Genomic DNA, 44914 nt, shown 5'->3' with positions numbered 1-44914 from the left:
TAGAATTGCCGTTAAAATAAGTAAAAAGGAGAACGAAAACTTCTGTTTTCATTCTCCTTTTTTTTAGATTAATTCTTCTAACATATCAAGTAATTCATTGAAGCGTTCAATCGTTGCCTCTAATGGCATTGAGGTCGTCATGTCAACCCCTGCATTTTTTAGAGTATCGATTGGATATAAAGAACCACCTGCTTTTAAGAATCCTTTATATTTCTCAACAGCAACTTCACCATTTTCTAAAATCGATTTAGCGAAAGCCGATGCCGCTGCGTACCCTGTAGCATATTGGTAAACATAGAAATCACTATAGAAGTGTGGAATTCGTGCCCACTCAATTTTAATTTCATCATCCACGACCATCTCAGGTCCGAAATATTTTTTATTTAAATCATACCAAATATTATCTAAATCATCTGACGTTAATGAACCACCGTTTTCTAACGTTTCATGCGTGATTAACTCAAACTCTGCAAACATTAATTGACGGTACACGGTCGCTCTAATTTGCTCTAACTCCTGATTAATGAGATATAATTTTTTATTTTTGTCCTGCTCTTTATGAATTAAGTCATTAATTAAAAGAATTTCATTCGTTGTAGACGCCACTTCCGCACAGAATAACGTGTAATTTCCGTAAACGTATGGTTGTTCTTTTCTTGTATAGTAAGAATGGATGGAATGTCCCATTTCATGAGCCAGTGTTGAAACATCGTTTAACTCATAGTTATAATTTAATAACACATAAGGCATCGTATCATAGCTTCCCCATGAGTAAGCCCCACTTTTTTTACCTTTATTTTCGTAAACGTCAACCCATCCGTCTTTGATTCCTTCATCAAAGATGTCTAAATATTCTTGACCCAGTGGTTTTAATCCTTCTTTCACCATTTCAATGGCATCGCTATACTCGATATGTTGTTTTGGGATATCGATGACAGACACATATAAATCGTACATATGAATTTCATCTAATCCTAATAACTTTTTCTTTAAACCAACATAGCGGTGAAGAGATTTTAAGTTGTTATTGATGGTTTGAATCGCATTTTTATAAACTTCAACTGGAATATCATTTGGTTTTAATGAAGCTTCTAATGAAGACGCATATTTTCTTGTTTTCGCATAGAAAATAAATGTTTTTAATGAGCTTGTTAAGCTTGTTGCAATTGTATTTTCATATTTTTTATACGTGCTAAATAATAATTTAAACGCCTCTTCTCTGACACGACGATCTTTACTTTTGATTAATGAACTATAGTTTCCTTCTGTTAATTCAATGTCCTGACCATTTTCACCTTTAATCGTTCCAAACGTCATATCCGCATTCGTTAGCATCGTATAAATACTTTCAGAAGCCCCTAAGCAATCTGATGCTGATGCTAATAATTCTTCCATTTCCTTCGATAAGATATGTGGTTTTTCTTTTAATAACACTTTGAAGAACGTGTCATACACTTTTAATTCGTCATCGCTTTCTAACATCTTTTCAATGGTTCCATCTTCAAGTGATAAAATCTCCGGCGTAAAGAACGCATTGTAACTTGAAAACTGTGCCATAAACGGATCGATTTTATTCACTAATGTTTGAAACTCTGAGTTTGAGGTATCTTCATGACTCTTCATATGCGCGAACACATATAATTTTTCTAATACACGTGATAACTCTTCTTCTACCTTTAAGTATTCCTTTAAATCAGTGATATTTCCAAGACGTCCTTGGAATTCTTTTAATTTCGGCGCTTTTTCTTTTACTGCTTGAAAGTCTTTTTCCCAAGCCTCTGTACTTGCATAAACTTTGTCAATTTTCCACTTCGATTCTTCTTCAATTTCATTTCGTGATTTTAAACCCATTGTCTGACTCATAAATGTCTCCTTTTTATCAATATCAATTCATCATACTTTCATTTTACTACATTTAACCACTGATAATTCATCATCCGGTTATTTTTTTTATGCGGTGACTGTCTCAGGGAATCGAAGCAAGTATCCATTTTACTAAGAGGGGATAACCCTCTAAATTCTTAAATATCATGCTTCTCTAAACGTGAAATTAATTCCTCGTCCGTAACCTAATTTAAATCATTACACATCCAAAGAAAAAGGTTTAGATTGTTGAATATTTGAGATAGATTGTTCAGAGACTAAAAACTTCATTCTATAACCTACCTAAACAATCATAGGTTAACTTTTTTAATAATCCCTCCTTTGATAATCCCGCTTCTGTCATCGCATGGATATCATAGATTTTTAAAATTTGATAGCATTAATGACCAATGCTTTACCTCGTATGAGCTCCTTTTTTATCTCTCATAAAAAATAGTAAGTCAATTAACGATGGCTGATACGGAATAAAAATTTCTTCCTGAATCATCTTTAAGATTTCATCCCTTGACGCCCATTTAACGCTCTGAACTTCCTCGTATTGCAGTTTTAGTGCATCAATTTCTAAATCTTGTTGAATCAAATAAAAATCATCAAATCCATCATCAAAATTAATCGTTAGAGCAGGTCTAATCCCATCAAGTGATAACCGATATCCAATCTCTTCATAAACTTCACGTTCTGCTGCTGATTGACTCGTATCACCAGAAATAGCACTGCCCCCAACTGTCACATCCCACCTATTTGACCAACCACTTTTAAAAGGCTGTCTTTGTTGAATCAACATTTCACCTTGAGAATTAAAAATACAGACATGGACGACTAATCGATAAAGTCCTGGAATGATTTTTTGACCTCTGATCATCGTTTTATCCGTTTTAATTCTATCTTGCGTATATAAATCCCAAATCTCTATAATCACCATCTCCTTTTAAGAACCAATGTCTCTTGACCCTCTACTGTATAATAAATCTTCGATAGATATGCTCATCATAATATAGATTGGGATTTTATTCCATTAAAAAATAACCTTCGCTGCTCACAATCTTATCTCATCTCTCTCAATACAACGATATCGTTTTAGATAAAATATAACCCCTATCCTTTATTCCTTAGATATTAATTTACTATGAACGATTGTACGAGCATTTTCAAACTCATAACTACAAGTATACAGCGTCATAATCTGATCATTCGCGTTTAATTCAATCTGTTTTTGATATAACGATCGATCTTTTATATAGTTTAGATACGCTTGTTTATCTTTTTCATCTTCAAAATGAATTTTCAGATAATCCCCATGATAAAAATCTGCTACATAGGCCGAAAAAACTTCATAAATATAGGTCATCCCTTTATATTCAACTCTAATCAGGTTATTTTCATTAAAAAAATCTTCCTTTTTAAAATTAGCGACTTCTCCAAACATTGATTTATTTTTCATATCATGACCATACAGAATAACACTGTGATCTTCTTCAAATTTATTTCGATAATCCATAAATATACTACCGGAAGCTAGATAATTTTTATTAAAATCATGTTTTAGATAATATTGATTATCTTGACTCTGAACCACCGGGTAATCAATATTAGTGTTGTCGACGTGTAACCAAAATCTATAGTCCGAATTGATAGAAGAAAGTTTATCATATTTATCATCTACAATCGACTGATCTACTTCTTTATTCTCTTCATTAGCTTCAGTCTCTTCAATAGGGGGCGTATCTGTCGTCGCTTTAGTCATTTCTCTAATATTTTCATATACATTATCTGCTTTTTTGTACGCCGTTAATTTAATTAAAATAGCAGAAGAAGAGAAGCATAACATCCAAATCAGAATTAACTTAACAACTACCCTTATATTTTTTTTCAAAACAATCCCCCCCCTCCTTTTACATTTACTATAAATAATAGACATTTTATGAATTCTATATATTAAATTATCAATGAATGATGACTACATTATGCATTTTATAACAGGATTGTTAAGGAAGTTATTTATGAACAATGTTAAAAATTATCGAAAAAAAGTAATAACTTTTAGTATGTAGGTAAATATAGTTGAGTAAATAAGATTTATTTAAAACACAATAAAATCACAACTATTAGAGAAGGAGAAACGTAAAAAAATGAAAAAACACTTATTAACAAATTTTCTAACTATCTTGACAGTGTTCATGATGTCGACCATGATAGTATTTGCAAATGGATCGGTAGAGGGAAATATGACAAGCTCAGAATTTTTAGCTAAAAGTAATTCCCAAGGGGACATTACTTTAAGTGATAATGTGGCACTTTCTGATGCATTAAAAATAAATGGAACTAATTATACGATTGATTTAAATGGCCATACTTTAACTCTCACAAAAGATTCAAATTATTTGACTAATGGCGCAAATGTAACCTTTAAAAATGGAACAATGATTCTAGATAAAATCAAAGGTCATGCAGATTGTATCTTAGGAGTAGGTGATTATGGAAGCAGTGCTAACTTAACACTCAATCAAGTAACGCTACAGGCAAGTAACTATACTTCACCCTATGCTTTAATTTATGTCTACAATGACAGTACCTTAAATATCGAAAACAATTCTGTTTTAAATGCCAAAAATGAAAAAAGTTTATCAGGAGGAGTGATAAAAACGAATGCCGGAAAAAATGGAAAAATTAACATCACTGACTCTACTTTAAACTTTCAAAATACTGCACGTGGATTTTTAGATGGAACAATCAATATAAAAGATTCTACTGTCAACATGAAGGGGTTAAGCAATGGGATCAATACAACCGCTGAAGGGCTAGATTTAACCATCGACCATTCCAAACTTACAATTACCGAAAGCCTAGGACGTGCTTTAACAGTTGATGGAACAAACATAAATATTAAGAATAATTCTGTCGTTGATTTGAGCCATTCCGTTGAAGGCGACATCAGATTTAAAAATTCAGGAAAAATTCAAGTCGATCAGTCTTCTGAATTAAACTTTAAAACCGTTAAACTTGATGATCGAGGGATGGATTTAGGAAACTTAATCGCATCAGAAAAATATGACTATCAATTAGATGATCAAGGAAATGTGATCAAAATAGAAAAACCAATCACTCCAGAAACAGATATGCCTGATACAGGAGATGAGACTAATCTATCTCTTATGATTGGAATGGCCCTCATCTCTACTATCGGTCTATTATATTTCAAAAAAACGACACCTAAAAAAACAGTAGCTAAATAATAATATTCATCAAAAAAGGCGAGAAAAGATTTCATCTTCTCGCCTTTTTATTGATCCTACTTTATATTACTTTTATCTTCAATAGATGATTTCCTTTCACATCTATAAAAAACCTCTCTAAATAATTGAACCTCATGCTTCATTATATATTCCAGATTCCCATTATAGATCCCCCCTAGAAATACGTATTAATCTTGATATATAAACACCTAACCCTTCTTTAAATAAGAGTATTATCCTAACATTTATTGAAATATTTTCACATCATTAATTTCCGTTGAATCTAATCCTGAAAATTTCTCTAACGTCAGCATCACTTATAAATATCCTTTTTCTTTTAATAACATAAAAGTGTTGCGGTAAATATAGTCACTATATATATCTTCTTCGCAGCTTCCTTCCTAATTTTCTAATATTTTATTCTGTTCTTAAAGCAGTTACTGGATCTTTCCTTGCTGCTTTTTTGGCAGGGATGAACCCCCCCATTAAAGTTAGTATGATACTTAAAGCAATAAGAAGAAGTGCACTACTAAAAGGTAATGAGGCATTAACAGTATCTGTACCCGTTAAAGTGTGAATGATAGAATTTGCTGGTATTAGAAGTAACAGCGTAATTCCAATTCCAATTGTTCCTGAACATATACCGATTATAAATGTTTCTGCATTAAACACTTGAGAAATATTATGTTTTGAGGCCCCAATTGCACGAAGTATTCCGATTTCTTTAGTACGTTCCATAACTGAAATATAAGTGATAATTCCAATCATTATTGAAGATACTATTAAGGAAACTGCAACGAAAGCAATTAATACATATGAAATTACATTTATAATTGTTGTTACAGAAGACATTAAAAGTCCTACATAATCTGTATAAGTAATTTGACTTTCCTCATCAACCAATTCGTTGTATTTCCCAATATAATCAGCTATAACATCTTTGTCCTCAAAACTATCACAATATATGTTGATACTAGATGGTGCATCTAAACTTACAACACCAAAAGTTTTCATATTATCATCATAAGTTCCAGTAGATATATAATGATCATAAATCGAAAGAAGTGCCTCATCATCTAAATTTTCATCTAGTGCCGCTGCAAGTTGTGTTTCATTCATTGACATCATTTGAGATGTTGCAGTTGGATTATCTGAATAAGTGTATTGTAAAATCTGTTTAGCAAGATTAGCTTTTTCACTAACTCCTAAATGATCGATATAAGTTTTTGCATCTTTGACTTTATCTACATCATCACTAGGCGAAAATTCCATACCATTTAATACATTTAGATTCTTACTAGCTTCCTGTCCTTTTACAACCTCACTGTTATTTGTATAATCAATGATATAATCTGTTAATGCTTTTGTATAACCTACAGTATTGCTAATTAAAACAGTTTCTGTATCTTCTTTAGGACGAATAATACCTACCACTTTTAACTCAACTGCATCTTCAAGTAGATTTTTTATCTCTGAGTTATCGTCTCCAATATAATCGAAAGTACCATTATCATTTTCTACATATAAATCACAACTAGGGATCATATAAAATGTTTGAGCTATAATATCTTCATAACTTAGTTTTTGTGTATCTAAAGTAACTGTTTCTCCGTCTTCTATCTTCGATATTAATTCATTATATTCAGAAGAAGGAAGAAGTCCAAGTTTATAAAGAGTTGTGGCAGAAATCTCATTATTATGGTTAAGCACTATAACAAGCTCATTGTATTTGCTCGGCCATGAACCATATAAAACATCATAGCTATCTGTAATAGTTGAACTGATTAACTCATCTTCAGTACCTGGTAATAACTCTTCAAAATGATTAGAACTACTTGAACTCATAGCTGCCATCATTGGAGAGCTGACTGAAGCAGAAGATTGACTCCCCTCTAATGTACTACCATCTGTATTTACAAGAGTATCCTCTGAGTCATAAGTATATACATCGAATTTTGTATCGTAAGAATACACAATTCCGTTTTCACCAATATACTGGTGAATTTCATTTTCTGTATCATCTAAGTACTTTTTAAATTCTGTTAGATTATTTTCGGTAATACTTGTCGTCATCTTAGATGCCATTTCAAGTTCTGTACCATTTGAATAAACTGCATCTAAATCATGGTCAACCTCACCGCTTTTCAGTTTCTTCATATTCTCTTGTCCTGATGACATAATGCTACTTAAATCTATAGACTGAGATTGAATGGATATAGGATAAGAAGACATTGTACTTTTTTGAATATCAGAAATATAAGTATTAACTCCATTAGAAATCGATAGAATTAATGCAATCCCTATAATTCCAATAGAGCCCGCAAAAGCTGTTAATAATGTTCTTCCTTTTTTACTTTTTAAATTATTGAAAGACAATGAAAGCGATGTCGAAAATGACATTGAAGATTTACCCATATTTTCATGTCTTGCTTGCCCAAGTTGTGAAGCATCTACCTGATATGGATTAGAGTCATCTATAATTTTTCCATCACGCACTTTTACGATACGAGTAGCATACTCTTCTGCAAGCTCAGGATTATGTGTAACCATAACAACCAGTCTATCTTTTGCTACTTCTTTTAGAAGTTCCATCACTTGAACACTAGTTTCAGAATCAAGTGCACCCGTAGGTTCATCAGCAAGTAAAATATCTGGGTCATTAATTAATGCACGAGCTATAGCCACACGCTGCATTTGTCCACCAGACATTTGATTAGGTTTTTTATGAAGTTGATTACCTAATCCAACTTTTTCTAAAGCTTCTATTGCACGTTTTTTACGTTCTGACTTTGAAACCCCAGAAATAGTAAGTGCAAGTTCAACATTTGAAAGTACCGTCTGATGAGGTATTAAGTTATAGCTTTGAAACACAAAGCCGATTGTATGGTTTCTATAAGAATCCCAATCTCTATCTGTATATCTTTTAGTCGAAATTCCATTAATAATTAGGTCACCGCTATCATAATGATCTAGACCACCAATGATATTAAGTAAGGTAGTTTTCCCCGAACCACTAGGTCCAAGAATAGCAACAAGCTCATTGTCACGAAGATTTAAACTTACGTCATTAAGAGCTGTTTGCACTAAATCTCCAGTTATGTACTTTTTATGGATTTTTTCAATTTGAAGCATCTTTATTCTCCCCCTTTGTTTCCTTGTCATCATATTTTACAATGCTTTTATAAACTGAATGTTAATTTTAGGAATTTATTTATGCTTTTTTTCTAATACATTTAAATTTTCACTTAATCTTTTGAAATATAATAATTTGGATATAGATAAACAACACATTGCTTTAATTATATTAGATGTGATGATGCCTAAAATGGATGGCTATGAATTTACTATGAATTTACAGAGTATCTACGTAACTGTCAGAATAATATAGTGATTCTAATATTTACAGCTAAACAATTACTCGAAGAAACATGTAAAGGATTCCTAGTAGATACCTATGATTATATGGTGAAATCTGTTAACAAAGAGGAGATACTTCTTCGTATGAGAGCACTTTTGTGTCATTCTCAGATTATCAATAAACACAAGTTACATATTGGAAAATCACTTTAGATTAGAATGCGTTAACTATTTCACGATAAGGAATTAGTTATAAAGTAGTATTAAAATATGAATAAAGTAAAAAAAGTATTAAAAGATATGCGACTTTCTTTGATGTTTTCAGTTATTTAGAGATAATAGGTATTTCGAATTTCTTTCGGACGTGGATACTAACCGCTCCCTCCATCTCCACCCTAACTTATAAAAAAACTTCTCTACACCAGAAATCAATTCTGAAATTAAAGAAGTTTTTTTATTTTATATCATAAACCAATGTCTAACACTTAGTAACACAGATTTAACTATTATTCATCTTTTTATAGGAAACGAATTACAAATCTTATAAATGATTCATAACTAAAAGTCTAAGTCATAGTACTTTGTGATTTAAACACGTGAACCTCACACCCCACAGACTCAGTAACTGGACCTCAGTTGAGTTTCGAAGACCAAATGCTCGCCCTACTAGCGATAGAAAACCACGAGTTACGCTACGTGGTGTAGGGAAACCATAAAGTTTCGTCTACACTACTCCTAAAAAGCAGAGGAGTGAGGTAGACGTCAACTCACTATACTTCATACCCTACAGTCACAGTAACTGGAATACAATCTATCTTCGATAACCTGACTCTTGAGAGCAAATACATAAGATTCTCTAGATTTCTTTTAGAAATCAGTTCATCTAAAAAATCGGGAGCATCCCATGTTTCAAAAAAAGAAACACAGGCTACTCCCTTGCATTTTAGAATATCTAGTTGAACTTCTAGTGAAACTTTAGATATTCTTATCCCTTTAGGGGTTTTCAAGAGTCAAAGCGGTTATCTCAGCCTTTTAGATATTCTCGCTGAAGTATGAAGCGTTAGACTATCTTATCCTGGGTATTTAATCTTTCTAATCTCGAAAATTCGAGATTTAGAAAGATTTTACTCAGGGTTACTTCGCGTCGTACCATGTTGGTCCGTATGAGTAGTCTGCTTTTAATGGCACCTGAAGCTTTACAACGTCTTCCATTGTTTTGGTTACAAGTTCGATCATTAAATCTAACTCTTCTTGTGGAACTTCGAAGATTAATTCATCGTGCACTTGAAGTAATAAACGAGATTTAACTTGTTTTTCTTTCATGGCATTTGCGACGTCAATCATGGCTTTTTTGATAATATCGGCTGCTGTTCCCTGGATTGGTGCATTCATTGCAGTACGTTCTCCAAACTGACGAAGTGCATAATTTTTCTGACTTAATTCAGGGATATAACGACGACGATTAAATAAAGTCGTTGCATAACCATGGAATTTTGCATCTTTCACGGTATCTTCCATATACTGATTGATTCCTGAATAAGTCTTTAAGTAATGATCAATATATTTTTTCGCTTCTTTTTGCGTAATATTTAAATTTTCAGATAATCCGAAGGCACTCATTCCATAAATAATTCCGAAATTAATTGCCTTAGCTGAACGTCGTAAGTCTGATGTCATTTCTTCCTCAGATACTTTGAACACATCCATTGCTGTTTTTTTATGAATATCTTCACCTTCTTTAAAGGCTTCGATTAATGACTCCGTATTTGAAATATGAGCTAAAATACGAAGTTCGATTTGTGAGTAGTCCGCTCCTAAAATAACCCAACCTTCTTCACTTGGGACAAAGGCCTTACGAATTAAACGCCCTTCTTCTAAGCGAATCGGAATATTTTGTAGGTTGGGTTCAATCGATGATAAACGTCCTGTTTGAGTTAAAGCTTGATTAAAAATCGTATGAACTTTTCCATCACTGTAGCATGCTTTCTTTAAACCCTCGATGTAAGTTGAATAAAGTTTGGTTAACGTACGGTACTCCATAATCGATTTAATGATTGGATGGGCATCACTTAATTTCTCTAATACATCGGCATTTGTTGAATATCCTGTTTTCGTTTTCTTAATAACTGGTAAGGATAATTTATCAAATAAAACCTCTCCTAATTGCTTAGGTGAGTTAATGTTAAATGACATTCCAGCATGTTCATAAATCTCATTTTCAAGCGCCGTGATGCGTCCTTTTAAATCTTGCCCCATCTCATCAAGTGTCTTTAAATCCAGAGCCATTCCGTTAAATTCCATCTCAGCCAACACATCTGCCAGTGGCATTTCCATCTCTTCAAATAACGTTAACTGATCTTGTTCTTTCAACTGTTCAAGCGCCGTCTCCTTTAACTTCAAAACGGCAGTCGCAATATCAATCGAGTGACGGGCAATTTGACTCTCTTCTGCAATAGCACGCTTAGCCCCTTTACCATAAACCTCTTCATCGTACAACACATCATCGTAGTCATAACTCATCGCCACTTTTTTAAACTCATTGCTGACATTCGTCGGATTAATAATATACGTTGCGAGTAATAAATCAAATGCCACCCCACGTAAATCAAATCCTTGCCACATCAGGGCAACTCGTGAACGTTTTAAATCAAAGATATCTTTTGCAATCTTTTCATCTGCTAAGAATGTCATAAAGGCCTCAGACTGCTTCGCTAATTCAAATGGGACATAATAAGACTCTTCATCATTTACAACCGCAATCCCTAAAATATTAGCATGATGATAGTTCTCTTCAAAAATCTCAACATGAATCGCACTATGCTTAAAGATTTTAGTGTTTAATTCTTCTAAACTTCCGATGATTGCAACAGGAGCTTTAGGTGTTTCATCCTTCACCTCTTGCAGTTTCATTTTTTTTAGGAAAGCATTAAACTCCATTTCTTTAAACAATTCAATTAAACCCGCTACGTCAGGTCCTTGATATAATAAATCATCAAAAGTCACAGAAAGCGGCACATCCGTATGAATGGTCGCCATTCGTTTGCAAAGCAAAGCTTGCTCAACATTCGCCTCTACTTTCTCTTTCATCTTCCCTTTTAAAGAAGCCGTATTAGCAACTAAATTTTCAACTGTTTGATACTCTTTTAATAATTTAATTGCTGTCTTTTCCCCAACACCTGGGATTCCTGGTAAATTATCTGATGGATCGCCCATTAAACCTTTTAAGTCAACAATTTGGCTTGGTGATAATTCATATTTTTCAAACACCGCTTCTGGTGTAAACGACTCAATATCGGTTACCCCTTTTCTTGTAATATGAACCGTCGTTTTCTCATCCGCCATTTGAAGTAAATCTTTATCTCCTGTGATAATATGAATTTTTTCAAAATCGGCTTTCTCTCCAAGACGAGCCAATGTTCCAATAATATCATCTGCTTCATAAGTTGGTAGCTCTAATCGCTTGACACCTAGTAAATCAAGATACTTCTTAATTAAATTAATTTGAGAACGCATCTCATCTGGCATCGGCTTACGACCATCTTTATACGTTTCTAAAAATTCATGACGAAATGTCGTTTTACCTGCATCAAACGCCACTAGCATATGCGTATGATGATAATCATCCATCACTTTATTCATCATATTAACGAATCCATAAAGAGCATTCGTAAAAATCCCCTGACTCGTCTTCATTAAATTCCCGCTATATGCCGTTGCATAATATGCGCGATACATTAAACTATTTCCATCAATTAAAACTAATGTGTTCATGCTAATCAACCCTTATCTTTGGCATATTTGAACGCCTAATTAACTATACTTTAATATTATTTTAACACAATTTATAAACTGATACATATTTAAAACATACTTTTAAAAGGATGGTGCTAAAAATGGTCGAAAAAACAACAAAAAACTCACAAAGTCTGTTCCTCTTATTCAATATCACCTTATTATTGACCTTCCCCTTCAAACCTAATCAACCCCTCATCTCGCAACTTATCCAGACGTCTAAATTTATGCTCGATTGGATTCCAATTTTAGGATACCTTAGCTTAATTACCTTCACCTTTATCAAAAAGGACAGTGAATTTTCTGCTACTATTCGAATCCTTTCCTTACTGTTTGCTTTTTACCACCTTATCCACTTACTCTTTTACGTTTAATGCATTTTCCCAAACCGAATTAATCTGTGATATAATAAAATATATTTAGATTTTTTGGTAAAGGATGAGTAAAACGTGAAAAAATTTCCTATCTATGTTTTAACGGTCGCAGGTCTTATCATACTCTTTTTCTTCTACTCGCTTTGTATCTTAAAATTTTCGATCAAAGTGGATGAAACGATTATAAAAAACCCGAATATTCCAACTACCTTTGATGGAATCCGCCTCATTCAATTTGGAGATACACTACTTGAGAATGAAGAAGATTTATCCGTATTTGAAAAAGCAGTGAATGAAATCAACCGTTTAAATCCAGATATCGTGATTTTCACAGGAGGACTGTTTCAAAAGGGAACTATCTCATCAGCTCTAAGTAATGAAGCTTCAAAGTTACTTTCAAACATCCAGAGCCCTTTAGCAAAAGTAGCAGTTCTTGGAGACGATGATTTAGAAAATGAACAGGCCATAACCGACCTTCTAACGAATGCCGGCTTTAGAGTTCTAAAAAACGAATCCTTACCTTTATACAATGGTTCAAGCGAATCTATCACGTTAATCGGTGTTAATTCATTAACCACAACGCCTCCACTTCAAACCCTTCTAGCACAGAACAGCGATGCTAATACCTTTAACATTTTATTACTTCATGAACCGACTCTTGCATCAGTTGTTACCGATTATCCGGTTGAATTACAACTATCTGGCCACTGCCGAGGCATTACGTCAAATGATAAGACTCAACCCAACTATTGTAGTCAATTCTATAACGGCACTTACCGTTTTGCCGATCGTCTAACTTTACATGTTAACCAAGGACTTAACCGCTCTAATGAGGTGGCAGCCCTTTTAAGAAGACCCACCCTTCAATCATTTTTACTCATAAAAGAGCAATAAAAAAATCGACTTTTAAACGAGTCGATTTTTTTATTAGCGAGAACCTAAACTCAACAGTCTGCATACACTAAAATGAGAACTGCATACTGAAGGAGGAGTTAAAGTTGAATCAAAATATGAGATCGTCTTATCATGGCCAAGTTCCATTGACAAATCAAGTCCCCTATCTAGCGACTATGCCAGGTATTGAAAATGATGAACGATGGGGATTTTGGCCATTCATTGGGGGACTTGCTCTCGGGGGATTAGGTGGATTAGTCCTTGGTGGTGGACGTCCATGTTGTGGAGGATACAATTATCCAGTGTACCAACAACCCATGTATTACCCTCAACCTGTTTACTATCCTCAACCTGTTTATTACCAACAACCAAGCTATCCAATGGGATATCAACAACAAATGGTTCAAAACAGCTATTATGGACCTTATTCGGTGACCACAACCCCTAGCCAAGAACCGATGATTGAATCAAATAAATACTATATTTTATAAAAGAAAGACCTTAAACACTTTAATTAATGTTTAAGGTCTTTCTTTTATTTTTCATACAATTTATAGAGTGCCTGCGTTCCTAAATTTTCAAACTCACGATTCGCACATTCTTCATATAAACTTAAGACAAGATTAAGTCCTGGTAAATCAACTGACATTTCAGATGCTTCTGACGTTGCAATTTTCATATCTTTAATAAAATGTTTAATAAAGAATCCAGGATTAAAATCGTCACGAATAATACGAGGGGCCATATTGCTTAATTGCCAACTTGCAGCTGACCCACTTGTAATGGCACTTAAAACTGTCTCTAAATCTAAATTAGCCCCTTTAGAATAAGCTAAAGCTTCAACCATTCCAATCGCAGCTCCAGCAATCGCAATTTGATTGGCCATTTTTGTATGCTGTCCACTGCCTGCTTCTCCCATATAAACAATTACTTTTCCCATCAAATCTAAGATTGGACGAATACTTTGATAAACAGACTCTTCTCCTCCAACCATAATTGTTAACGTTCCATTTTTAGCTCCAACATCTCCACCGGTAACGGGAGCATCTAAACATTGAATCCCTTTTTGCATTCCCGCTTCATAAATTCGCTTTGCAAGTTCTGGTGTTGAGGTTGTCATATCAACTAAGATTGTTCCTTCTTTTGCCGTATCAATTAACCCACCTTCACCTAAATAAACAGCCTCAACATCTGCAGGAACACCAATAATCGTAAAAATTAAATCAGCATGATGCGCAACCATTTGAACATCTTCGCACCAAATAGCACCAGCTTCAACAATTTGATCTGCTTTACTTTTTGTACGATTATAAACATACATCTTATGGCCAGCGTTTAATAAATGAGTCGCCATGGCTTGCCCCATGACACCAATTCCGATAAATCCAATGTTCATTTAAATCCCTCTTTCAATTTCTTAGTCATCTTAATAAATTGATTATAACACAGGCAACAAAAAAGACTAGGAAAACTTCCTAGCCAATTTATCTATTTTTTGAAAATATAATCTAACGTCCCTTTATTTGCGATACTTTCATAATAAGCTGTTTTCGCCGTATAATAAGCCTCAACTGTTGTCATATAGTCTGTATGTAACGTTTGAACTTCACTGAAGGCCACATTTACACTTTGAAAATATTGAACAGCTTCACTTGTTTTCGTGTTATAGAACATTTCTTCAAAGTTTGATAAGGTGTTAACTAATGAAGAAAGTTGTGCTTCTAAAGCCGTTAACTTTGTTGTACGTTCTTTTTGAAGGGATGTCATATCATGACCTAATGTCTGTAAATCTGTTGGTAATTTTTTAATCACTTTTTCAATTTGTTCAAAATTAGTTTTTTCAATGGCTGATGAAATACATGTTGCCACCGATTCATTATATTGTTTTAACATGTTATATTGTGTGTTAAATGACTCAAATAACTCAGTTAAGTCTGCACTTCCATCGTAAGTCTGACCTGCACTAATCAAACTGCTCACCGATGCTTGTAAAGCATTTAAATTATCCTCTAATGTATTTGTATTTTGTTTTTCACAAGTGACAATTTCTTGATCTAAATGTTGATACATTTGAAATACTTGTACTTCAGGAATCTTATAAGTTAAGGCAAAGAAAATTCCTACAGCCGAAATAAGGATTACAATTAAAACTGGTAAAAATGGTCGACGCATTTAGAATTCCCCTTTCCTATAAATCGCTACTTCCAAATAAATTTTTAACAATATGATTATCAGGATTATAAGGTAAGAACTCATATCCTAAATCTAAATAATACTGAATAACAACAGGTAAAACTTGTACGGTAATATCTTTTTCATGGAATAAAATAACCGTATTAGATGGATAGTTCCACAACTTCATATTACTTTCAACATTTTTCATAATACTATCAACTGTTGCTCCCGATTCCCAATCATATGAATCAACGTCCCAATCCCAACATTTTACGCCAATTTCATTTAAAGCAACAACATGTTCATCCGTAAATGTTCCGCCCGTTCCATAAGGAGCACGACATAATTTACTTTCAAACCCACCTGTAATCTCTTTAATTAAGGCTTGTTCTTCCTTCATCTCACCAGCGAAATTAGAAGCGGCATTAGCATCTCCATATAAATAAGCATAATCATGAGTCATTGAATGCATCCCAATGTAATGACCGTCATTAGCCATTCGTTTTAACATGGCCTCCGAGTCAGAGTAATTATCGATAGCTGTCCCTAAAACAAAAAATGTCCCCTTAATTCCATAGCTATCTAAAATGTCTAAAATGGCACTTGTATTGCGTGAAGGTCCATCATCAAATGTTAAATAAGCAAATTTAACTTCTTTATTATGCCAACTTTTAACCGTTTTGATTTCCTCGAAATCTAAATAGGTCGGCTCTACTGTTGCCATACTTAATCCTTTTACTTGTCCTGCAACATTAGCAAAGAAACATCCTGTCATCACTAAAATTGCAATTAACGTTACAAAAACATAAAAACGTGGTTTAACACGTCGACGTCGTCCTCGACTACCATAATTTGAATAATACTGCTGTTTTGCCACTACTCTTTCCTCCATCTATGCTATTTGTTTTAATTATACAATATTAACTTTAAAAAAGCATTCTAAAACCTTGCATAATGTGACAAATTATGCAAGGTAATTTATGGATGACTTCTTTCTTTATTTTTCATTCGATAAGGTACAATTAAAATCTTCACCTTCACAATAGGACATAAATTCATAACCTAAACTGCGATAATATTCAATCACTTGAGGTAATACTTCTAACGTGAATTTTTTTTCATGAAATAACAAGACGACTTCTTTTGCATCCTGATTGCGTTTTTGTTCTGCAACAACTTGTCTAAATATTTGATCGGCACTTGATTTTGACCAATCTAAAGAATCAACATTCCAATCGATACATGTGATTCCTGCTTCTTCTAAAGCAACATAATGTTCTCTTGTTAAATGATTTCTTCCACCATATGGTGGACGACATAATTGACTTGTAAATCCTTCCGTTAAATCATAAACCATTTTTTGATCAGCCAACATTTCCTTAACAAAGTTTTGAGGAGCATTTGGACCATGATATAAACTATCCATATTATGTGTCATGCTATGAAGCCCAATATAATGTCCACGCTCCACCATTTCTGTTAATATCTCTTTGGCATTCGAAAACAGTTCAATATTTTCACCAATCACAAAGAAAATGGCGGGTACATCATATTGATCTAGCACATCTAAAATCTCTAAACTATATCTAGAAGGTCCATCATCAAATGTTAAATAAACGACTTTTTCTGGTTTTTCCTTATTATAAATAAAATCGTCCACTCTATCTTCAACGGTTGCCGCAAATGTATCAAATGACCCCATAAATAGACTACAAAAAGTTATCATCAGGAACATAAAAAATAATCCACTTTTTAAACTGATGGATCCAAAAAATTTAGTTTTTAACACTGATATCATTTTTATCTCAACTCTTTTCCTTTCGAAGTTCTTTATTAGGATGTCGTTTTTTGTCTTAATTATTCTTCAATTTAAATTTCTGCTCTTAGAAAACAAAAAAAATGTGAAGAATAAATTCTTCACATTTTAATTTGGATTATTTTTGAATGTTTTCAACTAATTCAATAACTTCTTCAACTGTTGACATATTTAAAGCTTTTTGAGCTAATTCAGCCATTTCAGCTTTTGATAATTTGCTAATTAATGAACGAGCAGGTAAGATTGAAGTCGCTGACATTGAGAATTCATCTAATCCTAATCCTAATAATAATGGGATAGCTGTTTGATCTCCTGCCATTTCTCCACACATTCCAGTCCATTTACCTTCTTTGTGAGCAGCATCAATAACCATTTTTACTAAGCGTAAAATACTTGGGTTATATGGTTGGTATAAGTATGAAACTTTTTCGTTCATACGGTCAGCAGCCATAGTATATTGGATTAAGTCATTTGTTCCGATAGAGAAGAAGTCAACTTCTTTAGCGAATTGATCAGCTAATACCGCAGCAGATGGAATTTCAACCATCATTCCGACTTCGATTTCTTCAGAAACTGTCACACCTTCTGCAATTAAGTTAGCTTTTTCTTCTAATAATAAAGCTTTAGCAGCGCGGAATTCATTTAAAGTTGCAATCATTGGGAACATGATACGTAATTTTCCGTATGAAGAAGCACGTAATAAAGCACGTAATTGCGTACGGAATAAATCTGTATCATCTAAACATAAACGAACAGCGCGGTAACCTAAGAATGGGTTCATTTCTTTTGGTAAATGTAGATATGGTAATTCTTTATCTCCACCGATATCTAATGTACGAACAACAACTGGTTTTTCTCCCATTGCTTCTAATACTGCTTTATAAGCTTCGAATTGCTCATCTTCAGTTGGGAAGTTGTCGCGTCCCATATATAAGAATTCAGTACGGTATAATCCAACGGCTTCTCCACCATTAGCAAGTACTCCTTCAACATCTTTTGGAGTTCCGATATTAGCAGCAAGCTCTACATGTTGTCCGTCTTTTGAAACTGTTGCTTCATTTTTTAATTTTGCCCATTCAGCTTTTTGAGCATCATAAGCTTTAGCTACTTCTTCGTAGTGTGCGATTTGCTCAGCTGTTGGGTTAATGATAACATTTCCTTCTAATCCGTCTAAGATAATCATATCTCCATCTTTAACGTCTTCTAAGATTGTTTTTGTTCCAACTACAGCTGGAATTTCTAATGAACGAGCCATAATCGCTGAGTGAGATGTACGTCCCCCGATGTTTGTCGCAAACCCTTTAACGAAGTTACGATCAAGTTGAGCTGTATCAGAAGGTGTTAAGTCTTCAGCAATAATAACCACTTGCTCATCAATTGTACTTGGATCATTTACTTTAACACCTAATAAGTGTGCTAAAATACGTTTTTTAATATCTTTAATATCTGCTGCACGTTCACGGAAATATTCATTATCCATGCTTTCAAACATCATAATAAACATGTTTGATACTTCATCGAATGCATAAGGTGCATTAACGCTTTCAGATTTAATTTTATCTGTTGTTTGAGAAAGTAACTCAGGATCATTTGCCATATTAATATGAGCATCGAATACAGCCGCTTCTTCTTCACTTAAATTTTGAGCAGCTTTTACTTTAATCTTTTGTAAATCTTCTGTTGTCTTAACTAACGCCGATTTATAAAGTTCTACTTCGGCTTCAATATCTGTAACTGTTGATTTAACAACTGTTAATTCTGGTTCAATTAATTTAAATGCTTTTGCAATAGCAATCCCGTTTGATGCTGCAATACCTTTAATGTTCACAATGCTACCCCTTTCAATTATGAAATGCTTTTGTACCTAACTATTATAACAGATAAAACCCGTTACACAACACCGTTTTATTTTTTTAGGTCGTCTGAAACCCGTTACATATAGTGATTTTGTCGCAAATTAATGTTTTTTTGACATATTTTATATTTTTATTAAAATGAAGGTAAAATAATTTAATAACGCTTAAAAATATGTTTTTCAAAAAACAAAAAGTACTGGCGAGCCAGTACTATTGTTTGTTATTTGAAAAGGTATTATTCACCTAATCCTTGAGTTGTGATAGTTTCTGTTAATGCTGCGATAGCTGCTTCTGCATCGTCACCTTCAGCAGAAATAGTGATTTGTGCACCTTGTTGGATTCCTAAAGACATAACACCCATGATTGATTTTAAGTTAACTTTTTTATCACGGTAAGTTAATGAAATTTCTGATCCAAATTTGCTAGCTGTGTTTACTAATACTGTCGCTGGACGAGCATGTAATCCAGTTTCATCTGTAATTGTGAAAATCTTTTCCATCAATAATCGCTCCTCTTTGTGATAGTGATTTCAAGTTTATTTTATCTTGTCACTATCTAAAAATCAAGATATATGTTTACGAAATTATTTAATCTCTAAAATATCAGCTTTACCGTGTGTAACTGGACCTGTTACTTTTAATTCAATAACTTTTTCATTTAAGTTAGTGAAAACAACTGGTGTTACTAAAGATGGTACTTTAGGACGAACAGCGTCTAAATCTACTGATAATAATAAAGTCTCAGGTGTAACGATATCTCCTTCACCTACGTGAGCAGTAAATCCTTCACCTTTTAATGTTACAGTATCCATACCGAAGTGAATTAAAATTTCATGTCCTTCGTCAGATTGTAATGCAACTGCATGTTTTGTTGGGAATACGTTTAACACTTTCCCGGCAACTGGAGAATATACTTTTCCTTCAGTTGGTTCAATTGCAAATCCGTCTCCCATCATTTTTTGGCTAAATACTGGGTCTGGAACTTCAGTGATTGATAATAATGTTCCTGTGATTGGAGCAAAAACTCCTTTTTTAGGTTCTTCTTTCTTCTTCTTGAATAAATCGAAAATTCCCATGTTGCACCTCCTAATATCTTTCATATATATTATATTGTTTTTTTTCAACAAATATAGATATATTTCGATATTTTTTATAAAAATAACGCTAACATTAGTTAAAAAATGTTTTTTTAAAGGTCTTTTTGTCTTATTTTTACTTTTCTTTTGCCATAATTGCTTCAATTTGCGTTTTCAATTGATCAGAAGTTGTTCCGAAAATAGCCTGTAAATTATTTCCTGAAACAAACATTCCAGTGGCACCTAAAGCTTTGATTTTAGTCTCATCCACTTCGTCTATATCATGAACTGAAACACGTAAACGTGACATACAGGCATCTAATGTTTCAATATTACTAGCCCCACCTAATGCTTCTAAAATAGCCGCTGCTTTTTCACTTGAATTCGTTCCTTTAGCCGCTTGGTAATCAGCTTTACTCATCAGCTTATCTTCAGCTTCACCACGTCCTGGTGTTGGTAAATTGAAACGACGAATCGCAAAACGGAATAAGAAATAATAAATTGGAGCGTAGAAAATTCCGACAATGATAATACGAACCCAGTTCGTAAAATCATTACCAGGTAAAATTCCGTAAATTAATAAGTCAATTAATCCACCTGAAAATGTCATTCCGACATGAACATTAAATAAGTACATCAGCATGAATGATAATCCTGCTAGTACCGCATGAATTGCAAATAAAACAGGTGCTACAAATAAAAAGGTGAATTCAATCGGCTCTGTAATTCCTGTTAAAGCAGCCGTCAACCCAGCTGATAACAATAATCCACCAATCGCTTTTTTACGGGCTGGTGCTGCTTCTTGATACATCGCATAAGCAGCCGCTGGTAATCCAAAAATCATAAATGGATATTTTCCAGTCATGAATCGTCCTGCAAGTGTTGCACCTTGTGCCTGAACATTTTCAATCATCGCTTGATAGCCATATGTCGAATAATCAGCTAATTGCTGGAACCAAATTTGTTGGTCCCCCATTTTCATCACACCATCAATTGAAGTATAAATACCTCCTGCTTCTGTGTACCATAATGGGAAATAAAAAACATGATGTAGTCCAAACGGAATCAAGGCACGTTCTGCAATTCCATAAATCCAAATATAAAGAGGATTCGTTCCTTCTGCTGCCACAATTTTACCAAAGCTTGCAATTAGGTTTCCAATTGGAGGCCAAATAAAAGCCAAAATCACCCCTACAATAATCGCTACTACTGATGTAATAATGGGAACAAATCGTGCCCCAGCAAAGAAAGATAAGAAATCAGGAAACTTAACGGTATAAAATTTATTATATAAATATGCCGTTAATAACCCAATAAGCACTCCACCAAAAACAGAGGTCTGTAACGTTTCGATTCCTAATACATTTGCATATAACTGATCAGGTAATGTAACCGGCATAAATACCCCAATCACCACATTCATAATTAAGAATCCAACCGTCGCCGCTAAAGCAGCCACTCCTTTGTCTCCTGTTAATCCAGAGGCAACTCCAATTGCAAATAATAACGGCAAGTTATCAAAAACAATCTGTCCCGAACTTTTCATTACCATTGCGACCATCTGCCAAAATTCTGTACCTAAAAACGGTAAATAATCTAATAATGATTGCTGCATTGAGGCCCCTATTCCTAGTAGTAGACCTGCCGCTGGTAAAAGCGCAACCGGTACCATAAAGGCTTTACCAACGCGTTGTAATGTTTTCATTATAGAATAAACTCCTTTCTATGATTTAAACTCTTTGTAGTACACCAACTATACTCTCTCTTTCTAATTTTAGAAAAATTATACAAGTACTACTTGTTATATTGTAACCTAACAAGTAATGATTATGTAGATTACAAATTCATTATTTTTCTATTTTTTTACTTAATAAGAATAGATTATATTAAAATGGGAATTATTCAATTAAATATGACTTATAAAATAATAATTTTACAAAAAAAAAGACAAATCAGAAAATGATTTGTCCATTGAAATTTCATTATTAGTGTTGACGAGCTAATAATTGATTGGTAACCCATTCTAGATGATCACGGGCTTGACCTGCTGGCAAACTTTTAATTTCTTTTAAAGATTTCACTGTATATTTATGTGCTAACTCTTGAGCTTGTTTAACACCACCCAATTCATTAACGCGTTCAATAATACGTGAAACTACTTCATCTGTATAAGTTTCTGACGCTAATAACTCATTTAGCCTATCATCATTATGTTTTAAAGCATATAGTAACGGAAGCGTATAATACCCTTGACGAATATCATTTCCTAATGTTTTTCCAACGCGAGACGCGTCACCAACATAGTCCAAAATATCATCAATAATCTGGAATGCGTTTCCAATATGAAGCCCAATTTTTCCAAGCTTCTTACAGAATTTTTCGTCACATCCACTTTCATAAGCCCCAACGGATAAACTAACAGCTAATAAAGCAGATGTTTTAGCACCAATGACTTTTAAATACTTTTTAACCGAAGTATGAGATTTAAATCGGCCATCAAATTGATCAATTTCTCCCATACAAACACGAGAAACTGTTTTAGATAATTCTTTCATATGATGCAATTCATAATGCTCTGCTAAGATTTCAAAACATTTAGTAAAAATATAATCACCTGTGTAAACAGCATAATCTTTACCGTATTTTTGTTGTGTCGTTAACTGACCACGACGTTGTACCGAATCATCTATAATATCATCATGAACAAGTGTTGCCATATGCAACATTTCTAAAACAGCAGATAAGTGATAAAGATGCTTAATGTCCTTATCTCCAAATTCACCACCGATAATACATAATCCTGGACGAATTTTTTTACCTCCAGACTGAGCTAAATCTTTTAAAATCTCATTCATTTTTGATTGTTTAACGGTTAACTGTTGATTAATAATATGATTGACTTGTTCTAAATGTGCGACAATGTCTGGCTGATCCTTCCAGAATGATTTCATGTGTTATCACCTACATTTTTTGACTAACGATTGTATGTATTGCTTCTTGTTGAATTTGTTAGATACTACAATAACACTAAATGAGAAGAAAAACATAGCGAATACTACTATAGTATTCTCTATGTTTCTCTTTCAAATCATATTATTTAGTCAACGTATAAATACCATTTTTTAAGTAATGGAATACGTTTCATCATTTCGCGTAACCAAGGCCACACATAATAGTCTAATCCAAGTACCATACCTGAATTTCCGATTAACGCAAATCCACCTACTAAATACCATAACATCTCAGTTGGTGCCATTCCTGAAGCCCAAATCATACATCCCATTGCAATAGTACCAATAGCAGCGACCGGTGTGAATAAACCAATAATTAACATAATACCAAAGATGATTTCTCCGAAAATCATTCCACCTTGAACTAAGCTTGCAAGAGTAGTGAATTGTGTTCCATCTGGAGTATAGAAGAAGGCATCCATTGACCAATTAACCATATCTGAAACAAATCCTGGAACTGGTAATACTGCAATCCAGTTCATGAAATCATGAATTAAATTTGAAATTGTTGTAAAGATATCACCATTTGCAGCTACTTGATTTACAGTTTCAGTCACAACACCTGATGCTTGAGTGACAGCATCTGCTACAGCTCCTGATGCTTGAGTGACAACTTCCGTTACAACTCCTGATGCTGCTGTTACAGCCTCTGACACTGCTCCTGATGCAGCAGATAATGTATCTGCTTTTGGAGGTGAAGGTAATAAGAAAACATTATTAAAGTCATGAATAACTTTAGGTAATTTTGTTAAACCTTGTTGTAACCACATGAATCCGACAAAAATACGTAATGGGAATTTCCAGAATACTGGAGCTGAATTTGATAATAATCCACCTACCATTGAACGGTTATTTTTTGTATGGAAGAATTCATGCATTAAATAAGACCAAATTTTATTAAATCCTAAAACTTGAACAAAGTACACTAAGTTAATGAAGTGTTTTGAGAACATCGCGAAGAATCCAGATAAATTCATCCAGAATCCTGGCATTCCAACTTGAGCTACCCCATAACGAGAACCGATACATACCATTGAACCATGGAATGTTGGCTTGTATGATTTGTGCTCTCCACCTTTAATATCTACATAGATGTTATGTGCAACAACTGGCGCTGAATGCTCTGCATTTTCAACCATCTGTGGCACAGGACGTTCTTCTCCCTCAGGAATGTAGAAAATGTTATCTCCAACAACATAAACATCTTTATGATCTTTAGCCTGTAATTGAGCATTTGTCACAATACGTCCGCGTCCTGCTTTTTCTACTTGAGCAGAATCAACAATATCTGATCCTTCAATTCCTGCTGCCCAAATAACAGTACGTGTATTGATAACCATTTCACCTTTGTTTAAGACAACACTGTCCGCTTTAATTTCACTTACAGCAGAGTTCATCACTAATTGATTTCCTAATTTTTCTAAACGACGCTCCGCTTTTTTAACTAATTTATCTGGATACATTGGTAACACTTTTGGAGCAAAGTCTACGATATATAAAGACACTTCTTCTTTATCGATATGGAATGAACGGCATAATTCATCTTTCCATTCTCCAAGTTCCCCAGCCATTTCAACTCCTGTGAAACCAGCTCCAACGGTTACGAATGTTAATAATTCTTTACGTTTTTCTTTATCGCATGTTAGCGCTGCTTGACGGAACATATTTAAAATGTGTTCACGTAAGTTGACAGCATCTGTATATGACCATAATTGGTGAGCATTTTCTGAACCTGGAATTCCAAAGAATGTTGGTTTACATCCTGTTCCCATTACTAAATAATCATAGTCATATTTTGTTGAATTTGAAGTTAAAACTTTTTGTTCAAAATCAATTGATGTAATTTCATCTAAAACAACATCCACTTTACGACCAGCAAAAATCTTTTTTAAATCCATACGGATTGATTCTTCATCCACACGACCAGCAGCAACTTCATGTAACTCTGTTAACATTGTGTGATAAGATTGCTTGTCAATTAATGTAATGCTTACATCTTGATCTTTTTTGAATTTTTTTGCTAATTTTTTTGCGGTAAGTACACCTGCGTATCCTCCACCAAGGACAACAATCTTTTTCATGATACTCCTCCTAAAATCTTTCATGTTTTATTTTCCTACGTTAATACTCCTTAACATAAAAAAGCTAACTCTATTAACACCACTTGATTAGTAGATGTATCTAACCTTTACCTATAAAAAATCCATTCATTTATAATAGCATCAAATTAGATAAAAGTTAAATATAAGAGTTATTTGTAAAAACATGTCGTAATTTACCCACCTTAATTTTATCACATTTTTTCACAAATTCAACCTTTTTATGTAGATGCAATCCCTTCAAAATTCCTACCTTCCCTCTTTATAACTATATCATTTATAAATTTTTTTTATACATATTCGACAACAATTACATCTTTTTCCTATATAATAGTCTTTCAACCTATGTTAGAATAACACTAACTATACTAAAGATAAGACCATAATTTATTTAAAGTTATAGGGAGGGGTATTTTTATGAATTATAAAGTCGTATCTCTGACAATTATTTCTGCGTTTAGTCTATTAACAGCCTGTAGTGCTAATGAAGTTAACTCTAAAGAGCCACTATTACTAAGTGATAACAATTTAGTTCAATTAAGTGATATAGATGCCCGTGAACAGCTTACTGTTTTAAAAGATGGTCTATACTTCGCTGAAGATTCAACTTATTCAGAAGATGGATGGAAAAACACGGTAACCTTAGAGATTAAAGACGGCATCATCACCACCATTGAATTTAACTCAATTAATGAAACTGCAACTGAAGATAAACGCACTCTGTCACAAACAGATGAGTATCTTATGTCTGATGCAGATACTGAATCCTTAAAGTGGCACGAACAAATCGAAAAATTAGAATCATATATTATTAATAATCAAGATACTTCTGCTATCCAAACAACAGAAGATGGAAAAACTGATACTATTTCTGGTGTGACAATCTCAGTCACTCCATTTTTACAACTTATGAATACGGCTCTTGCAGACGGTCCAATTGAAAAAGGAAACTACCAAGATGGACATTATTATGCAGAGCAGGAAACATTTACAGATGGATATAAATATAATATTAACCTTATTGTTGAAAATGGCTACATTGTTGCAGCCCATTGGGATGCCATTAAAGAAGATGACAACTTAACAAGTGGACATTCAACAGAGGAAATTCAAAATTGGAATCACCAAGCTCAACTTTTGGAATCTTATCTTATTAACATCCAAGATCCAACCCTAATTACTTATAACGAAGATAATAAAACTGATGCTATCTCTGGCGTTACAATTGAAGTGAATCAATTTATTGAATTAGTCATTCAAGCCTTAGCAAGCGGACCAACAATCGATTAAAAAAAACGACAAGATTTCACAAAGTGAACATCTTGTCGTTTTTTTATGCTCTATATTGTGGTATCCTATTAAAGGACAATTATTGGAGGTTACATACTATGAAATATTTGAAATCCTTAATGCTAGTAGCCGTTTTACTCACAACAGGTTGCCAAGCAAAAGAACAAGTAGAAACACCTAACCAGAATCTAGGAACTGAACAAAAAAACTACGAACCTGTCTCGCAAAATAAATACTTACTAGGAACCATCGTTACGATTACCTTATACGATAATCCTGAACAAGAAATCTTTGATGAAATTTTCAATGCGATTGAGCAAATTGAAAAAGAAATGACCATTAATAATGCTACAACGAGTGAAGTAATCAGTATCAATCAACAAGCAGGAGTCGACTACGTTCCTGTTTCAAAACAAACATTCGATGTCATTAAAGCGGGAGTTTACTATTCGCAACTTGGAAATGGTAGCTTTGATATCACAGTCGGCCCTCTCGTTAAACTATGGGAAATTGGATTTGAAGATGCTCATGTTCCAAATAGTGATGAAATTGCACAAAGCTTAACTCATATCGATTATCATAAAGTGCTACTTGATGAAGAAAATTATGCTGTTAAACTAGAAGATAAAGGAATGCAACTCGACTTAGGTGGCATTGCAAAAGGATATGCAGCTGATGTCGCAGCCCAAATTCTAAAAGAACACGGAAATAAACAAGCCATCATCAATTTAGGTGGAAATGTCTATGCCTATGGTGAAAAAGCAAATGGAGACTCTTTTAGAATTGGAGTTCAAAATCCATTCTCTCCACGTGGTGACTACTTAGGAATTTTAAGTGTCAAAGATAAAACCGTTGTGACATCTGGAACATACGAACGCTACTTCCAACAAGATGGAAAGATTTATCACCACATCCTTGATCCTAAAACAGGCTATCCTGTAGAAAACAATCTAAAGTCAGTTACAATCGTCACAAAAAGTTCAATGTCTGCCGATGCTTTGTCAACTATGTCATTTGTACTAGGACTCGATGAAGGAATGAAGCTAATCGAATCTTTATCTGATGTGGAAGCCTTATTTATTACAGATGATCAAAAACTTTATGCCTCTTCAGGATTCTTAGCTAACTTTGAACTAACTGATACTAGTTTTGTTATCGAAACACTGAAATAATCATCCTATAAGGACTTTTTATCTCGTATAAAAGTCCTTTTTTTCATCCTTTTCTTTGATAACTTGGGCATGTGCCATAACCATTTAAGCTCTAGGTAATATACTATATTGTAATTGAATTACAATATGAAAGGATGTTATGATTTTTATGAATGGATATAATAGATGCTGTGGAATGATGTCTCCAATGAGAAAAGAATACCTTCAACCTCAAATGATGTATGCAATGCCTGCAACTCAACAAATGCCTGTTAAAACTGAAATGGTAAAAGTTCCAGAAACAAAAGAAACAAAATGTGAAACAAAAGTCCCTGTGATGCCTCAACCTCAAATGATGTGCCCAGCTCCAGTAATGCCTCAACCTCAAATGTGCCAAACACAAATGCAATGTTGCCCAATGCCTGTACATTATGAAACTTGCTGCCAAGTCATTGAACCAACTGTTTGCTGTATGCCAGAAGTACACCATCATCACCGTGTAGAACATGTGGTACCAGTCGTTGTTAAAACAGTTCATCACCATCACAATCACCATGATTATGTCATCTGTAAAGAAGAAGGAATGGAATGTCATCAATATGATCATGGTCTAAGAAATGAAGACTGGTGTGCCCTTGCCATGCAACCACAATGCCCTCAACAACCAAAACGCCCATTGTGCTAATCATTAAAATAAAATAAAAAAAAGAACGGTTTATCTCAAGCCGTTCTTTTTATCGTTGTAATAAAACTTTTTTAATAATAGACTTAAAGTACGTGACTTCCTTTTTCAATCGAAAAACGAATTAAATCAGATTCACTCCCCTTTTTAATCTCATATGACCTTAAAACTTTCCCCTCAAAGTGAAACACCCCAATAAAACGTTCACCGCGTAATACATACGGTAAAAAGACTTGATCACTTTCCCAAATATTTAACGATAACAACTGCTTTTCATCAATCCAACTCAAATCTCCTTCATTACACTCAATCAAATCCCCTTCAAAATCAATTGCCTTATATAGATACATCAATTCTTCCTCTCCATCAAAACTAGGAAAATAACAAACCCCTAGTAGCTCTGGATTCTTGATGATTAGCCCTGATTCCTCTAACACCTCTCGTCGTATCCCCTCGTATGCCGTTTCGCCTTCTTCTATCTTTCCGCCTAATCCATTCCACTTCCCTTCATGAAAATCATTTTCTTTCTTATTTCGGTACATCATTAAAACCTTTTTCTCATGAATTATATAACATAATGTTGTTTCTACCATTCTAATCAACCTCTTAATAATAAAAAAAGGAGGGAAATCCCTCCTTTAAAAAGTGTGTGTATGTATAGGTAAATTATTTAACTTCGTGAATGTGCATTAAGTTAGTGTTACCTTCACCAGCTGGTAATCCAGCAGTAACAACAGCAGTTTCTCCTGCTTCTAATCCAGCAACTTCTGTAGCTACAGTAGCAGCTGTTTTTAATAATTCATCAGTGTTAGCTGTTTCAGCAACAACAACTGGTTGAACTCCCCAGTATAATGCTAATGAAGTAGCTGTTTTTTCACATGAAGTAGCAGCGATTACTGGTGCAGATGGACGGTATTTAGAGATAGCACGAGCAGTAGCTCCTGATTGAGTGCAAGCGATAACTGCTTGAGCTCCTAAATCTTCTACAGTATCAGCAACAGCTAACCCCATAGCAGATGCTACGTCACGGCTTGAAGAAGCCATAGCGCGAGCGATGATTTCTTGGTGATCTAAAGCTTGCTCAGTACGACGAGCGATACGAGCCATTGTTTCAACAGCTTCTAATGGATATTGTCCAGCAGCAGATTCTCCTGATAACATGATTGCATCAGTTCCATCGAAGATTGCATTAGCAACGTCAGATACTTCTGCACGAGTTGGACGAGGATTTTTTTGCATAGACTCTAACATTTGAGTTGCAGTGATAACGATTTTTCCAGCAGCATTACATTTAGCAATGATTTCTTTTTGGATTAATGGTACATCTTCAGCAGGTACTTCTACCCCTAAATCTCCACGAGCAACCATGATTCCGTCAACAACTTCAAGGATTGAATCCATGTTGTCAACACCTTCTTGGTTTTCGATTTTAGCGATGATTTGTGTATGTGTATTTCCTTGCTCAGCAAAGATTTCACGGATAGCTAATACGTCTTCTGCACGACGAACGAATGATGCAGCGATGTAATCAACTTGCATTTCACATCCGAAGATCATGTCTGCACGGTCTTTTTCAGAAATGAATGGCATGTTTAATTTAGCACCTGGAACGTTGATTCCACGACGGTCTTTAACGAATGCAGAGTTTTTAACTGTACATACGATTTCTTGGTTAGCTTGATCTAATTCGTTAACTGTTAATTCAACATATCCATCATCAACTAAGATTGTTCCACCAACTTTAACGTCGTTGATTAATCCTGGGTAAGTGATAGAGAATTTTTCAGCTGTTCCTAATACTTCGTTCATAGCAACGCGTACAGTTTGACCAGCAACTAATTCAACTCCACCGTTTTCGAATAAGTGAGTACGGATTTCAGGTCCTTTAGTATCTAATAAGATAGCTACATGAGTTCCTTTTTCTTTATTGATTTCACGGATTAAATCCATACGATTTTTTTGCTCTGCATGATCACCGTGAGAGAAGTTACAACGGATACAGTTCATTCCTGCATCAACTAATTTTGATAACATCTCTTTTGGTTCTGATTTAGGACCAATTGTACAAATCATTTTAGTGTTTTTGAAAGATTGTTTCATTTCCTAGTTCGCTCCTTTGGGTATATTCAATAATCTTATGCCTATTTCAGTTGAAATAATTAAGATAATTGTTTAGCTAAATTGAACATTGTTTCATCGAATACACGTGGTAAATCAAGTGCTTCTAAGATATCAAAGTGAGTTAACTTGTTGTCACGAATTCCAACACAGCGTCCTCCTTCACCTGCGATTAATAAATCAACCGCATAAGCACCCATACGGCTTGCTAACACGCGATCAAATGCTGTTGGAGCCCCACCACGTTGAGTGTGTCCAAGAACAGTTGCACGAGTTTCAACACCAGTACGTTTTTCAATTTCTTTAGCTAATTCATGTGCATCTGTCATTAACTCAGCTAAAGTCACGATGTAATGTTTCTTTTGACGTTTTTTACCTTCTTCGATTTGGGCTACGATTTCATCCATGTTGATTCCTTTTTCAGGAACGATTAACTCTTCAGCTCCAGATGCAATAGCACCCCAAACTGTTAAGTCACCACAGTGACGTCCCATGATTTCAACAACGCTACAACGAGCGTGTGAAGCTGACGTATCACGTAAGCGATCAATGGCATCGATAACTGTGTTTAATGCAGTATCAAATCCAATTGTGAAATCACTGCTTACGATATCGTTATCAATTGTACCTGGTAATGCGATACAGTTGATTCCCATCTCTGTTAATTTTTTTGCTCCCATGTAAGAACCATCGCCACCGATAACAACAACTGCTTCGATACCATGTTTCTTTAATTGTTCTACACCTAGTTCACGAACTTCGATGTTTTTGAACTCTGGAAGACGTGCTGAACCTAAGAAAGTTCCACCACGGTTAATGATTCCACCAACCTCTGTATTCGTTAGAGGTTTAATATCACCTTTAACTAATCCAGCATATCCGTTGTAAATACCGAAAACTTCGATATTATTAGCGATTGCTGCGCGCACAACGGCACGAATGGCTGCATTCATACCCGGTGCATCTCCACCACTAGTAAGCACACCAATTCTTTTTACCATAGTGTTTCACCTCACACTAGAATTTTGATCATCATCCACTTAATGAAGATTATTCCTCCCATATTATATCAGTATTTTGTCTATTTATAAATCATTTCCGACCTGAAACTGTCATGAAATCGCTATTATTTTACTGAGATTAATATTTTTTTCACTATTTCTTATTGAAACACGTCCATTAATAACCACAATTTTCCCTAATAACGCTTTATATTCTGATTTATAAACATCAGAAAAAATAGTGACAGACACTGTTCCATTTTCATCAGAAATATCCATAAATGCCATCAGCTTTCCTTTTTTATCTCTAATTTCTCTAAATTTTTCCACAAATCCGACACACGTAATAGTTGAAACATTTAGGTGAATCAAATCACTCGGGAAATACCAACCCTTCTCCTTTGCCTGATCTCTCATTAAATGAATCGGATGAGAATTCAAATAAAAACCAAGCAATTCTTTTTCCCGCTTCATCTTCTCAGCTGATGACAACGTCTCCTTCATCATCATAATCTCAAAATCAGTCTCAAACAACCCGCCATCATATTTCGAAAAATCTAAGATCGCAGTTAAATTATGATGTAGAGTTGTCCGGTTATACCCAAACTCATCCATTGCTCCCACATCAATTAACCCCTCATAGGCACGTTGATTTAAAAAACTTCTTGTACGACTCACAAAATCATAAAAACTCTTATACAATCCCCGTTCACGCTCCGCCACAATTTGCCGAGCTAAATTCATCCCGATATGTTTAATCGGTAATAAACTAAATCGAATATTTTCATTTTCAATCTGATACATTAAACCACTACTATTAATTGACGGCGGTAACACTAAAATATCTAACTGTTTCGCCTCTTTTACATACTGTGCCGTATTACTTTCACTACCAATCACATTTGAAAGAGCCACCGTCATAAAATAACTTGGATAATGTCTCTTCAAATAAGCCATCTGATAAGCAATCATACTATACGCCACTGCGTGGCTTCGATTAAATCCATAATTTGCAAACTTCAAAATTAACTCATACAACTGGGTGGCAATCTCTTGGTGATAACCACGTTCTATTGCTTTCTCAACAAACGTCTTCTGTTCTCTCTCTAAAATTTCCTTCTTCTTTTTCGACACGGCACGTCTTAAAACATCAGCTTCTCCTAAAGAATAGCCTGATACCACATTCGCAATCTGCATAATCTGCTCTTGATAAACAATAATGCCATACGTTTTAGATAAGATATACTGTAAACTTGGATGATAGTATTCAATCGGCTGTTCATGATGCTTCCTTGCTGCAAATAACGGAATTCCTTCCATCGGTCCTGGTCGAAACAGGGCATTACAAGCAATAATATCCTCCAAACAATTAGGTCGAACCGCTCTTAATACCTGCCGCATTCCTTCTGATTCTAACTGGAAGACCCCCGTCGTTTGTCCCTGTGAAATCATTTCATATGTCTTTAAATCATCATATGGAATTTTATTAATATCAAACTCAGGTGCGACACTACTTTTAATTAAAGTCGTGATTTGTTGTAACATATTTAAATTTTTTAAACCTAAGAAATCCATCTTTAATAAACCAATCATCTCTAAATCTTCAGCTTCATACTGGGAGACATAAATGCCTGTTGGACCCTCCATAATCGCTGTATAATCTGTTAAATCATGATCGCTAATAATAACACCCGCTGCATGAATCGACGTATGACGTGGCAATCCCTCAATTTTTTCAGCCTCTTTATAAATAGCTTCAAGCTTTGGATAAGTGGAGAAAAAATCTCGTAATCCTTTTGTTTGCTCATAAATTTCTTTCAACGTACTTCCTGAATAAATAAAGCTCGCCACTTTATTAATTAAAGTCGTTTCCACCTGATGAACACGTGCTAAATCACGCCAGGCAGATCTAGACTGGAAAGTTCCAAACGTTGCAATCTGAACAACACAGTGACTCCCATACTTATTCTGTACATATTGAATCACTTCATCCCGTCGATTATCCTGAAAATCAATATCAATATCTGGCATTGTAATTCGTTCAGGATTTAAAAATCGCTCGAATAACAACTCATACTTGATCGGATCGACATTCGTAATACCTAAAACATACGCCACCAATGATCCCGCTGCTGAGCCACGACCAGGACCTACATAAATATCATGACTTTTCGCATAACGCACAAAATCCCAGACAATCAAGAAATAATCCGAAAATCCCATCTTATGAATGACCGATAACTCATACTTCAATCGATTAGCATACTCTAAATGGCCATAGCGTTTCTCAAGTCCCTTAAAACAAAGTGCCTCTAAATAAGAATCAGAAGATACCCCCTCAGGCGTTTGATACTTCGGCAATAACGATTGATGTAGTGGAATTTCTACCTCACAATCATTTGCAATCTGCTCAGTTTGCATCAAAGCGTTTGGTACATCTGCAAACAACTCTTTCATTTGACACTCACTCTTAAAATAACGCTCGTAATCAACAAGTGGCAACTCTTCTACCGATTGATTCTGCTTAATCGCCTGTAACAACGTTAACGTCTTGGCATCCTCTTTTTTCAAATACCTGACATCGTTGAGTGCCACAATCGGACGATTAACATTACTTGCAAAAGAAATCAAATGCTTTGACAACTCATATGTTCGTTGATTAACGCGCATCAGCCCGATATACAAATGCGGAATAGACTTCAAATATGACTCATAATATTGAAGCAAACGCTCCTCTTTGTATTCCTCAATTCCACTACAAAGCATCCCGTGCTCACCGCTTGTAATCACGACTAAATCCTGAACAAAGGGCAACACTTGCTCATAAAGAACAACACCTTCTTGCTTCGCAATAAAAGAGGCAATTTTTAAAAGCCCTTGGTACCCGCACTGATTACGCGCCAATATTACCCATTCATCAATAAATGAATCTCCCTGAACGTTAACACTCATTCCGATCAGCGGCTTAACATTCACACGCCGACAAGCATTATAAAACTTAATCGCACTATGCATGGTCCCCTCTTCAACTAAAGCTAAACAACTCATTTGATTTTCAAGTGCTAAATCAACAAGTTCTTTAATCTTAATTGAACTACTTAACAGTGAATAGGCTGACCGCACTTGCAAATGTACAAAACTCATACCGATCCCTACCTTTTCTCAAACCCAAACATACGTTTGAACTCATTCTAACATAGAAAAAGACCACTGGCAATTGTCAATAGTCTTTCCAAACATTTACTTTTTATACATTAAAATAGGATATACATGCCTCATCTAACGCTTTAATCACTGCATCACACTGTGACCATTCATAAATCATCGCACCAGATGCTTTAGGATGTCCTCCACCCTCAAAATTTTGAGCAACCGTATTAATAACCGGTCCATTTGAACGAATATTCACTCGAATCTTTCCATCCTCATTCTCAAAGAAGCAAACCCATACATGAATCCCTTCAATATTTGCCAACACGTTCACTAATGCGGAACGAGTTCCAGTTGTTAAACCAAATGATTCCTGCTCATCTTTTGTCATTGTAAAATAAGCAACGCCTTGTTCACTAACGTTAAAGTGACTTAACACAAACCCTTGTGCCTGAATAATATTTAAAGGACGCTTATACAGCTGATCATGAATTTGATTACGATTAATCCCACAATCATATAAAAAGGCTGCACACTCAAGAGTTGATGTTGTTGTATTATCATATAAGAAACGACCACTATCCGCAATAATTCCAGTATATAAACGCTCCGCTGAAATAAGTGGCATCGTTAATTGATACTGCTCCTGATTAGCTTTAAATAAATGCACAATAATTTCTGATGTAGCGGTTGCCGACGTATCTACATAATTTAAATCCGCATAATCTTCAACAACAGGATGATGATCAATTTTTATCATAAAGGCACCCGTTTTATAACGTGTATCATCAATACGTGGAGAATTCGCCGTATCTAAAACAATCACCAATGCCCCTTCATACTCCTCATCCTTTACCTCATCCATCTCTCCCATCCACTGTAACGATGGTTCTGTAAAGCCAAGCATCTTTACCACCTTATTTGGATAAGTTGACTTAATTAACGTTGCTAACCCAATTTGTGATCCTAACGCATCTGGATCTGGGCTTACATGACGATGAATCATAATCTTATCGTACTTCACAATTTCACTCCAAATTTGCTGCAACATAATTTCACCTCTTAAAGAATTTATTATTTAAATTATATCATAATGTTGTAAAATTCGACTGAAATTAGTCTGATATAAAAAAAGAGATTCTATCACTAGAATCTCTTTTTTTTCATTTACTATTTAACAAATGCGTAAGTATCTTTTGCAATCATTAACTCTTCATTTGTTGGAATAGCGAATACTTTAATTTTTGAATCTGCTGTTGAAATTAAAGCTTCTTCTCCCATGACATTATTAGCAGCTTCATCTAATGTAATTCCTAAAGCTCCTAAACGTTCAACAACTGCTTTACGAACTGGAATAGAGTTTTCACCGATACCAGCTGTAAAGACAATCGCATCAACTCCACCTAAATATACAAAGTAAGAACCGATGTAGTCACAGATACGTTTAACATATAAGTTAAACGCAATAATTCCACGCTCATTACCTTCAGATACTAATTTTAAGATATCACGCATATCTGAAGATGCTCCAGATACTCCGTATAATCCTGACTCTTTATTTAATGCATTAACCGCTTGGTCAATTGTTAAATTTTCTTTTTCCATAATGAATGGTAAAATCGCTGGATCAATATCTCCAGAACGAGTTCCCATCATGATTCCCGCAAGTGGAGTGAATCCCATTGTTGTATCAACAGATTGTCCACCTTTAACAGCTGCTAAAGACCCACCGTTTCCGATATGAACTGTGATAATTTTAGTTTCAGCTAATGGTTTTTCTAATAACTCAGCGCAACGCTCTGCAACGAATTGATGAGATGTTCCGTGGAATCCGTATTTACGAATTGCATAGTCTTGATACCACTCGTATTTTACTGGATATAAATAAGCATCTTTATCCATTGTTTGATGGAATGCTGTATCAAATACTGCAACTGAAACAGCATGTGGTAATTCTTTCATAAATGCTTTAATTCCTAATGCATTTGCTGGGTTGTGAAGAGGTGCTAATTCTGATAAAGCTTCGATATCAGCTAACACTTCAGGTGTCACAACGACTGAGTGACCGAATTTTTCTCCACCGTGAACTACGCGGTGTCCAACTCCACTAATTTCATCGTAAGATGCTACGATATTATGTTCAAGTAACGCTTCTAATAATAATTGAACCGCTACGCTATGATCTTTAATTGGTAATACTTTTTCAACTTTTTCATCTTCAAATTTAATACTGAAGATTGCATCCTCAAATCCAATACGCTCAACTAAACCTTTTGTAATAACGGTTTGTGCAGGCATCTCTAATAATTGAAATTTTAATGATGAACTTCCGGCATTTACTGATAAAATTTTAGTCATGACTATTCCCTCCACTTTTACTTATTAAGTTTGATCCAATTATCAATACGATTTAAAGTTTGACCAAATTTTTCTCTATCATTAAAGCTTGGTAATTGGGCTACTAACACTTCTTTAATCGGTTGAATTGCTTCACCGTTTTTTTGAATGATAAATAAACTCTTACCTAACTCATGACTTTTAAACATTGATGATGGCAATTGTAATAATGCCTGAATATTGGCCTGTGATGTCAGCATCTGATGAAACTCAGTTGAACCTTTTTGACTAAATAAATCATTTGGAATGACATAAAAAGCATAACCACCTGGTTTTAAATACTTGAGATGATTTTCAATTAATAAATAAGGTAAATACGTTACCTGCTTACTCACTAATGATAACTCCAAGTCAACTAACTCTGATGAGTCTACTACTTCTCCAGTCGGTAAATCTCCAACAATTAAATCTAGTGGCTCAACTAACATCGGCTTTAATGAACTTTGTTGATAGAACTGAACCGCATGCTCTTGCATATCAGAAAGCGTGTATGCAATTTGTAACAAATCTTTATCAACATCTACTCCATAAATCGCCTGAGGCTCCACATCAATCTGATTTAAAATGGCTGTTAAAAAGTTTCCTGTTCCCACTGTTAAATCAGCGACAGTCATCTCTTTAGCACTTGGAATAAATTTTGAAATTAAATAAGACACCATTAAGGCAATCGAATCTGGAGTCATTACCGCGTTCGTTACACGCTCGGCTTTTAATCCCTTCAAAATAGCTAACTGAAGAGCTTTTCTTATTTCCTCTTGAGTAAACTCTAATTCCTCTAAATCAGAATACTGCTTCTCTAATGCCTGTCTAATTTCCTCGTTAACTGATTGACTTACATCTTGTGACATAATATTTCCACAAGATTCACACATGGCTTGTAAATAATTCATTTTCAACTCGGAACTGATGATCATCGACGTTTCATCGACAAGATCAAATAGTTGTTCAATTACTTCAGGTCTTGGCACTAAACATCACCTCTTCATGATATACAAATTGATTTTACTACAACTTTTATTGAATGTCACTCACTAAACCAAAAAATGTTATAACGTTTACTTTTTTACTTGAACATTATAAAAAGCTTCACAACCTTACCTAGCTCTATCATTTTTTTCATCCCCCTTAATTCATCTAGATGTTTTAACAAAAAAAAACGAGTAAATGATTTACTCGCCTTTTTTTGAATCTTTATCAAATTCGTTCATAATACTATTGACTGTTTTAGGTACTTGTTCAAGAAGACGTTCATATAAATGTGTACGTTCCTCAAGATGTTTGATTTCAACACCTTGTTGATTTACCACTAAAAAGGCAATAGGCGTAATTGAAACTCCTCCACCACTACCTCCACCAAATGGAGGATTTTGATCAGAATTTGTATTCGTAGTGGATTCAAATTCACTACCTCCTGCTGCGAATCCAAATGCAACTTTAGAAATTGGAATAATCGTGTCTCCGCTCTCTGTGTTAACAGGATTTCCAACAATCGTATCTACATCAACCATTTGTTTTATATTTTCCATTGAAATTTTCATTAAATTATGAATTGGATGCTCACCCATACTATAAATCCTCCTCTTTACGAATTAGTTTTAAAATTGTCATTAAATCTCTAAAAGACGTTAATAAGACAACTATAATATCGACTAATTTAAATGAGACTATGCACGTAAAATCAACAAAAATACGATTTCCACTAAATTGGCTCAAAACATCAAAGTGATAGTGGTCAACTTTCTTGACATAACGACTAATAAATCCATAAACATTAGCTTGCATGGCCCAAAGACTACCGAGTAAGCACCCATTTAACATCGGATCATCTACACTAAAATGAATCACTGAATCCAACTGATGCACCCTAATCTTTTTCGTAAAGCGCACAAGCACTCGTTTACCCGTTTTAAATAACAATTTAAACTTCCTAATCATCTGCCTTAATTTTGGGCGACTCACTTTTTCCTGCGTTTTTTCAACTCGCTTCTTTTTCTTAACTCGTTTCACCTTTATCTTGGGCTTCTCATCTAACTCCATGGAATCTTCAATGACTTTCTGTTCAACCGTTTTCGTTTTAACAACGACTTCTTCCTTTTTCACTGTAACCTCATCTTTCATTTTATCAGCTGATAGCTCAGCGTTTTTCTCTAGCTCTTTCATCATCGGATTTAAATCCATCTTATATTTAAAAAACAAATATTTCACTTGTACAAAACGAGACTCATCTTGAAAAACAACTCGAATCTTAATCTTTACAAAAATAAGTAAGATAAATAGACACAGTAAAAATAACAAAAAATAACCAATCCATCTCATTACAGTAGTCCCCTTAATCTCAATCTTTACTCTTATTATGTAAAAAATATTCATTCCTTATTCTTTCAAGACAAAAAAAATCTGCCGCCATTAGCGACAGACCCCCTCTACTCCACAATATTTAACTGATACGCTTTAAACCAAACATGAAATTGATACAAATAAGCAATAAGCTGCGGCTGTGTCATCAGTTGTCCAAACCAAGGTCTTGTAATAATCTCATCATCTGAATTAGCTAAAGCCCATAACTTATTCTCGTCAAAAATCTCATGCAAAATAGACGTTTCATCACTCAACGCTTCTCTTAACAAAGCTTGGACAATCGCTGTGTAATGAGGATTATGTGTTTTTGGATACGGGTTTTTTTTTCGATACAACACTTCATTTGGTAAAATTCCTTCCATCGCTTTTCTTAACAAGCCTTTTTCTTCATTCCCATAGAACTTCATATCCCAAGGCACATTATAAAGATATTCCATAATTCGATGATCCGCAAATGGCACACGAACTTCAAGACTCGCTCCCATACTCATACGATCTTTACGATCAAGCAATGTCGTCATAAACCATTTAATATTTAAATAAGTCAATTGTCGTTTCTCATTATTCAAAGCACTATCGCCTTCTACAATATCTGCCTGTGCAATGGACTCATTAAAACGATCTGTTGCATAACCGACTAAATTCAATTTTTCTTGCCACTCTGGTTTTAACAACGTATTACGAATTGCTAAATCACGAAGCCATGGAAACATCCCATTCATTGGTTCACGATAAAACCAAGGATATCCTCCAAAAATTTCATCGGCACATTCACCTGACAAACCAACCGTAAAATCTTTTTTAATCTCTTTACAAAACCAATGTAACGATGAATCTACATCCGCCATCCCTGGCATATCACGTAATAAAACAGCATCTTTTAAAGCATCCGCTAAATCTTGATTTGTAATGACACAATAATGGTGATTCGTATGAAAACGATCAGACATCAACTTAATAAAATCATTATCTTCAGATACCGTAAAAGCCGTTTTTTGAAAATACTTTCTATTATCTTCATAATCAATTGAAAAGGTATGAAGATTTTTCATCTCATTTGCTGCAATAGCTGTAATGATTGAAGAATCAAGTCCTCCTGATAAAAAGGTACAAAGTGGCACATCAGAAACCAGTTGTCGTTTAATTGCATCTACTAAAATTTCACGTGTTTTTTCAACAGTTGTTTCAAAATCATCTGTATGTTCTTTTGCGACTAAATCCCAGTATTTCGTAATTTTAATACCCCCTGATTTAACCACCATATAATGACCTGGTTTTAACTCTTTGATCCCTTTAAATAATCCGTTTCCTGGCGTATGAGAAGGCCCAACACCTAATAACTCTTGAAATCCTTCAATGGTCACTTCATTTTTTTGCGTATAGTGTAAAATTTGCTTTTGCTCAGACGCTACAATAATTCCATCTGGTAACAAAGAATAATAAAGCGGCTTAACACCAGCACGGTCTCTCGCCACATATAATGTTTGCTCTTTAGAATTCCATACGGCAAAAGCATAAATCCCATTTAGCTTTTCAACTACTTTTTCGCCAAAGCAGACATACGCCTTTAACAAAACCTCAGTATCTGAATGTCCTTTAAAAGTATAGCCTAAAGCTTTTAACTCCTCGCGAATCTCTTCGGTATTATATAACTCACCGTTATAAACCATCGTATAATGATGAAATGACATCGGCTGTTTCCCTTGCTCAATATCAACGACCGATAAGCGACGATGCCCTAAAAAGACATGTTTCCCATAAAACATCCCCCCTTCATCTGGCCCTCGATGAAAAACAGCTTGTACACAACTCATGTCATAAGGTGTTTTCATCTCAATTTGTTTATAATTTACTACCCCAAATAATCCACACATATCATAACCACCTCTTCTAAATTCTCCTTTTTTGGAATTAAATGGAAATTATTGTTCACGACATATACTATGTCAAAACTCCTCATCTTGAAACAAATTTTCTTATCTGATAACATAAATTTATCGAATACAGAAAGGACGTCTTCCATGAAAAAACTCATGATCAAATTCATACAATTTTATCAAAAATACATCTCCCCACTTTCTCCCCCCAACTGCCGATACTATCCTACCTGTTCTCACTACGCCATCGAAGCCATCGAAAAACACGGTGTCCTAAAAGGAGGCTACCTAGCCTTTAAACGCATTTTACGTTGTAATCCTTGGGGAAGCCTTGGTTACGATCCTGTTCCAGAAAAAAAATCATGTCACTGTCATAAGCATCAAAAATAAAACAAAAAAACTTTAACATAGCACATCAAATCCTTTTTAAAATCAAAACGCTGTGAATCATTATCTTTACTCATTGACACCCTAAAATCCGCTTGCTATAATGTGAAACGATATGAACTAATAAACAATCTTTTATGGGGGCTTAACATGGATCTAATCACATTCTTTGAATATATCGGACTCTTCGTATTTGCCGCATCCGGTGCGATGTGTGCTATCGAAAAAAAAATGGACTTCTTTGGAATCCTAACACTTGCAACCGTCACAGCTATCGGTGGAGGAGTTATACGTGATGTTGTAACAGATATCGGAGTACCTGTGTTCTTTTCAAAATACGAATACATGCTAACCATTCTCATCTCAACCATTCTTGTTATCTGCTTACGAGGACGTATCAAATGGCAGACCTCTTTTCTCATTCTAGATGCCATCGGATTATCCGTTTTTACTATTGCAGCCGGAATGAAAGCCATCGATCTCAACTATAACTTCATGACCTTCCTCTTCGTATCAGTTATTACAGCTGTTGGTGGTGGTGTGATTCGTGACATCTTAGCACAAGAAGTCCCAAGTATTTTAAAACATGAAATTTATGCCGTTGCATCCTTAATTGGGGCCATCTGCTTTTGGTTCTTACACCCTTATCTCGGTATAATGATTAGTGCTTACTTATGTCTTTCAATCATCTTTATCATTCGTTTAGTCACAATCCATTATCAAATGCATCTTCCTTACATCGAAGAAGGTAAAATATACTTAAAGAAAACCCAAGCATCTTAATGCTTGGGTTTTTCTTTTCATCAAAAACAAGGTATAATGAAAGATATAAATTTTATAGAAACCGTGGTGAGACACATTGAATCTAATGACAATTGAGAATATAAGTAAAAGCTACTCAGTCAAAACATTAATCGATAACATTTCATTTGGAATTAGTGAAGGGGAAAAAATCGGAATTATTGGGGTTAATGGAACTGGAAAATCAACCCTTTTAAAAATTATTGCCGGTATTGAAAACCCTGAAACAGGCCGCATTACAAAAGGCAATCGCGTCCGAATCGAATATTTATCACAAAATCCTGAATTTCATGATGAAGCAACTGTTCTTGAACAAGTCTTTAAAGGAAATTCACCTGAAATGACATTACTTCGCGACTATCAAGAAACACTTGACGAACTTCAACAAAACTACAATGAATCATTAAACGAACGTTTATTAAAACTACAAGATCAAATCGATCGCTTAAATCTATGGGATTTGGAGAGTGAAGCCAAATCAGTTTTAACAAAACTAGGAATCACAAACTTTTCACAAAAAGTCAAACACCTATCTGGGGGACAAAAAAAACGCGTCGCTTTAGCATCAGCACTCATTACACCATCAGAACTTCTCATTTTAGATGAGCCGACCAACCATCTAGACAATGACACCATCGGCATGTTAGAAGACTACTTAAACAGTCGTAAAGGTGCCCTTTTAATGATCACTCATGACCGTTACTTTTTAGATCGCGTTACAAACCGAATTCTAGAACTAGATAAGGGGCGACTATATAGCTATGATGGAAACTATTCTGTCTTCCTTGAAAAGAAAATGGAACGCCTTCAACTAGAAGCCGCCATGGAAGATAAACGCCAAAACCTCCTTCGAAAAGAATTAGCTTGGGTTCGTCGAGGAGCACAGGCACGTTCGACTAAACAAAAAGCTCGTCTTCAACGTTTTGAAGACTTAAGCAACCAAGAAAAATTTACGCCACAGGGTAATCTTGATATTTCAGTCGCTTCAACACGCCTTGGTAAAAAAATCATGGAATTCAATCATGTTGCAAAATTCTATGGTGACCGCTGTATGATTCGTGACTTAGATTACACTCTAACTCGTACTGATCGTATCGGAATTGTGGGACCAAACGGAATCGGAAAATCAACATTAATTAATCTAATCCGTGGAAAAATCAAGCCTGACTCAGGATTCATTGATATCGGTGAAACCGTTAAAATTGGATGCTTCGCACAAGAAAGCGAAGAAATGAATCCAACAATGAGAGCCATTGACTACATTAAAGAAAATAGTGATTACATTGAAACAGGCGATGGAACACGCATCACTGCCTCTCAAATGTGTGAACGCTTCTTATTCGATGGACATCTTCAGTATTCACAAATTGGTACCCTATCGGGTGGAGAGCGCCGACGTCTATACTTACTTCGTATTTTAATGGATGCACCTAACGTTCTACTATTAGATGAACCTACCAATGACTTAGATATCGATACGCTAAGACGTTTAGAAGATTATTTAGATGATTTTAATGGAATCGTTATCACAGTTTCCCATGATCGCTACTTCCTAGATCGAATCTGTAATAAAATATTTGCTTATGAAGGGAATGGTGATATTACTATCTACACTGGAAACTATAGTGATTATCTCATTTTCAAAGAAGCAAAAACTCAACTTGAGGAAACCGCCATTACAGAATTAAAATCAAAAGAAACAACGAAAGCCAAGCCACGTCTTGAGAAAAAACTTAAATTCACGTTTGCTGAACAAAAAGAATTCGAAACAATCGATGATGAAATCGCAACCTTAGAGGAGCAAATCTCAACTCTAGATGAACAACTCATCGAATTTGCAACTGACTACGTTAAACTTCAAGATATCATGAATGAAAAAACATTAGTCGAAGAACAACTGACCTATAAATATGAACGTTGGGAATATTTAAACCAATTAGCAGAAGAAATCGAAAACTCAAAAAAATAAAAAAAAGCTCGACCGATTTGGTCGAGTTTTTTTTATAAACTAAAGAATGTTGTAAATAATTTAACCGTAAAATCATGATCTTCAACTGATGCTAATTCACGAATCGAGTGCATCCCTAAAAGTGGAGCCCCCATATCAATCACAGGAATATTTAATCGAGAAGCCGT

At 34.7% G+C, this 44914-nt stretch carries 34 protein-coding genes and 1 pseudogene; 9 read left to right on the top strand and 26 right to left on the bottom strand.

Annotated elements, in window-relative coordinates:
- Positions 1 to 63: 63 nt before the first annotated feature.
- From pepF to srtB, 3 genes are all read right to left on the bottom strand, one after another.
- On the bottom strand, positions 64 to 1863 hold the full coding sequence (gene pepF / locus J6D32_RS08830) for an oligoendopeptidase F (protein ID WP_006785451.1): 1800 nt from the start codon (positions 1861 to 1863) through the stop codon (positions 64 to 66).
- A 415-nt stretch (positions 1864 to 2278) separates the two neighbouring features.
- Positions 2279 to 2806 carry an NUDIX hydrolase gene (locus J6D32_RS08825; RefSeq protein ID WP_155222873.1) on the bottom strand — a complete coding sequence of 176 codons (528 nt, stop codon included), beginning with the start codon at positions 2804 to 2806 and terminating at the stop codon, positions 2279 to 2281.
- Between the two features lie 180 nt (positions 2807 to 2986).
- Positions 2987 to 3757 (bottom strand): class B sortase, encoded by a 771-nt coding sequence (gene srtB / locus J6D32_RS08820; RefSeq protein WP_287467564.1) that lies wholly within the window; start codon positions 3755 to 3757, stop codon positions 2987 to 2989.
- Positions 3758 to 4013: 256 nt separating this feature from the next.
- Between srtB and J6D32_RS08815 the strand changes: the two genes are divergently transcribed.
- Positions 4014 to 5117 (top strand): LPXTG cell wall anchor domain-containing protein, encoded by a 1104-nt coding sequence (locus J6D32_RS08815; RefSeq protein ID WP_132942801.1) that lies wholly within the window; start codon positions 4014 to 4016, stop codon positions 5115 to 5117.
- A gap of 417 nt (positions 5118 to 5534) precedes the next feature.
- Here J6D32_RS08815 and J6D32_RS08810 read toward each other — a convergent pair whose 3' ends face one another.
- Both J6D32_RS08810 and polA read right to left on the bottom strand, forming a co-directional pair.
- Complete coding sequence (locus J6D32_RS08810) at positions 5535 to 8249, bottom strand: ABC transporter ATP-binding protein/permease (protein ID WP_006785447.1); 2715 nt, start codon at positions 8247 to 8249, stop codon at positions 5535 to 5537.
- A gap of 1359 nt (positions 8250 to 9608) precedes the next feature.
- Positions 9609 to 12245, bottom strand: a complete 2637-nt coding sequence (gene polA, locus J6D32_RS08805; RefSeq protein ID WP_287467563.1) for a DNA polymerase I — start codon at positions 12243 to 12245, stop codon at positions 9609 to 9611.
- 470 nt (positions 12246 to 12715) lie between these two features.
- Between polA and J6D32_RS08800 the strand changes: the two genes are divergently transcribed.
- A complete protein-coding gene (locus J6D32_RS08800) occupies positions 12716 to 13534 on the top strand; it encodes a metallophosphoesterase (RefSeq protein WP_009606906.1) in 819 nt (272 codons plus the stop codon).
- 104 nt (positions 13535 to 13638) lie between these two features.
- Positions 13639 to 14025, top strand: a complete 387-nt coding sequence (locus J6D32_RS08795) for a hypothetical protein (protein ID WP_009607455.1) — start codon at positions 13639 to 13641, stop codon at positions 14023 to 14025.
- 44 nt (positions 14026 to 14069) lie between these two features.
- On the opposite strand, the gene J6D32_RS08790 is transcribed toward J6D32_RS08795, so the two are convergent.
- The 10 genes from J6D32_RS08790 to J6D32_RS08745 form a co-directional block, all read right to left on the bottom strand.
- Positions 14070 to 14930, bottom strand: a complete 861-nt coding sequence (locus J6D32_RS08790) for an NAD(P)-dependent oxidoreductase (RefSeq protein ID WP_006785168.1) — start codon at positions 14928 to 14930, stop codon at positions 14070 to 14072.
- Between the two features lie 92 nt (positions 14931 to 15022).
- Positions 15023 to 15706 (bottom strand): hypothetical protein, encoded by a 684-nt coding sequence (locus tag J6D32_RS08785; protein ID WP_009607458.1) that lies wholly within the window; start codon positions 15704 to 15706, stop codon positions 15023 to 15025.
- 16 nt (positions 15707 to 15722) lie between these two features.
- Entirely contained in the window at positions 15723 to 16586 is an 864-nt protein-coding gene (locus J6D32_RS08780) for a polysaccharide deacetylase family protein (RefSeq protein WP_129821530.1), read from the bottom strand.
- Positions 16587 to 16706: 120 nt separating this feature from the next.
- Positions 16707 to 17411 (bottom strand): polysaccharide deacetylase family protein, encoded by a 705-nt coding sequence (locus J6D32_RS08775; protein ID WP_006785165.1) that lies wholly within the window; start codon positions 17409 to 17411, stop codon positions 16707 to 16709.
- A gap of 232 nt (positions 17412 to 17643) precedes the next feature.
- Positions 17644 to 19353: a phosphoenolpyruvate--protein phosphotransferase gene (gene ptsP / locus J6D32_RS08770; protein ID WP_006785164.1), complete on the bottom strand. Its 1710-nt coding sequence runs from the start codon at positions 19351 to 19353 to the stop codon at positions 17644 to 17646.
- A 263-nt stretch (positions 19354 to 19616) separates the two neighbouring features.
- On the bottom strand, positions 19617 to 19880 hold the full coding sequence (locus J6D32_RS08765) for a phosphocarrier protein HPr (protein WP_006785163.1): 264 nt from the start codon (positions 19878 to 19880) through the stop codon (positions 19617 to 19619).
- Positions 19881 to 19964: 84 nt separating this feature from the next.
- Complete coding sequence (locus tag J6D32_RS08760) at positions 19965 to 20456, bottom strand: PTS sugar transporter subunit IIA (protein ID WP_006785162.1); 492 nt, start codon at positions 20454 to 20456, stop codon at positions 19965 to 19967.
- 136 nt (positions 20457 to 20592) lie between these two features.
- Positions 20593 to 22161 carry a glucose-specific PTS transporter subunit IIBC gene (ptsG, locus tag J6D32_RS08755; protein ID WP_006785161.1) on the bottom strand — a complete coding sequence of 523 codons (1569 nt, stop codon included), beginning with the start codon at positions 22159 to 22161 and terminating at the stop codon, positions 20593 to 20595.
- Between the two features lie 280 nt (positions 22162 to 22441).
- Positions 22442 to 23407, bottom strand: a complete 966-nt coding sequence (locus J6D32_RS08750; protein WP_006785160.1) for a polyprenyl synthetase family protein — start codon at positions 23405 to 23407, stop codon at positions 22442 to 22444.
- A 146-nt stretch (positions 23408 to 23553) separates the two neighbouring features.
- Complete coding sequence (locus J6D32_RS08745; protein WP_006785159.1) at positions 23554 to 25548, bottom strand: FAD-dependent oxidoreductase; 1995 nt, start codon at positions 25546 to 25548, stop codon at positions 23554 to 23556.
- Between the two features lie 435 nt (positions 25549 to 25983).
- Here J6D32_RS08745 and J6D32_RS08740 point away from each other — a divergent pair, with 435 nt between their 5' ends.
- The 3 genes from J6D32_RS08740 to J6D32_RS08730 all read left to right on the top strand — a co-directional run bounded on the left by J6D32_RS08740 (position 25984) and on the right by J6D32_RS08730 (position 28692).
- Positions 25984 to 26856, top strand: a complete 873-nt coding sequence (locus tag J6D32_RS08740) for an FMN-binding protein (protein WP_009607451.1) — start codon at positions 25984 to 25986, stop codon at positions 26854 to 26856.
- 98 nt (positions 26857 to 26954) lie between these two features.
- Entirely contained in the window at positions 26955 to 28028 is a 1074-nt protein-coding gene (locus tag J6D32_RS08735; RefSeq protein ID WP_006785157.1) for an FAD:protein FMN transferase, read from the top strand.
- A 148-nt stretch (positions 28029 to 28176) separates the two neighbouring features.
- Positions 28177 to 28692, top strand: coding sequence for a hypothetical protein (locus J6D32_RS08730; protein ID WP_006785156.1), 516 nt, complete (start codon positions 28177 to 28179; stop codon positions 28690 to 28692).
- Between the two features lie 83 nt (positions 28693 to 28775).
- On the opposite strand, the gene J6D32_RS08725 is transcribed toward J6D32_RS08730, so the two are convergent.
- From J6D32_RS08725 to asnB, 10 genes are all read right to left on the bottom strand, one after another.
- Positions 28776 to 29282 carry an NUDIX hydrolase gene (locus J6D32_RS08725; RefSeq protein ID WP_006785155.1) on the bottom strand — a complete coding sequence of 169 codons (507 nt, stop codon included), beginning with the start codon at positions 29280 to 29282 and terminating at the stop codon, positions 28776 to 28778.
- 73 nt (positions 29283 to 29355) lie between these two features.
- Positions 29356 to 30789 (bottom strand): pyruvate kinase, encoded by a 1434-nt coding sequence (gene pyk, locus J6D32_RS08720; RefSeq protein ID WP_287467561.1) that lies wholly within the window; start codon positions 30787 to 30789, stop codon positions 29356 to 29358.
- 59 nt (positions 30790 to 30848) lie between these two features.
- Positions 30849 to 31808: a 6-phosphofructokinase gene (pfkA, locus tag J6D32_RS08715; protein ID WP_006785153.1), complete on the bottom strand. Its 960-nt coding sequence runs from the start codon at positions 31806 to 31808 to the stop codon at positions 30849 to 30851.
- 111 nt (positions 31809 to 31919) lie between these two features.
- A complete protein-coding gene (gene dnaE / locus J6D32_RS08710) occupies positions 31920 to 34952 on the bottom strand; it encodes a DNA polymerase III subunit alpha (RefSeq protein ID WP_006785152.1) in 3033 nt (1010 codons plus the stop codon).
- Positions 34953 to 35055: 103 nt separating this feature from the next.
- On the bottom strand, positions 35056 to 36009 hold the full coding sequence (locus tag J6D32_RS08705) for a DHH family phosphoesterase (RefSeq protein ID WP_006785151.1): 954 nt from the start codon (positions 36007 to 36009) through the stop codon (positions 35056 to 35058).
- Between the two features lie 119 nt (positions 36010 to 36128).
- A complete protein-coding gene (locus J6D32_RS08700) occupies positions 36129 to 37316 on the bottom strand; it encodes an acetate/propionate family kinase (protein WP_006785150.1) in 1188 nt (395 codons plus the stop codon).
- Between the two features lie 17 nt (positions 37317 to 37333).
- Positions 37334 to 38323 carry a class I SAM-dependent methyltransferase gene (locus J6D32_RS08695; RefSeq protein WP_006785149.1) on the bottom strand — a complete coding sequence of 330 codons (990 nt, stop codon included), beginning with the start codon at positions 38321 to 38323 and terminating at the stop codon, positions 37334 to 37336.
- A 201-nt stretch (positions 38324 to 38524) separates the two neighbouring features.
- Entirely contained in the window at positions 38525 to 38920 is a 396-nt protein-coding gene (gene ytfJ, locus J6D32_RS08690) for a GerW family sporulation protein (protein ID WP_006785148.1), read from the bottom strand.
- A gap of 1 nt (position 38921) precedes the next feature.
- A complete protein-coding gene (locus J6D32_RS08685; protein ID WP_006785147.1) occupies positions 38922 to 39671 on the bottom strand; it encodes a DUF2953 domain-containing protein in 750 nt (249 codons plus the stop codon).
- Between the two features lie 107 nt (positions 39672 to 39778).
- Positions 39779 to 41587: an asparagine synthase (glutamine-hydrolyzing) gene (gene asnB, locus J6D32_RS08680; RefSeq protein ID WP_006785146.1), complete on the bottom strand. Its 1809-nt coding sequence runs from the start codon at positions 41585 to 41587 to the stop codon at positions 39779 to 39781.
- Between the two features lie 69 nt (positions 41588 to 41656).
- On the opposite strand from asnB, the gene yidD reads away from it, so the two are divergent.
- The 3 genes from yidD to J6D32_RS08665 all read left to right on the top strand — a co-directional run bounded on the left by yidD (position 41657) and on the right by J6D32_RS08665 (position 44747).
- Positions 41657 to 41980 (top strand): membrane protein insertion efficiency factor YidD, encoded by a 324-nt coding sequence (gene yidD / locus J6D32_RS08675; protein ID WP_081448238.1) that lies wholly within the window; start codon positions 41657 to 41659, stop codon positions 41978 to 41980.
- Between the two features lie 147 nt (positions 41981 to 42127).
- Positions 42128 to 42760 (top strand): trimeric intracellular cation channel family protein, encoded by a 633-nt coding sequence (locus J6D32_RS08670; protein WP_006785144.1) that lies wholly within the window; start codon positions 42128 to 42130, stop codon positions 42758 to 42760.
- 85 nt (positions 42761 to 42845) lie between these two features.
- On the top strand, positions 42846 to 44747 hold the full coding sequence (locus tag J6D32_RS08665; RefSeq protein ID WP_229040177.1) for an ABC-F family ATP-binding cassette domain-containing protein: 1902 nt from the start codon (positions 42846 to 42848) through the stop codon (positions 44745 to 44747).
- A gap of 32 nt (positions 44748 to 44779) precedes the next feature.
- Here the strand turns inward: J6D32_RS08665 and J6D32_RS08660 are convergent.
- Positions 44780 to 44914, bottom strand: a pseudogene (locus J6D32_RS08660) (M18 family aminopeptidase); the annotation flags it as partial.

The sequence above is a fragment of the Turicibacter sp. genome (genome assembly GCF_017941855.1).
Classification (GTDB): domain Bacteria; phylum Bacillota_I; class Bacilli_A; order MOL361; family Turicibacteraceae; genus Turicibacter; species Turicibacter sanguinis.
Note: the sequence above shows the minus strand (reverse complement) of the source record. Positions and strands in the feature narration are given on the sequence as shown.

What these genes read in the sequence shown, in the direction of transcription:
- pepF (WP_006785451.1), bottom strand. Translation starts at nt 1,863, where the DNA reads ATGAGTCAGACAATGGGTTTAAAATCACGAAATGAAATTGAAGAAGAA.
- J6D32_RS08825 (WP_155222873.1), bottom strand. Translation starts at nt 2,806, where the DNA reads ATGGTGATTATAGAGATTTGGGATTTATATACGCAAGATAGAATTAAA.
- J6D32_RS08815 (WP_132942801.1), top strand. Translation starts at nt 4,014, where the DNA reads ATGAAAAAACACTTATTAACAAATTTTCTAACTATCTTGACAGTGTTC.
- J6D32_RS08810 (WP_006785447.1), bottom strand. Translation starts at nt 8,249, where the DNA reads ATGCTTCAAATTGAAAAAATCCATAAAAAGTACATAACTGGAGATTTA.
- polA (WP_287467563.1), bottom strand. Translation starts at nt 12,245, where the DNA reads ATGAACACATTAGTTTTAATTGATGGAAATAGTTTAATGTATCGCGCA.
- J6D32_RS08790 (WP_006785168.1), bottom strand. Translation starts at nt 14,930, where the DNA reads ATGAACATTGGATTTATCGGAATTGGTGTCATGGGGCAAGCCATGGCG.
- J6D32_RS08785 (WP_009607458.1), bottom strand. Translation starts at nt 15,706, where the DNA reads ATGCGTCGACCATTTTTACCAGTTTTAATTGTAATCCTTATTTCGGCT.
- J6D32_RS08775 (WP_006785165.1), bottom strand. Translation starts at nt 17,411, where the DNA reads ATGGGGTCATTTGATACATTTGCGGCAACCGTTGAAGATAGAGTGGAC.
- J6D32_RS08765 (WP_006785163.1), bottom strand. Translation starts at nt 19,880, where the DNA reads ATGGAAAAGATTTTCACAATTACAGATGAAACTGGATTACATGCTCGT.
- J6D32_RS08760 (WP_006785162.1), bottom strand. Translation starts at nt 20,456, where the DNA reads ATGGGAATTTTCGATTTATTCAAGAAGAAGAAAGAAGAACCTAAAAAA.
- ptsG (WP_006785161.1), bottom strand. Translation starts at nt 22,161, where the DNA reads ATGAAAACATTACAACGCGTTGGTAAAGCCTTTATGGTACCGGTTGCG.
- J6D32_RS08750 (WP_006785160.1), bottom strand. Translation starts at nt 23,407, where the DNA reads ATGAAATCATTCTGGAAGGATCAGCCAGACATTGTCGCACATTTAGAA.
- J6D32_RS08745 (WP_006785159.1), bottom strand. Translation starts at nt 25,548, where the DNA reads ATGAAAAAGATTGTTGTCCTTGGTGGAGGATACGCAGGTGTACTTACC.
- J6D32_RS08740 (WP_009607451.1), top strand. Translation starts at nt 25,984, where the DNA reads ATGAATTATAAAGTCGTATCTCTGACAATTATTTCTGCGTTTAGTCTA.
- J6D32_RS08735 (WP_006785157.1), top strand. Translation starts at nt 26,955, where the DNA reads ATGAAATATTTGAAATCCTTAATGCTAGTAGCCGTTTTACTCACAACA.
- J6D32_RS08730 (WP_006785156.1), top strand. Translation starts at nt 28,177, where the DNA reads ATGAATGGATATAATAGATGCTGTGGAATGATGTCTCCAATGAGAAAA.
- J6D32_RS08725 (WP_006785155.1), bottom strand. Translation starts at nt 29,282, where the DNA reads ATGGTAGAAACAACATTATGTTATATAATTCATGAGAAAAAGGTTTTA.
- pyk (WP_287467561.1), bottom strand. Translation starts at nt 30,789, where the DNA reads ATGAAACAATCTTTCAAAAACACTAAAATGATTTGTACAATTGGTCCT.
- pfkA (WP_006785153.1), bottom strand. Translation starts at nt 31,808, where the DNA reads ATGGTAAAAAGAATTGGTGTGCTTACTAGTGGTGGAGATGCACCGGGT.
- dnaE (WP_006785152.1), bottom strand. Translation starts at nt 34,952, where the DNA reads ATGAGTTTTGTACATTTGCAAGTGCGGTCAGCCTATTCACTGTTAAGT.
- J6D32_RS08705 (WP_006785151.1), bottom strand. Translation starts at nt 36,009, where the DNA reads ATGTTGCAGCAAATTTGGAGTGAAATTGTGAAGTACGATAAGATTATG.
- J6D32_RS08700 (WP_006785150.1), bottom strand. Translation starts at nt 37,316, where the DNA reads ATGACTAAAATTTTATCAGTAAATGCCGGAAGTTCATCATTAAAATTT.
- ytfJ (WP_006785148.1), bottom strand. Translation starts at nt 38,920, where the DNA reads ATGGGTGAGCATCCAATTCATAATTTAATGAAAATTTCAATGGAAAAT.
- J6D32_RS08685 (WP_006785147.1), bottom strand. Translation starts at nt 39,671, where the DNA reads ATGAGATGGATTGGTTATTTTTTGTTATTTTTACTGTGTCTATTTATC.
- asnB (WP_006785146.1), bottom strand. Translation starts at nt 41,587, where the DNA reads ATGTGTGGATTATTTGGGGTAGTAAATTATAAACAAATTGAGATGAAA.
- yidD (WP_081448238.1), top strand. Translation starts at nt 41,657, where the DNA reads ATGTCAAAACTCCTCATCTTGAAACAAATTTTCTTATCTGATAACATA.
- J6D32_RS08670 (WP_006785144.1), top strand. Translation starts at nt 42,128, where the DNA reads ATGGATCTAATCACATTCTTTGAATATATCGGACTCTTCGTATTTGCC.
- J6D32_RS08665 (WP_229040177.1), top strand. Translation starts at nt 42,846, where the DNA reads ATGACAATTGAGAATATAAGTAAAAGCTACTCAGTCAAAACATTAATC.